Source organism: Streptomyces sp. NPDC058678, assembly GCF_042714835.1.
GTDB lineage: Bacteria > Actinomycetota > Actinomycetes > Streptomycetales > Streptomycetaceae > Streptomyces.
In genome coordinates this window covers 1-57,671 of sequence record NZ_JBHXSG010000047.1, presented here as the reverse complement: position 1 = coordinate 57,671, position 57,671 = coordinate 1, and the positions used below count along the sequence as shown (strand labels likewise).

The window sequence follows — 57,671 nt, the reverse complement described above, 5'->3', positions numbered from 1 at the left end:
TCGCCGGTCTCCCCCACCGCCTACACCGCAGTCACCGTCCAGGAGGTGTGGGGCGCCGAGGAGGCCGCAGCTGCCGAGCAGGTGCCGCCCGACGGCACGAAGGTCCGCGTCCGCGTCCAGGTCGAAGCCCGCGATGGCGCCGGGCGCTGGCCGCTGGCGTACGACGTCGCTCTCGAGTCCCGCTCCGGCCGCTGGGAAGTCGCGGCACTGGAGTCCGGAACCGCCCGGGACGGGGGTGCCCGGTGATCGCGGTGCACGGCCTGATGCTCGCTGGGCAGCTGGACGACCTCGGCGACAGCTGGATCACCATGTTCGAGGACTGGGCGACCAAGGGTCTACAGGCCGGTCTGATCGTCCTGGTCGTCGTCATCATGATCCAAAAGTTCAGTCTGAAGGCCGGGATCGGTGCCCTGCTGCTGATGATCATCGCGTTGGGGCTGTACGACTCCCGTAACGACCTGGCGGACATGTTCACCGACGAGGTGAAGAACCCGTCCAAGGGCGCTCCCGCCGTGCCCGGCACCCTGCGCGGACCTGACCCGCTCGCCCGCATGCACTTTGACGGCCCGGGAGGCTGGCTGTGAGCGCCACGGCCGCGGGGCGGGTGGGCCGCTTCTACACCTCCGCCCGCCGACACCCGTGGGTGCTTGGCAAGGTCGCCGACTGGAAGATCCCGCTCGGCCCCTACACACCGGCACAGATCGCGGTTGCTGTCGGCGGCGGCTTCCTGCTCGTCAAGACGATCAGCTGGTGGTCGTGGATGGGCCCGGTGCCGATCGTGGCCTGGGTCCTGACGGTCTGGGCGGTACGCCGACCGAAGATCAAGGGTCGCGCTCCGTTGCAGGCGGCGCTGGGCTGGGTGCTGCTCGCCTGGCAGCCGCAGGGCGGACGGATGGGCGGCAGCGCCGCCCGGGACCGCATGTCCCGTCCCCTGCTCGGCGGTTTCACCCTCGAGGAGGCTGCTCCAGCTGTCCCGGGCATGGCCACGCCCCGCGTCGACCAGCCTGCTGCCGGCCGCAAGGCGCACCGGGGCCTGTCGGCCCGTCCCTTCGCGCGGCCGCGCCCGGCGCCGCAGGCGCACCCGGCGTCGGTGGGGCCGGTGTCGGGCGTCCAGCAGTTGCTCGCCCTCGCCGAACAGGCGGGGGGTGCGAGGTGAGGGTGCCGATCCGTCACATCGCCGGACACCTCGTCTGGTCGACACACGGCAGCGTGTGGGCGCTCTACCGGCTGCACCCTGGACCGGACGCGCGCGGCCAGCGCGAGGAGACCGTCCAGGGCACCTACGTCCCGGCCGCGGTCCGCGACGAGCAACTCGCGAAAATCACGCACTTGATCCGCTCGTTGACGGGGGCGCCGCGCCTGTTCGGGCTGTGCGCACAGGTCGACCCTGGAGAGATCGCCCTGCGCATGATCGAGGGCATCGAGCCCGGCGACCAGGTGCCCGGCAGTACGCATCCGTGGGTGGAGAACGTCGAGGCCACCCTGGACCTGCTGGGCGAGCAGGAGATGCACCGCCGCACGCTCTGGCTGGCGGTGCCGCTGCAGAACGACGCCGCCGGCGGACAGGTGACCGCGTCACTCGGCGCCATGTGGGCGGACGTCGCGCCGATGCTGGGCATGCGGGCCGCGCCCGTGGCACGCCGTGAGGTGACCTCCTACCGCGAGCAGGCCTCTCGGGTAGAAGCTGCGCTCGCCGGCAGCGTCGCCTTCCGCCCGGCCCGCCCGGCGGAGATCGTGTGGATGATTCAGCACGCCCTGCACCGCGGCCTTACCGAGCCGCTGCTCACCGAAGCCGAGACCAGCGACCTGTACGGCGGGCAGGTCCGCGAGGGGGTGCTGCGCTCCCCCAGCTACGCCGACCTCGGTCAGGTCCGCCTGCAGGAGGGCGGCGTCGATCCCGACCTCGACTACGAGGACCTGTCGGGCGCTGACCGGGTCGGCCGGACGGGACGCACGGCGTGGTGGCGGCTGGGGACGTCCTCGCCGCTCAAGCGGCGGTGGCTGCAGGTGGAGTGCGACGCCGGGGTGGGCTATCAGGCGCAGTTGGCGCTCGCCGAGTGCCCGCCTGCCGTGAGCCAGAACGCAGCTGACCTGTTCGCGCAGCTGGAGACCCTGGACTTTCCCGTCGACTACACCGTCGACCTCACCCTGGTGCCGGCCGACAAGGCCCGGGACCAGGTGCGGCGCAAGAAGAACGAACTGGTCGATCAGGCCGACCAGTACGACGCACGCCCCACCGGCATGCCGGCCTCGCTGACCGACGCCGCCCGCGACCTGGGCGAGCTGGACGCGCGCCTGTCGCGCACCAGCGTGGAGGTCGAGGTCCAGTCGGTGACGGTCCTGACCGTGTGGGGGCCGACCGCCGCCGTCTGCGACGCCCGCGCCCGAGCCCTTACCGCGCTGCTCGGCGGCGCCGACTACCGGGCCGTGCGCCCCGCCGGGCTGCAAGAGGCCTTGTTCACCCTCGGGCTGCCCGGCACCGTACATCCCGGGGTAGTGCGGGAGTTCACCCAGCATCAGGTCAGCGAGGACTGGGCGTTGGGCGGGGCCTTCACCGCCTGCGAGGTCGGCGACCCGAACGGGATGTTCCTCGGCCTCGACCTGGACTGCGGCACCACCCGCCCTGTGATGATCAACGTGGCGGACGCGCCGAAGCAGGACGCCTCCGCCTCCATGGGGATCATCGGCGATCTCGGCGCCGGCAAGAGCGTCCTGGAGAAGCTGATCTCTGAAGCGGTGTGGGCGCGCGGCGGGGTCGCAATCTGCATCGACCGCACCCCGGTGCGGGAGTGGGCGAGCTTCGCCCGCACCGCGGCCGCGGGCCGCTGCCAGATCATCGACGCCGCCCAGGCCGAGGTGTCCATCGACCCGCTGCGCATGTTCGACGGACCCGAAGGCCGCCATTACGCCCTGTCCTACCTCACGCTCCAGCTCGGCATCGGCCCGATGAGCACCAACGGGGAGGTCCTGCACCATGCAGTCGAACAGGCCGCCGCCGGCGACCAGCCGTCCATGCACCGCGTGCTTCAGGTCCTTCAGGAGATGGCCACGCGCGAGGTGGGCAAGCGGCAGGACGCGGCCGCCACCCTCACCGGCCTCATCCGCGTGGTGGCCAGCAACCCTCTTGCCGCGATGGTGTTCGACCCGAGCCTGCCGCCCGTGCGACTGGACGCCTCCAGCGCCTCCGACATGATCGTGATTACGACGACCGGTCTGAAGCTGCCGCCCAAGGCCGCGTTCGACAAGCCCGAAGTCCTGCACCAGCAGCCGCTAGAAGCCCTGATCGGCCGCGCGGTCCTCTACCTCATCGCGGCGATCGCCCGACAGACAGCTTTCGAGGACCCGGAACGGTTCACCGCCGTGGTGCTGGACGAGCTGTACTGGCTCACCTCGTCCGCCGAAGGCACCGCCCTGGTCCACGAGATCCTCCACGACGGCCGCAAGCACGGCGCCGGCCTGATCGCCGGATCCCACGACGCCGAGGAACTCGGCCCCGACCGCGGGCTGATGGCCTACCGGGCGCTCGCCCGCACCGCGGACCGTGACCGCGCCCGCCGCGGGCTGGAGTTCCTCGGCCTCGACTCGGGAGACCCCGAGTTGCTGCGGCTGGTGACCACGAGCCTGTCCCCCGTCGGACAACGCGGCCGCGAAGGCGAGTTCCTCATCGCGTGCCCGCGGCAGAACACCGGCCGCGTCAAGGTCGTCATCCCCCGCATCCCGCGCATCACCACCTCCATCACCACCACACCCGGACGCCGCACCACCACACCGGACCCCGCACCACCGCCCGGGTCCGCACCGCTCGCCGGCGCAGCCACAGGCGGCGACCGTCTGAAGGACCTTCGATGACCCCTTTCGCACCCAGCCGCGCCCGGCGACTTGCCGCAGCCGCGAGCGCTCTTACGGTGCTCGCCGTCGCCGTCGGCGTGCTCGGCCTGGCGCTCGGGGTGAGCCTGCCGGAGATGTGGTGGCCGCGCACCGGACATGCCTTCGCAGCCGAGACCGACAAGGCGCCCGCTGATTCGTGCGATCGGATAGCCGGTCCGGCCAAGGCGTACTGCGAGCGCGGCCGCCACGCCGCGAGCGCCGGATCCAAACAGCACGGCGGTGATGCCGCCACGTGGAAGCTGCTGCCGGCCACGACAGCGGTAGGCGCGCTGGTGATCTGGCGACGCCGAACACCTACGAGGCAAGGGCGGGCTTGAGATGTGGCGTCCAGACCGCGGCGCGCTGCGCTCAGGCGGCTTCGTCCTGCTGCTCACCGGGGTGTTCGTCATGGTGAACAGCCAGGTCGTGTATGCGGCCAGCAGCAACAGCGAGACCGGAGACCTGCTCGCCCCGCTGAACATCTACTCGTCCGAGGGCGTGTTGATCGATGGGTACGACCTGAACGCCGAGGGCGGCTCCATCGTCGCCTTCAAAACGCAGGCCCTCGCCTTCGCCCTGTCCGGGCTGTTCACCATGATCCGGCTGCTCGTTGGGCTGGCCGGGTGGGCGATCGAGGTCGCCTTCCGGTTCCCGCTGCTGAAGATCCTCACCCGCCCGGCGCAGAAGATCGCCGACACCTACGACGTCGTGGTCGTCGACACGCTCGGGCTGAAGGGGCTCTTGCTGGCCTGGGCGTTCGTCTTCGCCGGTTTCATGATCGTGCGTGGTCGCGTCGGCCGTGGTCTGGGCGAGATCTTCCTGACCCTGCTCATCGGGGCGATCGCCGCCTCGGCCCTCATCCGCCCCGACACGCTGCTCGCTCAGGACGGGCCGTTGGGGCAGGCCCAGCAGGTGGCCGCCGACGTCGCGCAGCAGAGTGTCAACTCCTACGACTGGGGTGGCAAGCTCGCCAGCCGCGGGCCGTGCGACGGCATGGCCGGCATGCAGGAGGCCAAGTGCCTGGAGCGTGAGGAAGCCCAGCCGGTGTCGTCGACGGAGGTGGCCCGCCCACTCCAGGACTCGGTCACCAACGCTCTCGTCGTCAAGCCCTACATGCTGCTGCAGTACGGGCGCATCCTCGACCCCGCCAAGACCGGCGACCGCAAGGCCTACGCCGTCCATCTGAAATGGGTTTCCGGCGGATACAAAGCCTCCTCCGGCGATGGCGGGGACGCCAAGTGCGACGCGCTCGCCCCGCCGATGCGCAAGACCTGCGAAGAGCAGAACAAGAGGAAGGACGCCTGCAGTCTGGTCTACGGCCCGGCCAAGGAGTACTGCGAGCGGGACATCGGCGGCATTCCCAGCAGCGGCCTGCCGGAGCTCACGCCCGGGGGCGAGCTGCTGGATGCCTCCTCCGCGATCGTCACCGACGAGGACAGGGAGTTCGCTGCCTTCCTCGCCGACCTGAAGAAGGCCGGGGACGTCGGCAAAGCGTGCGCCGCCTATGCCGAACAGCCCACGTGGTGGCGGGTCGGCGGCGCCGCCCTGCTCATGATCGCCGCCGCGTTCATCTGCGGCATGCTGCTGTCCAGCGCGATCGTCCTGCTGGGCACCCAAGGCGTCTGCGCGGCGGCCGCGGCCGCCGGCGGCGTCACGTTCATCGCGGGCATGCTGCCCGGTCCCGCACGGCAGTCGGTGTGGAAGTGGCTGTCCATCTGGGGCATCTCCGTCCTGACCGTGGTCGGGATCTGTGCGTTCGTGCCGTTCTTCGGCATCGCCATCGACGCCACCCTCACCGAGGGGCCCGACCTGATGGTGGAACGGATCCTGCTGATCGACGTGCTGGCCATCGCCGGTGCGGCCGGGCACCGCAGGCTGCTGACCGGGATCACGTCCTTCGGGCGTCGTATGGCGATGCGGATGCGCTACGCCAAGGTCGGCGGCACCCACCTGCCCGGCGACACCTCCGAACTCGGCGCCGCCCTCGCCATGAACTCCCCATCGGCAATGGGCGGTCGCGGCGGTGGCCTGCGAGCCTTCACCGGCGGCGGTGGCGGCCGGTTCGGGCTGCTCGGCACCCGCCAGCGGCTGATGGGCGCGCTCACCTCGCTCGTCGACGGCTCCGGCATGCCCGTGGACACCGGCAGGCTGCTCTCCGACGCCACCGCCGAAGCCGGGCGCGGGCTTGCTCCGCTCACGGCGGCGGCAGCCGTCGGGGGTCTCGGAGCGCGGCTCGGCACGAAGGGCGCAGGCTGGCTACTGATCGGCAGGCGCCCGGACAATGAGCAGCTGGCCAAGTGGCAAAAGCCCACCGCGGAAGGCGACTCCGCCGTGGGGGGCCCGCCGGGTAATGGGTCGGGCGGTTCTGGCAGTGGCGGCCCGCGCAGGCCCGGCGGCCCGCCCGACCGGTACCGCAACGCCGACGGCCAGGTCGTCGACCGCGACTCCGGCCAGGTGCTGCACGACCAGAACACCGACCGCACCCTGCTGTCCACCCGCGCCCACAACCGTCTGGTCCGCTTCCGCGGCTACCGCATCCTCGACCGGGGCGGCCGCGCCGCCTACGGGACCACGGTGGGTCTGCCGGCCAACGTCCGCCGCGCACGGTCAGGGGGCTCGCGCTACTCCCAGGATGCTCGCCAGCAGGTGCGGGTGTGGGGCAACACCATCCGCGAGGACGGCCGAGCCTGGGCCGAGACGGGCCGGGAGATGTCCCGTGCCATTCGCCAGCACAGCGACGACAGCAGCCAGACGGGCGCCTTCAGCGGCCGTCGCCTGCCGCGCACCACGGGGCGTGGCACGACGGGTACCGCAGGGGCGGCACAGTCGCGCGCCACGACGGCCGGACCCCGTCCCACTGCTATGGCAGCACCCACATCCCCCCATGCCGCCGCCGGCCCATCGTCTGCACCGGTGGCGTCCGGCCTCTCGGGCCCGAACGAGGCATTGCGGCGGCTGCTCAACGATCCCGCGGAACTTGGGCGGCAGACCATCGAGAACGTCGCGCGCGTGGATCCCGATCTGGCGCGCGCCATGCGCGGTGCAACCCCCGATGCGGAGCGGCTACGCCAGGCCGAGGCGCTGCGTGAGATGCGGGAACGCTGGCAGGGCGATGGCGGTGAGAGCGAGTGAGCGCGTCCCGGCGCCGCTTCGGGCGGTGGGGATGTGTGACGGTGTTACTGCTGTTCGCCGCGGTGTGCTGCGCGGCTCCTGTCTCTAACGCCATCAGCGCGTACGTCGCCCTGCAGACCGGGCTCCAGGACGAGGGGGGTATCACCGACGGCGGCACCGCGGCAGACATCCCCGCCCGGATGCTGACCGCCTACAAAAAGGCTGTCCAGCAGGTCGTCAAGCACGTGCCCACGTGCCAGGGCATGCGCTGGCCGGTCCTGGCCGGGATCGCCAAGGTCGAGTCGAACCACGCTATCGGCCGCAGCATCACCGCAGGCGGTGACATCCGTCCGAAGATCTACGGGGTGCTCCTCAACGGCTCCGGGGCCGGCGGGAACACCACCGTCTTCCCCGACACCGACGGCGGCAGATGGGACGGCACCGCCAGCGGGGAGCGCACCGTCGGGCCCTTCCAGTTCCTGCCCTCCACCTGGGAAGGCGTGGGGAAGGACGCGAACCGAGACAAGACGGCCGACCCGCACAACGCCGACGACGCCGCCCTCGGCGCCGCGATCTACCTATGCGGCAGCGGACGGGACCTGACCAAGCGGGCGCAGCTCAAGGCAGCGATCTTCCAGTACAACCACTCAGGTGAGTACGTCTCGAACGTGCTGGGCTTCATCGACCAGTACACGGCGGCCGCCAAAGACCCGGACCTGAAGAACGTGTCCGGGAAGGTCCGCACCGTGATCGAGGCGGCGCTCTCCCAGCGCGGTGTCCCGTACTCGTGGGGCGGCGGCAATGCCAGCGGCAAGTCGTACGGCATTTGCTGCTCTCCCAGCGGCAAGAGCGGCACAAACATCAAGGGCTTCGACTGCTCGGGGCTGACCGTGTACGCCTACGCCCAGGCGGGCATTCGCCTGCCTCGTACCGCAGCCGCGCAGGCCGGTGTCGGGCAACGGATACCGGCCGGGCTTGGCACCGGCGCGCTCAAGGCCGGTGACCTCGTCTTCTATGCCGACGCTCCCGGCCGCGACGCGACGATCTATCACGTCGGGATCTACCTGGGCAGTGGACAGATGGTCAACGCCGCCCGGCCAGGCACGGTTGTCCGCCTGGACGCGGTCAATGCAATGTCGGGGTACGCGGGAGGGGCCCGGCTGCTATGACCACCTCCCCGGCGCGTTCGCCGCGCCTGCTGCTGATCGCCACCGTGGTCCTGGTCGTGGCCGGGGTGGTCCTGCTGACGGTGCCGCAGACGCCCAGCGCACCCGCAACCTCGGCACCACGGCGCGCGACCGCTCCCACGGCGCACCCCACGACCACCGCTCCTAGTAGCCGCACTGCGCAGGCCAGCTCGCTCGCGCAGGCCACGACCTCCACCGCGTCGACGCAGTCGGCGAGCGCCTCCGCTCTGCCGCCGCAGGGTGAGGGCGCGGCCGGCGACGCCGTCATCCAGAAGTCGTTGGAGAACGCCTGGCCCGCCGACCTTGCCGCCGCCGACGAGCACACGCTCCTCGAGGCCGGCCGTGACCTGCTGCACGCGGACGCCACCGGGATCGGCCGCGCCAAGTGGCCCGCGCTCTTCGGCGACCAGGAGCAGCCGATCGCACCGGCGTTCGCCACCGCTCGCTTCCGTATCCAGGCCGCCGTCGCCCGCCGCGACGGCAGCCCGGACAAGGCGGTGGTGCACCTGGTGTGGGCGGGCACCGACCGCGGCGGCACCTACACCGACCGGCGCATCACCGACTGGTACTTCACCCGCACTACCTCGAAAGGAGCGTCCACGTGGACGCCTCAGCCCCGTACCTGAGCGACCGGACGGATGACACGGCGGCCGGTCAGGTCCTCGATCTGCTGGCAGGCCTAGCCGGCACTGCTGGCTGGGTGCTTGCCAACTGGTACGTGCCCGCGGCGGCCGTCGTCGCCTGCTTCGCCGTGAGCGAGATGGTGGTGCGCCGTCTGGCGAGGAAGGCTTCGGCCGAGCGGATGGCGCTGGAACTCGTGCCGTCGCGGCATTTCGACCCCGGCGTGGAGGAGATCTTCCGCCGTGGGGTCCAGCTTGCCCGGGCCTCGACGAGCATGCCGTGGTGGGCGCCCAGGCGGTCGAAGGCGGTGCAGATCCGGCTGCGTGCCGACGGCTCGAGCCCGCTGCGCTACCGGATCGAAGGTCCCGCGGGCGGCGAACGCCTGTTGTCGATCACGCCCTTCGGGCCGGCCGTCACCGTGCAGCGGGCCCGACCCCTCGTCGATAAGCCGCGGAAGCATGTGGTGCGGGCGGAGTTCATTCTGCGCGGCAAGCCCACGGCCCCGCTGCGAGACGTTCCGCTGGACCCCGACCCGCTGCAGCCACTCATCGACGCCGTCTGTGATCTGCGGGCGGAACTGGGGGACCTGGCCGAGATACGGCTCGACATCCAGCGGGCCCCCAAGTGGGCGCTGCGGGCCCGCCGTCTGCAGCTGATGTCAAACGCCCGCCGCAAGGAGCGGCGCGAGGCCCAGCGGGCGGCCCGGTGGGTTCGCCAGGACGCCGGCGGCATCGAGGACTCACTCGCCTGGCAGCTCCAGCAGTTGGTCAGCGGCAAGCAGAGCGGGGGCGGGCGTCGACTGGTCATGCCGCCCGTTCCTCGCCGGGTGGAGCCCGCGGAGGCTCTGGGCAAGCTCGCCGATGACGACCATCTGGTGCGCGTGCAGCTGCTGGTGATGTGCGCGTCGAACACCGAAGGCCGGGCCCAGGCCCGGCTCGGCCAGCTCCAGGCCGCGTTCGACGTGTTCGGAGGCGGCTCACGGTGGGCGATGCGCGGATGGCGCCTGGGCCCGTGGCGGTTCGGGGCGGATCGCTGGCCCAGCCGCCGCGGCTTCGAGCGCCGCTGGACGTTGGGTCATTGCCAGCCGCCCCGTCCGAACTGGGTGCGCCTGGAGGAGCTGCTCGGCCTGCTCAAGCCGCCCACGGTGCACTGCCGGCTGCCCCTGTTCGCCGGGGACTTGCCGACGTTCGAGTTCAACAACCCCGCGTTGCTGTTGCAGGGCATCTACCGCGGTCCTGACGGACGCCGGCGCCTGGTCGCCAGCTACGCGAAGGAGACGCTGTTCGAGGTAGGGGTGGGCAAGGCGGGCGGCGGCAAGACCGAACGCGCCCTCGCGCAGGCGATCGGCTGGGCTCATGCCGGAGGCGGGCTCCTGTTCCTCGACCCGCACCGCGATTCCTGGCCCCGCGCCCTGCCGTTTTTGGCACACGACACACTGATGGACCGGATCGCGCTCATCGACCTCAACGCCCATGGGTCTTCTCCGAGGGTGAGTTCATGGAATCCGCTCGGCATGCACCAGGGCCAGGTGGCGCACGAGGTCGTCGAGGCCACCGCCGACGCCTTCGCGTCCGCCCTCGGCTGGGAGGACGCCAGCGCACCCCGCGCGCTCACCATCCTCACCGCCGCCCTGGCGGTGCTGGTGGCCATCAACGAGGCTGCCTGCCAGGCCGGGCGCCCCCAGGACCAGGCCACGATCTTCCATGTGCGGGCGCTGCTCACCGACCCGGACTTCCGCGCTGCGGCGCTCGCCGGGGTTCAGGGCCGCCTGGACGACGAGACGCGCTCCTGGTGGCAGACGGTTTTCCCCACCCTGCCACCGGACTCCTTCGCCGTCATCCTCAACCCGATCGCCCGCCTCGCCGCCAACCCCGTCACCCGCGCCTTCCTCGGCCAGCCCGCCGGCCGCTACAACATCCGCGCCGCGATGGACACCCGGATGATCGTGTGGGTGTGTCCGGGCGGCAACGGGCCCACCGACCGTCTGATCACCGCACTGCTCGCCCGGGACCTGTTGCGTGCCGTGCGCTCCCGTCGCGACACCCCCGAAGCCCAGCGGGTGCCGTTCCGCCCGTACTTCGACGAGTTGATCACCTTGACCGGCGCCGCCCCAGAAACCATCGCGAGCATGTTCGAGGACTTCCGCAAGTACCACGTCCACGTCCACGGCATGACCCAGCTGCTGGCCCGCCTGCCCCACCCGGTGCGTCTCTCCCTGGTCCAAAACGCCTCCACTCTCGCGTCCACCGCCGGATCGCAGTCCGCCATCGCCCCGATCACCGCGGAATGGGGCGATGACCCCGGCCCTGACATCGTCGCCGCCCTGGACCGGTTCGAGCACTACATGTCACTCACCGTCAGGGGCCGCCGCGTCGGCCCCGTCCGCATCACCGGCCCTCACCTCGACGACGTCTTCGCCCACTACGCACGCCCCCGCCAGACGGCAGCACTCGAGCACGCCGCCCTCGCCATGGCCGGCGCCGCGCCACTTGGCCAGCTCACCGCCAGCGCCACCGGCCAACTGGCGCGTGTGAGCGACCTCCTCGCCCAACTCATCCCCACCCACCAGCCAGCCGTAGAGCTGCCCAACAAGGGATACCAGTGATGACCGCTACCGCTGCCGCTGCCCAGTCCCCTGCGTCCGCGGGCATCCCCAGCCCGGCCGAGCCGCTGCCGCATCAACTCCTGGCCGCGCTCGCCCAGCACCGGATGGCCACCACCCACCAGCTCCACACCCTGCTGCGGCCCCACACCGCACGCCAGAGCGTCTCCGCCCCGCTGAACACACTGCGCCGGCGCGGCCTGGTCCACTACACGGTGCTGCCCGCCTCCAACCGATCACGGGCCTGGTACCTCACCGTTGAGGGCGCCCGCCTCACCCGGGACCTGCCCGCGCTACGCGGCCGCCCCCCGTATCCGATCACCTCAGCCACCGCCGCCTCCCTGAAAACACCCCACACCCTGACCGTCCTCCGCACCCACCTCGCGTTCGTCGCCGACGCCCGCCGGCGCGGCGACGAACACGGCCACCTGGACTGGACGCCCGAGGTCTCCCATCCCCTCGGCGACGGCGAGAAGATCATCGCGGACGCGCTGATGCACTACACGCTCATAGGCGAGGATCAGCGCACCAAGCTGCGGGCGTTCGTCGAAGTCGACCGCACGACCATGAGCAGCGAACGGCTCGCCTCGAAACTGATCGAGTACGCCAGGTTGTGGTCCCACCAGCCGCAGCCCGCCGGCCGGCAACGCTCCCGGCAGCCGGCCCCTGCCGGTGCCGTCTGGCAGCGCTGGTATCCCCTCTTTCCCCGGGTCCTGTTCGTGCTCACCGGAGCCTCCCGGTACGTCCTGGGCAACCGGGTCGCAGACCTGCAGGCCATGGTCGCGCAGCATCCGCTCGTCGCCGCCCTGGCCCGCGAAGTCGCCATGGGCGGCGCCGTCCTCGACGACCTCGAAGAACACGGCCCCACCGCAGACGTGTGGGCGCCAATGGCCGGGGGTGAACACCGGCCGTGGAACACACTGTGACACATCCCCCCGCGAACGGGGGCAGATGCGCACGGCTCGCGCCGTGAGACTTCCCGTTTCCTCGCCGACCGCCCGCCCGCCCGGAGAACGATGGTGTCCCGCCGACGCCCGCCCGGAGAAACGCGTTGAGGTCTTCCACCAGCCCCGGCAAAGCGTGCACCCTCCGTGCGGCGGCACACAGGTTCTGTGCCGCGTTCACGCCCCTGCCACGGGTCGTTGCGCAGCCCCACGTCCAGGTACGCACGTTGAAGGGCATCGTGTCCGGCACGGCGACGCAGGCGGAGCACAGCCGGGACGAGGAAAACCAGCGGTCCACGACCACAACGTTGCGCCCCAACCAGCGGGCTTCGCACTCCAGCATGCCCCGGAACTGCGACCACGCCGCATCACTGACGGCACCGGCGAGTCTGCGGTTTTTGACCACGGTACGCACGGCCAGATCCCCGATCACGCGCATCCGGTTCTCCCGCACGAGCCGTGGGGCGACCGTGATGCGCGGCCACGCCCGCCAGGAAAGAACACACGCAGCCGGCCAGGAGGTCCTCACCCCCACCAACACCGGTGGAATGGTCCTACCGGCGGTGGGCCGTGTCCCAGACCACCTCGCTCAGAGCGATGAAGCGCGCCTCAGCACCGCGGGCGGCCCGCACACGCCCGGCCGCGGCCCCCTCACACCACAGCCAACCCGCCATCCGCACACCTGCCGACCGCGCACACGAGGGTGCATGCCACCAGCCGGCCGACACACCCCACACCAGCCCAGCCCGCACAGGAACGTGCCCACCGCGGCCGGTCGGACGAGGACGAGGGCCACAACGGCACAGCACACAAACCCCCAACCTCCCCCACCCCTGCGAACCCCGACCCTCCAACCCTCCGAACCCCAACCTCCACTCCCTGCGAACCCCAACTCCCCCAACCCCCTTGAAATTTGCTTACGTGAACGAGTAGCTTTCTTTTACACCAGCACCCTTGCACAGCAACAGTCCATCCATAACTGATCCCTGAGGATGCAAGGTGACATACACCGGCCACGATATTCGCAGTCATGAATCATATGTAGGTGTGCACTGGCCCGCCGCGGCGCTGTCGGTGTCCCAGGTCGGCGACGCCTGGGTCCTGCGGGCAGCCGGCGACTTCGAGCTCGAGGACCTCAACTGGGTGCGCCACCAGTTCCCCGGCCGCCGCGTCACCCTCGACGGCGACACCCTCACCGTGTGGCCACGCCCCCGGGAGGACCGGTGACACAGCCCCGCCCGGGCGCTGCCGCGCCCGCCACCACCCGCATCGGCGCCCCCTCAGCCCAGGCCGCGCGCCAACGTCGCCCCGACGCCTACGCCGTACAGCCCTTACCTGCGGCGGCGCTGCACAGCGTGCGCGCTCTCCCTGGCCCGCCCAGCAGGTCCGCGTGGAGGTCAGGAGGGGCAATGCTCGCGCTGACGCTCACCGTGGCCCTCGCGGCGGCCGGCTGCGCCGCCGGCGCACCGCACGAACGCGACCCGGCCACCGGCATCCGGCAAAGCGCCTCCCCCGCCCCGGGCCGGCCGCAGCCCACGGCCACAGCACTGGCCCGCCTGAGGGGCCAGCACCGTCTCACCCTGACGATCACGGCGGCAGAACGCGACCCCAGCGGATTTCTCACCCTGCGCGGCGAATTGCACAACGAAGGCGACGACACCGCCGTGGTGCCGGCCGAACTGCGGGGCAACGAGGACACCGTGCTGCGCAACGGCCAGTCACTGGGCGGGGCCACCCTGGTGGACTTCACCCACAGCAAACGCTATTACGTGCTGCGCGACTCCGACGGACGCCCGCTGACCACGACCGGCCTGAAAACCCTCACGGCGGGCGAGCGGGTGCGCGTTTTCATGCAGTTCCCCGACCCGCCCGCCAGCACCACTGAGGTCGACTTCCAACTGCCGCAATTCGACACCGCCACCCTCAGGATCTCCCCGTGAGGACCCCCGCCCCGCCCCGCCACCATCCCCAAAGCCTGCACCTGCTGGCGGTCCTCACCGCAGCAATCACCCTCACCGCCACCACCACCCCGCATGCGGACGCCACGACGCCGTCCACCACGCCCAGTCCGGCAACCAGCGCGCCCCTCACCATCAACGAGAGCGATCCCGACCTTGCCCTGCCCCCGGGCACCACCCTGGCCACCGTGAAAGTCCTCGATCTTCACTCACCCCGGCGCGACATCCAGCAGATCGTCGAAGCAGACCCCCGCGCCACCCCAGGCGGCACCCCACCGCATCCCACCACCACCCACCGGGGCGACCAGCCCAGCCCCCAGCCCAGCCATGCGCCCGACGCCACAACTGCGCCGGCGCCCCCCACCTCCAGCGCCTCCGCCCTGCCACCCCCGCAGCCGCCCCTGCCCTCCACGTCTTCGTTCGCCCCGCCGACGCGCCAGCCCAGCGATGCGCCCTCCCCCACCAGCCATACGCCCGCACTGCCCGCCCTGATCGGTGTCGCCGCACTGCTGGCGGCCCTGGCCACCGCACTGCTCGCCCTGCGCCGCCTGGCACACCACCGCCGGCGCACCCACCAGCACACGGCAACGACGCAGCGCCGCGGCGGCAAAGCCGCGCCGCAGGCCGGCACCGACACCCACGGCGCGGCCGGCGTGGCCCGTCTGGACCTGGCCCTGCGCACCCTGGCACACACCGCAGCACGGAACGGGGAGCACCCACTGCCCGCGTTGCGGGCCGCCCGCATCGGACCCCACCTGCTCGAGATCCTTCCCGACGACGACGCCCACCCGCCGCCCGCACCGTTCACCCAAGGCCAGGACCGATGGTGGCAACTCGCCGACGATGCACCCCTCCTTCACCCCTCCACAGCCCGCACCATCCCCGCCCCCTACCCAGGCCTGGTCACCCTCGGCACCACCGAACCCGGCACACTCCTCCTGCTCAACCTCACCCACCTGCCCGCACTGCTCCTCAACGGCGGGCACCCACACATCACCGAGGTGTGCACCTCCCTCGCCCTGGAAGCGGCCACCAGCCCCCTGAACGACGGCCTCAACATCACCGCCGTCGGCTTCGGCGAAGAACTGCACCACCTCCTCCCCGGCCTCATCACCCACCACCACCAACCCGCCCACGCCCTCAAGGAACTGACCGAACGACTCCTCGAAACCCACCAAAGCCCCCACCCCCACCCTCGCCCCCACCTCATGCTGTGCGCCACCGACCTCGACCTCCACACCGCCGCACAACTCGCCGCCCTCACCCACAAGAGGGGCACCACACCCATCACCCTCATCGCCCCCACCAGCCCCGCCGCCACCCACTTCCCCCACGCGCCCGTCCTCAACGCCCGCGCCGACACACCACAGCACCTCGACCTCATCAACACCCACATCACCCTGCAACGCCTCCCCCACGCCGCCTACCAGCAGATCACCACCACACTCACCACCTTGGAACCATCCGCCCAGCCCGGCGACGCCCCACAGCACAAGCACCCAGACGAGCCCCCATCTGCCACACCCTCCACCCCAAGAACCAATGAGGTGCCGTCCGCGCTGCCGGGGAATCGCCGCCCCAGAGCCGCCAGCCACCAACCCGACCCCCACGCAGAACCCAGCAACCTCCCAGCCGCAGCACACCCCACCGCCGACGAAACGAACACCGAGATCTACCCCGCCCTGCTGGAAGCCGCCCAGCAAAGCCCCCACCCCCCGCACACCACCCCCACCCAGCACCATGGGCAGGGGCAAGAGAAGGCCCAGGACCAGGGGCAAGGGCAGGGGCAAGCGCAGGACCAGGGGCAAGGGGAGCATCCAGGGCGCCCGGCCGGCGCACCACCCACAGCACGCCCCGCCACACCCCCCAGCCCACAGGGCACGCAGGCCCCGCACTCAGTGCCCGACCCGCATGCCCCTCAGATCCGGGTCCTTGGACCGGTCGAAGTCGACCGCGTGAAAAACACCGGACACGGACCACGCATCGCCCAGCTCGCCGCCCTGCTCTACTTCCGCCCCGGCCGCACCGCCGACACCCTGTGCACCGACATGGACCCCCACAACCCCTGGACCACCAGCACCCTCAACGCCCGCCTCCAAGGCCTGCGCCACGCCCTGGGCAACGACCGAGACGGCCACCCCTACGTCCCCCGCCGCCGCACCAGCGACGACCCCTACCGCCTCTCCCCCACCATCCGCTGCGACTGGACCCACTTCCAACACCTCACCCAGCAGCCCACCGCCCTGCCCCAGCTCGAAGAAGCCCTCAACCTGGTCCGCGGACGCCCCTTCGGCCACAAGCCACCACCGTGGGCCGAGCCCTACCAACAGGAAATGACCTCCCGCATCATCCACACCGCCCACCTCATCGCCACCCACCGCACCCCGCCCGGCCCCCACCACAACCTCAGCAAAGCCCGTCAGGCCATCACCACCGGCCTCGACATCGACCCCACGAGCGAGGAGCTCTACCGCGACTGGATGCGCATCGAATACGCGGCCCACAACCGGCAAGGCCTCTACACCGCCATCACCCGCGTCCAACAGGTCACCCAAGCACTCAACTGCCCCCTCCAGACCGAGACCGAGCACCTCATCGACGAACTCCTCAACCCACCACCGCCCAACCCGCCACCACCCCACCACGCCACCCAACCCACCCAACCCACCCACTGATTCCCTCCTTTCCCCCACCAGAGGCCCACCCAGAAGCCCACCACCCGCACAGCACACCCCCAGCAAAACGACAGACACACCACCAACCACCCCACACCGGAAAGGGGGACGACGTGTGGCCGCGCCACTGCACCTGACACGGACACACCGCATCCTGATCGGCGTGGTCACCGCCGGTGCCATCACCATCGCCGCAATCGGCTTCGCCGGCTCGTATGCCGCCGTCCGCGAACTCGCCCTCGAGCAGGGCTTCGGAGACTTCAGCCACCTCTTCCCGATCGGCATCGACGCAGGCATCTGCGTCCTGCTCGCCCTCGACCTCCTGCTGACCTGGATCCGCATCCCCTTCCCCCTGCTGCGCCACACCGCGTGGCTGCTGACGGCGGCGACGATCGCCTTCAACGGCGCAGCCGCCTGGCCCGACCCGCTGGGCGTGGGCATGCACGCGGTCATCCCCATCCTGTTCGTGGTCTGCGTCGAAGCGGCCCGGCACGCGATCGGCCGCGCAGCCGACATCACCGCCGACAAGCACATGGAAGGCATCCGCCCCACCCGCTGGATCCTGTCCCCCCTGCCCACACTCCTGCTGTGGCGGCGCATGAAACTATGGGAACTGCGCTCCTACGAGCAGGTCATCACACTCGAGCAGGAACGCCTCATCTACCAAGCCCGCCTACGCTCCCGCTACGGCCGCGCCTGGCGCCGCAAAGCCCCCACCGAGTCCCTGACACCACTACGGCTGGCGAAGTACGGCATCCCGCTGGCCCGCACCGCCCCGGGGGGCCTGACAGCCGCGGGCATCCAGACACCAGCCCACCACGCCGGCCAGCCGGACCCCGCCCAGCCACAAGACCCCACACCCCACACCGCAACCGAGCACGCCGCACAACCCACGGAAACCCAGGACGCACCACAGCAGCCAAAAACAACCCCAACCACCAAGACCGAACCGCCCCACCACCCCCACACCGCAAAGCAGACAACTCAACAACCGCCCGAACAACCGTCAGGCCAGCCGTCCGAGCAGCGGTCTGAACAGCGGTCTGAACAGCGGTCTGCTGTGGCATTCCCGGACGTTCCCGCCCCATCGCCCGCCCAACCAAGCCCCGCACAGTGGGCATCGTGGCTCCACGACCAGTACGGCATCTGCACCAAGGCCGGCGAGCCGCTGACCGAACAACAGCTGCAGCCACTGCTACAGATCCTGCACCAGCGACACACTCGCCCCGCCGACGACACCGCAGCCCCCGCACCACCCCGGCCGGCCGGCCACTCCCGGTACGACGCCGACGCCGTCCGGCGCAAGCCGGGCCAGGGTCTCACGCACCGGCCCGGCGCGGTAGCCGGCGGCGCCGACCACCCCAGGGACGACCACTCCCGGGACGACCACCTCCACAACACCGGGCAAAACCACCAACGCGGCGCCCTTCCCCACGGCACAGCCCCGGCCGCCTCCAGGTATGAGCGGAACACCACCACCAGCAACGGCCACCACCCCCTCGCCCGCGAACACCCCACAGACCTCGTCACCCGCGAAGATCCGTCAGACGCCGCCGCAAGCCCTGACGAACACACCGTCAACCCGACCGAACCCATCGCCGAAACCGCCAACCCCCCGGCCCAGCAGGAATCCGACCACCCGCCCGCCCAGCCGGAACCCCCGCAGCCCTCGCCCGACGGGATACCCGCACACGCGGCAACAGAGCCGCCCAGCCCCCACCCCCGCACGCAGACACCCCTCCACGACCCTTCACCGCGCTCCACCCAGCACCGCCAACTCACCACCCCCGACCGCTACTACCTCGCCTGGCGCGAATACCAGAACGAACACGGCAGCGAACCCACCGCCGAACAACTCTCCGCCTACTGCGCCACCAAAGGACTCAAAGGCCGCCACAACAAACCCATCAGCCCCGCCAACCTCCGCCGCCACTACGTATCCTGGCGGGTCTACACCATCTGGGCCAAACAACGCCAAAACACGCCCAACCCCACCTACGCAGACATCACACAAGCATGCGCCACCCAAGGAATCACCGCGCAATACAACAAACCCATCACCCCCCACTACCTCACCCAACACACCCCCGACTTCCAACGCCGATGGCACACCCTCACCAGCCGAAACCACCCCGACAGCCATGACGGAGCCGGTGGCACTACACGGCGCGCGGCCCAACTCCCCATCACGGAAGACGCACCGATGACTGGTAAGAACACGGCCAGACAGGAGAGTGCCGAGTAGGCAGCGCGCTTACTCCGCCAGATGGCTTTGTTCACGAGCAGCGACAACATGCGTACTGCCATGGCGGCCAGCCCCTCTGCAGGCTGACGTTCAATGCCGCTCCCTACGGCTGACCTGGTGTTTTCAGGGTCGTTGTACGATGACATGATCCCGGACGGGGTTCCAGTCCTGTGGGCCATTTTCTCGTCTTCCGTGGGCGAATGCCGGTGCCTCGTCACACAGACCCACTCGCCCCTTGATGATCCCCGCAGTGGATCCGGCCGACTTCTCGGACGGTGACGGATGCGTGCGATCCCGATGGTCCAGTGCTGCTGCACTGCAGTGATCAGCTGACCGAGGTCGGCACCAATTCCCGGTCGCGCGACTGTCTGAGAGAAGAGGGTGCCTGGCTGATCACTCACGCAGATCACCGAGTTGTACGCCCGGATTTGGAGGGGCGCGCAAGACTGTCCCGGATCACAATGTCGCTGGTGCTGAGAGCCGACGACAGCTGTCCTTGCAGCTCGTCCGGGATGGTCCCTGCCCCGAGGGCGCAGGCATGTACGAGAGCGCGGCAGTCCTGGGTTTGCCAGTCCGTGGCGATCGCGGTGAACAAAGGGTGCGCCAGGTTCTCGCGGGCCGCGTAGCCGTCTTCAGCACCGGCCGTCCTGCGGTGGACGTCCTCGACGATGCGGTGGGCGGTAGGAGTCTCGGCGGAACCGATCGCGTCGAGGACGGTAAGGCCGAGCCGGATGTCGAAGACGGTCATCCCAGGTTCGGCCGGCCACTCCAAATAGGTGGTCACCAGCGCCGCCAGTTGGTCTTCGACCGGCAGCTCGGCGCCGCGGCGGCACAGGGCCGTCAAGCATGCCGTGATGGCCTGCTCCCACGGATCACCGGGCATCGTTTCGGCAAGGAGAACAGCTGCCCATGCCGTGTCACCCGCAACGAGGGCAGCGAGTATGGCAACTTGGCGTCCGTCGAGCATCCGTTTGCCTACGCCGCGGTGAGTCTCGAGGTGTCTCAGGGCCTCCGCCCAACGTCCCTTGGTGGTGAGGGTGCGGGTCCCATCGGCGAGGAGCACGCGCCACAGCCACGCGCGGACCTCGTGGCGGTCCTCGTCGGTCGCAGTGATGTTCGCCGGTACGGCGACGCCCCCGAACCGGGCCGCTGTGCCTGCCTCGACGGCCGTGTACAGGTCGAGTAGGTGTTGGCGTCCCTCGTCGGTGTGGCCGGCGCGGATCTGGAGGCGGGCGAGGTTGACGACCGGTTCCAGTCCCCGGATTGCGCTCATGCCGGGCAGGGGGCAAGCATCTAGGTAGGCGACGGCGTGCTGGTGACACATCTCGCGAGCGAGACCGGGAAGGCCGAGGTCTGAGGCCATGAGCGCGGCCTGGTTGTAGACGGCGGATGCGAGCCCTTGGTCGCCCTTCTTCACCGCTGTCTGGGCGAGGTCGACGAGGCGTCCCACGCGTTCGGGCAACGGCAGACAGGCGGGTCGGAATCGGGCGACGAGCGGGAAGCGCTGGGCTATGGGTCCGTGCGGGTCCATGGGTTCCCCGGGCGTGAGTGAGAAGTGCTGGGGCGGCGGTGCCCGCCAGCCGTACGCCGACGGGCACCGTCCCCTACGCAAGGGGCGTCACCGCCAGTCGACGACGATGCGGTTCAGCGGGGTGTCGAGAGCGAAGAGTCCGGGGCGCTGCTCGATGGCGGGGGCGTCGAGGGGCTGGATTTCGAACGTGGCCTCGCGACCGCGGTATTCGCGATCCCAAGTGCGGATGGCGTCGGCGACCTTCGTGGCGAGCTCGTCGCTGCCGGGGCCGTGGCCGATGACGCCGAACTCCCAGAGCTTGTCGCCCTCGGGGGTCTTCTTCTCCGACACGCGTCGCGCCAGGTAGGTGACGGCGCCCTTGTCGACGGCCGCGGTCGACGAGGGGTAGGGGTCCTCCGTGAGCAGAGTGCCCTTGACGTTCTGGGGGAACAGCATCCGGATGAGGCCGGAGGGACGGGAACAGGTGACGAAAAGTTCCATCCACTCCGGCGATTCCATGGCGCGGACCATCATGCCGGTCCACTCCTCGGCGCGCGGCTGGTCCAGGACTCCGGCGAGGGCATCGGCGTCGATGTTCTGCCCAGCGGGGGCCTGAAGCCGGACGGTGCCGTCTGTGCTGAGCGGGATGACGCGGCGGTCGTCGTCGGCGATGCCCCGCCGGAGCGGCATGAAGGTGTTCATCTCGCTGCCGAGAGACACCCATCGACCGTCGCGCTGCTCGTAGGCGATGGACCGGGAGACGGTGCCCTTCAGGCGCTGAGGGACGAGGAGCCGCCCGCCGGGGGCGAGCTGTTGCATCCAGGCGTGCGGTACGCCGTGAGCGCCCACAGTGGCGATGATCCGGTCGTACGGCGCTCCTTCGGCGTAGCCGAGGGCCCCGTCGCGGGTCACGGCCTCGACGTTGGTGAGACCGGCTGCGGCCAGGTGTGCGCGAGCGCCCTCCACAAGGTCGTCGTCGACATCTAGGGTGGTCACGTACCCGCTCGCCCCGACCAGGTGGGCGAGGAGAGCGGCGTTGTAGCCGGTGCCGGCGCCGAGTTCGAGGATGCGCTCGCCGGGCTGGGCGTCGAGCTGGTCCAGCATGAGGGCGACGACGCCCGGCTGGGAAGCGCACGAGATCGATGTGCCGTCGGTGTCGTACTTGATGTGCACTGGTGCGTTGGCGTAGGCGTCTTCGAGCGACGCATCCGGCACAAACACGTGACGGGGCACAGTCCGCAGCGCACTCTCGACTGCGGCCGTGCGGGCGTGCCCGTCCGCGCGAAGCTGGTCGACCAGGGCGTTGCGGAGACGCTCGGCGTCAGCCGTTGGGGTAGCGATCGTGTCCGTGTTCACCGCCCTGACGCTATCCGTCTCGGCCGTTGCCTCGTCGGTCGACGCGGTGTTGTCACTCGTTCCCATGATTACCTCTCGTGCGATATTGGACATGGCGCTTTGGTCGTCCCGGAGGAGACCGGCGCGGTTGGCGTGAAAGATCACGTGGTGGGCGATGACGGCTCGCAGACCGCGAGTGAGGGCGCCGCGGCCTGCGAGGTCGGCGAGGGCGGAGCCCGCCCACTCGAAAGCGGCGACCCACTCGTTGTGCTCGGCGAGCGGGCCGTTCGGGCGACACAGGCTATGGGCGTCGACCGTCATCAGCTTCCGCATCGCGGGCGCCAGTTCGGCGGCCCGCGCAGAGAGCAGAAGGCCGGTGGCCGGTCGGAGGGCGGCGACCTTTACCCACACATCGCCCTGCTCGAACCAGTCCAGGCCGGCCGCCCGCATCATCACGCTTGCCAGCAGCACGGCGGTTGCCCGGCGGCCCAGCTGCTCCGGGCCTGGCTGATAGGTGAGCAGGTGGCGGCTGTCCTTGTGGAACAGGTCGTGGGCGACGCCCATGGCCTGGGTCCCGCCGAAGGCGTGGGTCTCGGGTTCGTAGATGTAGGGCAGCCATGACACGGCCGTGCCGTCCTGCGCGAGGTCGCTCAGCAGCGCTTCGACGGCGGGTGAAGGCTCGTCCGCGCGGTACCGCAACGGCCAGGGCTGCTTGTTCATGAACCACCAGCCGGTGAGCTGCCCGTCCCTTTCGGCGGCGAGGAGGGCAGGGGCGATGCGTTCGACGATGGCGCGTTGGGCGCTCTCGCGGTCAGCGAAGGTGATGTTGTGTTGCTGCCAGCGCTCGGAGCGGTCCGGGGGCATGCGGGTGTCCTTCGGTCGATTCGGGTCAGGCGATGAGCAGGCAGGCGTCCCAGGTGGATCGGGGCGGTGCGGCGGTGCTGGGCGCGAGGAGGGCCAGGGCGATACCGGCTGCGCCGTCGAGGAGACCGGGTCCGCGCTCCTCGTCCTGCATGAGCGTCGTGGCGGCGTGTGCGGGGTCGGTGTCCGGCGGGTGGACTGCGGCTAGGAGTGCCGGGATCGTGGCGCGAAGCTGTCCGGCGGTCGAGGGGTGGGCGTCGTCGGCCACGCGGGCGGCGACGTGGGCAAGTCCGGCGAAGCCGTGGCACAGGGCGTTGTCCGTCGTGACCTTGAGCTGAGCGGGGTCGGTGAGGGCGGCCACGAGCGCGTTCTCGGCGTCCAGCCGGCGGCTGGCGTCGCCGCGGGCGAGCGCGGCGAGTTGCTGGGCGCGGGCGAGGCCAGCGGTGCCGTAGCACCATGACGGCCGCCGCGGCGTGGACGAGGTGAGGCTGCCGGTGCGCAGCTCGTCCCGGGTGACCCAGTACGGCCACGCCGGGCCTCGGCCGGTGTCCTCTCGGCATCGGTCCAGCCACACCAGGATCCGGCCCAGTGCGTCATCGTGGCCGTCGACGAAGGTGCCCTGCGTGGCGGCGAGCGCCAGCAGTGCGAGCACGCCGCCGATACCGTGCGCCATGCCGTTGTTGGCGTGTCCGCCTCGAAAACGGTCGTCCGGGCGGCCCGAGGGCCCCGTGTCCGTCCACCAGCCGGGCAAGTTCTCGCCGTCGTGTGTGATCGGTTCGGTGAGGCGTACGCCGTAGTCGAGTACGGCACGCAGGGCAGCGCTGCCAGGGTTGCGGCGCAGGAGGTAGGAGCCGTATCCACTCAGGCCGCGAATGGTATCGAACTCCGCGAGCGCTGGGAGGAGTCCGGCGTCGATGCGGTGGTGTGCGGCGTCGACGCGGCGGCTCACGTCGTCAGCTATTTGTCGGTCGAGAGAGTCGAGTGCGCGCTGGTAGGCGCCGGGCAGGTGATCGGCGGCGCAGGCCAGAGCGTGCGCGAAGGCGGGCGCCCCGTAGAATGGGTGGCTGTCGTGGCCGCTGGTGAGCGGTTCGCGGGATGCGGCGTCGAGCCAGTCATGGGCGCGCTGCCACGGCCCCAGATCGGCCGCAGCCCGCTCGATGTGCAGGAGCGCGATGCCGGGCAAGCCATAGGCAAGGTGCTGCCGATGAGAGGCCGCTGGCCCAAGGTGCGCCGTGTGGGGGTCGGCGAGCTGCTCGGCGACGGCGTTGGCCAGGTCCAGCACGGCCTGTGCGGTCATGGTGTCCTCCCAGTGGTACGGGCCGTCCGGGCCAGGGAGGCAGCGCGAGCGAGGTAGAGGCAGACCTCTTCTTCGGGGAAGTTCACCGCGATGTGCCGTACGAAATGGACGTGAAGCAGCGAGGTCAGGACGTCGTCGAGGGCGATGCCCTGCGTGTGGGGACCTGGCAGGTGCCGGCGGTACGCGGCGAGCGCCGCGTCGCGATCGGCCCACGCCGACACGATCGCCGCTCCTCCGGGGGCGTCGCGCAATGCCGCCCAGTCGTCGCCAGGGTCGGCGAGGCGTACGGCATCGGTGAACTGCGGGCGCGGTACGGGCACGGGCGCTGTGGGCGGGATGTGGTCGATCAGCCAGCGCATCCCGGCTTGGGAGCTGCCGAGGAACGCGGAGGCGATAGAGACAATGTGTGCGGCCACCAGCGTACGCTCGTGTGGGCGCCGCGGCTGCGAGAGCTGGGCCAGGATGGCGCGCGAGTCCGCCCGGAACACTTCCTCGGCCGCGTCCCAAGCAGGGCCAGATCCCCATCGGCCCATCTCCCGATAGGAGGTGGGGTACCGCAAGTCCGCCAGCAGACCGGCGCCGCGCAGCTCGTCGGCCCACGCGCTCACGATTCGAGCCGTCTCGGCGAATGCCTCCGGCGTGGGTAGCGCGATGCGCAGACGCAGGTGCTGCTCGGGGTCGCGGAAGCGGATGAACCACCACGGCGGGCCACCGAGCCGTTCGAGCAGATCGGGCAAGTGGCAGGAGAGCAGAGTGTCCTGGCGGCGAGCGTCTCCATACAAGGTGGCCAGCAACACCGACGAAGCGGCCGGGGTCTGCATCTGGGCTGGGGAGAGGGCGCGAGCCGGGGTGGGGACGGGAAGCGCGGGCCACGCCGGCGGCCGGATCGCCTTGAGCGGCACCACTACCTCGTGGACGCGACCGTCGCACCAACCGAACGCCCCCGATTCCGCCGCCTCGACGAGCACGGCCAGGCCCACTCGGTCGAGGTGCTGGCGCAGCAGCGTCCGGTGGCTGGCCTCGTCGAGGTCAAGGAAGAGACGCCGGTCGTCCTCCACGAGGTAGACCCGCCGAGGTAGCCGCCGTCGAGCCCGCCAGTCGGTGAGGGCGGAGTCCCATTCGGCCCAAGGGCGTGCGCGACCAGGCTGCTCGGTCGCCTCCAGCCGCCAGCGGGCGGGGGCAAGCACCGTGCGCCCGTACCGCAGACGCGGCAGGAACGGCATCGCCGCCGCAGCGCCCCAGTCGAAGACGGTGACCTGCGCACATTGAGCACGCGACAACTCGGTGAGGAATCGCACCAGCGGCGGAGTATGCGTGTGCAGGTTCAGCGCGTGCATCCCGACGGCCTCGATGCGCTGACCGCGATCGGGGGCGGCCAGGTACATGCGGCGGCCGTCGCACCCCACCGCCAGGTCCGCAGGTGTGAGGACATCGTCTGCGGGAGCCCGGTGTTCCTGGAGGCTGATCACGGTGGGCAGGACTCGCGGGGCGCGCGTGACGTGGGCGCTCTCAGCCAGGAGCGGTGGAAAAGACAGCTGCGCAGGCACGGTGTTCCTGTCAGCGGTCGAAAGGTCAGCCAGGTCGGCGGCCAGGACCTCACGGTCGGCGGGGGCCAGGACACTGAGGAACCGGCCTGTGGAGACGCCGGCGCCGCGAGACACGCTCACGACCTCCAGCCGGAACCGCCCGCGCTGCAGCTCGCCAACGCTTGCCGCATGGACGCGCACCCCCACCTCCAGGTGTGGCGGCACCCGGGGTTCGTCGGGCCCTACGTCCAGAGCGTCGATCAACTCGTCGGTGAGGAGCACCTCGTCGCGGCCGTCGAGCGCGGCGGTCTGCGCCAGCCGTACGAGGGCGTCATCCCGAGCGGAGACGCGAGGTCGACGGGCGCCGGGCGGAGTGCCCGGGTAGCCCTCGGGGTAGCCAGTGCCGCTGTCCGCGACGACTTCCCGGAGCGGCACCATCGTGCCGATGCCGTACCGCTCGTAGAACCGCTGGTGGTACGCGCCCCACGCCACGGTGCCGTACGGGCGGGCGCTGACTCGGGTCAGGATCAGGGCCGCGCGCTCGATCTCGCGGGCGACCGCGTCCGGCAGTACGAGCTGCGTGTCCAGGCGCAGGTCGAGCGCGACAGGATGACGGCGCAGGCCAGGCACGAAAACCCTCATCCGCGCTGCGACGCCATCCCGCCCGCCCCGCGAAGTGCACTCTTTGAGGCCGGTCAGGATCGCCCGTAGCTCGCTCAGCATCTCCGCGACCGGGGGGAGGCTGTCGGTGTCGATCGCGTCGAGTTGGTCGAGTAGATACCCCAGGGCGTCGGTCTCGGTGCTGGGTGTGTGCAAGCTCGTGATCAGGACACGCCGCTGGATCAGCTCTACCAGCAGCTGGCGGACCTTCTCCGGTCCGGCCTCGGGAAATTCCGCTTGGAGCTTGTCCGCGAGCGCACCGACCCGGACCGGCGCCCGTGTCGCGGCGCAGACCGCGCGTACGGGCTCGGTCAAAGCCAGGGACGTCTCAACCGCGCGAGTCCGATCGTTCTGGGCATCGGATTGAAACGGCACGATGAGCCGGTCGCCGCGGCTCGTCACGGTGTTGTTGACAACCACCGGCAGCCGTTCGAGGAGGTCGGGGCAAGACACCAGCCTCTCGACGACGGCGGCCAACCACTCTGCGCCCGCATGGCCGACGGCCACGTGCTCCACACCCCAGCGTGCGCCTGCCTGCGGACCGAACTCCGTGACGGTCACACCGGCGAAGAGCCCGAATGGCGTCGCCCGGTGCTGGGAGCGCAGCAGGTAGCGGGCCACGGACAGTGCCGCGCGCCGGACATCTCGCGTTGAGGGCTCATCGGCCGTGCACAGGGTCCGTACCTGCGCGGCCAGGACCGGGCTGGCGTGTTCCAGGGCTTCGGCGAGATCGGCGTTCGCCCAGATCTCGCGCAGCCAGGCGACACAGGTGGCGGACCCCTTGGGAGAGTGATCGGAGAGGTCCGGAAGCGGAGGACACGGCAGTGTCGGCCGGGCAACGGCTCGTACGAGAGCGGTCGTGCCGGTTCGGAACGCTGGGCGCGGAGCAGCCACCACTACCTCCGTAGGTGAGGGACGGGCGGCTGGTGCCGCCACGCCACAGGGCGCGGCAGCACCAACCCGGAGCGACGAGAAGCCTCAGGTCAGGCGACGTTGGTGGTGCAGGCGCCGCAGGTGGTTCCGCAGTTGTCGTCGGTCAGGTTGACCAGACCCGCAGGGTCGGCGACCTCGACGAGGGACACGTCCAGGTCGAAGCCGTCCGACGTCCTCGGGGTCTGCTGGCTCACATGAGTGCTGCTCGGTACTACGGTGCTGCGTGTCATGCCAACTCCTCTGAGTGGTTGGGATGTTGTTGTGCGGTGGTGCCCGCCTCCGGCCGTACGGCACAGTCCCGCACGGCCGGAAGCGGGAGTCTGGTCAGACGGCAGCCGGCCGCCGCTCCATGAAGTAGGCGAGCGCCTGAGCCTTGAGCCGGGCGAGGCACGGCTTGCAGGCGTGGACCGGGGCGTGCTGCCCGTCCCACTGCAGTGGGCCGAGCCAGATCACGGGCACTCCGGTGCGCTCGCACCCGAGCCAGCAGTCACCGGTGACCCAGTGCTCATGCACGCGGAGGGTCATGTCTCAGCTCCCGTCCACGGGCCAGGGGTGGGCGACCGGCAGGTGGGCCCACACACCCAAAGCCGGAACAGCAGGCCCCGATGACGTACATCGCCCAAGATCTCGCCGCTCGCTCCCAGGTACCGGGCGCAGCGTGCGCACTCCATGGCCATCTGCTGGCGGGGACGTAGGCGAGCGACGTCCGGCACGGGTGGGGTCGCCGCGGCCGGCTTCACTCGTCGCCCTTCATGAAGAGTTCGGCCCAGACCTCTTTGCACCGTGGGCGCTCGTCCGGGCCGTGCAGGTCATAGCCCCAGCGGTCGGCGATGCCGTCGATCAGGAGCAGGCCACGGCCTGACTCGTCGTCTTCCCCGACCTGCCCGAGCACCGGCTTGCGCGATGGCGCCCGGTCCACCACCCCAACGCGCACCCGTGTCGCGCTCGGCCGCCCAATAGTCAGGCGGATCGAGTCGCACGGGGTGTGCCTGACGGCGTTCGCGATCAGCTCCGAGATGATCAGCGCGGCGACGTCGGCAAGGTTGTCGAGGTGCCATACGCCGAGGACGTCACGGACGAGCCTGCGGCCGGTTTTGGCCGTGGACGGCTCGCACGGGAAGGTCTGGCTGTAGGCGGGGTGGCCGGTGGGGGCGGCCTGAACTGGCTTAATGAGACTCGTCATTGGGTTGAGCCTTCGCGTCGTCTCGGCGCCCGGCCCACCCCCGCGGGGGAACCTCAGGGGCGGGCCGGGCCGTCAACAGCCGCCCGCACGGTGGGCGTGGCGGGAGGCCGACACCAAGACAACTCCCTCCCTGCGCAAGGTGATTAGGGCGATCGACCGTCCGTCCATCCGAAGGACCTAGGGTGATTTGACCTTCTCTTTACCTGGCGGGTCAGGGGAGGTGAGGGCTACCGTGCGGACATGGACACCACGCGCAACACCGTTCTTGAGGCGTGGATGGCCGAACACGGCTACAGCTCCAACAGCCTTGCTGACGCTGTGAACAGGGCCTTAGAGGAACTGACCGGAAGACATGGCGGCCTCGACGGTTCATCGGTCCGGGACTGGAAATCAGGCCGGGTCACGTGGCCCAAATCGGCTACCCGCAAGGTACTTGAGGACGTCAGCGGCCTGCCCGCCATCGCTCTAGGGTTCGTGCCACGGGGCCGGACTCCGTCCACCCCAGCCCCATCGCAGCAGGAGGACCCCGACATGAAGCGCCGTACCCTCGTCGGCGGGATCGCGGCGGCAACCGCCGCGGCAGCCGCCGCTCCCGGCACCGCATCCCCGCGCCGCATCGGCATGAGCGACGTCGACCGTCTCCAGAAGCGCTTCGCCGAGATCATCGCCAGCGACCACCGCCATGGCGGCCAACTCGGCATCGAGCAGCGGGCCGCCGCGCTCGCCGACGAGGCCCTGAATCTCCAGAACGCCGGCAGCGCCAGCCAACGGGTACGCAGCAGCCTCTACGCCTCCGCAGCGGCATTCCGTTCCTCAGCGATGTGGGCTGCCATCGACGGCCGCCGCTACGACATCGCCAAGGCACACATGCGTGAGGCCCAGGCCCTCGCCGAGATGTCCGGCGATCAGGCGATCAAGTTCCGCATCTGGAGCCACGCAGGCACCATGTACCGGCACATGGGCCGTCCCGCAGACGCGTTCGCCGCCAACGACGTCGCCCGCAACCTGCACCTCACCCGCCGAGACCCTCTGTTCGCCTCCCTCGGCCTGGCCCGCCATGGCGCCATCCACGGCGCGGCCCAGGACCGCACCGGCACCCGCCGAGCGTTCGAGCAGGCGCAGGACGCCATGCTGCGCGCCGACCCCGCCGACTACCGGCCGGTGTGGATGCTCGCCTTCTACGACCAGGCCGAACTGGACGCCCTGGCCCTGTCAGCGCACTTGGCGCTCGGCGACTACTCGACCGCCGAGTACCACGCCCACCGTTGCCTGTCCGCCCTCCGGCCCCACATGATCCGCTCCCGGGCCATCACCACGACCCGGCTCGCGCACGCCCAGCTCGCCCAGGGTGCCCCCGAAGCTGCCACGGCCACCGCGATGAAGGTCCCCGCTGAGGCCGCTACCCAGCACGCCCGGGTCACGCGCATGCTGCAGGAGTTCGGGGCCGCGCTGCGCGCCACCGCGCCGGGCAACTCCAGCGTGCAGACCTGGACCGAGCACGCCGCCACCTGGAGGATGGCCGCATGACCACGGCTCCCGCCATCGAACTGCGCACCTTCACCACCCTCGACACCGCCCGCGGCGATCTCCTCGACGTTTACGCCGAAGTGCGCGCCCCGCTCCTCCACCTGCCGAACTACGCGGTCACCGCGTTCGGCGAACGCCTGGACCGGCACAGCACCGAGCCGGGATTCGCGGCGGTCCTCGCGTACGCGGGCAAGCATCCGGTCGGCTACGCCTACGGCAACACCATCGAGCACGGCGACCGGTACTGGCAACGCATCAGCCCGGCCCCGCCGGAGAAGTACACCCAGCGACCGGCCGTTGCCCTGAAGGAGATCGGCGTCCGGCCGGCCTGGCGGAAGACCGGCACCGCCCGGCGTATCCACGACGCCCTCCTCGCCACACGTGACGAACCCTTCGTCACCCTCATGGTCAACCCCGCCGCTGGGGATGGAAAGGTCCAGGCGCTCTACAAGTCGTGGGGGTACGAGGACATCGGGCAGAGCCAGCCATCAGTGGCCTCGCCCGTCCTCACCGTGATGATCCGCCCAGCCCGCTGAACAGCGACAGATGTCGCTTGACGCCGAGCGATGCATCCGCAGCCAACCCGCAATCCCCGAGCACCGATCGCGCAGGAGTGAAGATCGACAACGCGGGTGCGTGCGGGTGGTGCCCCTCTCAGCTGTCGAATGTGCGAGAGCGTGGCGGACCACCCACCACTGCACGCCGTCCGGCGCTAGGCATCGGGAGCGTGGAGGGCCAGACCATGGTCGGGCCCCCCACGCTCCGAGCTGTACATCCGAGGAATCAGGCGCCGCCCCATCCAGACAGCGGGACGATGTCCAACCCACGTCCGATGATTTGGGCGGTCCAGTCGACCAGGCGGCCAGCGAAGCCCCGGTCCGCCCAGATCTTTCGGACGCCCGCGTAGTCGATCGACGCCCCATGACCGGGCCTCGTCGATCATGTCCAGGGCCGGCTGCCACTTCTCGACATGACCGGCGTGGGCGGGGATCTGGCAGCGGCCACGGCGGGCGATCTTGTCCGCATCGGCCTCCCGCGTGGGGATCCCAGGATGCCGGCAGGAACGGCCGCCACTTGACGGCCGCGGAGGCACGGTCACTGGCCAGGTGCAGGAAGACGCCTCATGTGGTGACCTTGCCCGCGGTGCCGGTGTACTGCCGCGACGCAGAAGCCGAACCATCCCCGTCCTACAAAAAGCCGGTGCCATCCACGATCAACGCTTCCACGCCCCACGCCGTCCTGCATCCTCCAGGCCAGCCGGGCCCCGCACATCCGCAGGCTGGAGGTGACGAAGTAGGCCAGCGCCTGCCGGTTGCCGTCCTCACCCAACCGAGCCGGCATCGGTTGCACCGACTTGCGCCGCCCGTCCAGCAGCAGCCCGCGCCAATACGCCTGCCCCCACCGCCGCTGATCCGCACGGAAGAACCCATCGAACAAGTCCGCCGCGAACGCCTGCAGATCCTCTCGGCCCGAGGCCATCTCCTCAGGTGTCACACCAGGTCCAACGACACTTCATGGAGCAGTAGACACGCATGCACATGGGAAGATGGCCAAGCCCTACTTAGGAGAAGGCAGATCGAAATGGCAGCGAAGGAGCTCCGTCCTCACCAGCGAGAAGCCGTGGACGCAGTACTCCGTGCGCTCGAATTGCCTGCAAGATCGACTGTGCCCGAGCGTGGACTTCGTACTCAGGTGATCATGGCGACCGGAACCGGGAAGACCCTCGTGGCCACCCGGAGCGCGGAGGAGCTCCGCGCGGGCCGTGTGCTCGTGCTCGTGCCCTCGCTGGATCTGCTCGCCCAGACCGAGACCGCGTGGCGCGAGGGCGGTCGTAGCGGCCCGATGATCGGGGTGTCGTCCCTGCGAGGGGGAGGATGCGGGCTTCCCGAACACCACGGACGTGGACGAGCTGGTCGCCTGGGTGCGGCCGTTCGACAAGGTGACCGTGTTCGCCACGTACGCCTCGCTCGGTCTGGGCACACTGGAGCGGGCCCATCAGGGGGGCCTTCCGGGGTGGAGCTTGATCGTCGTGGACGAGGCGCACAGGGTTTCGGGCAGGATCGGGAAGCCGTGGGCCGTCGTCCACGACAACACCCGCATCCCCGCACTGCGCCGCCTGTACATGACCGCCACGCCGCGGCTGTGGCAGCTCGACGAGGACTCCGAGCAGGGCGCGCCGGGTGAACTGGTGGCCTCGATGGAAGACGACCCCAACTCGCCGTTCGGCAGCAGGGCGTTCACTTTGACGCTCTCGGAGGCCATCGACAGGGGAATCTGTGCCCCCTACCAGGTGGTGTGCGTGGACATCACCGACACCCAACTCCAGGCAGCACAGCTCCTAGCCTCACCGTTTCGCTTGGGGTGAGGACGGAAGTGGGATGGAAACGCGAAAGTGCCTTCTGAGCTGGGACGATGAACCTTGTCGAGGGGTTCTGTCGGTCCAAGCGGAAGGCACTTTCTGCATGCAGGCTATCGGTTCTCGTCCCAAGCCCCATGTCTCTGCTGACGGTTCAGGGGTGGTCGGGCACCCGGGGCACGTTTGCTGGTGGATCTCGGCGAGAGGCCGCACCATGAGGTGGCCTGGAGTTCCCAAGCGATGGCCTGGATAGGTCAATTGCGGTGGCTATTCTCCCCTTATTGTCCGGCAGGGGCATGCCCGGGCGAGAACCCGAGGCTGGAGGACCAGGAGCAAGCCGGTCGGGGACTCGACGAGGAAGCGGTGGGGACATACTGATCGAGACGGTGCCCGGAATCGGCATCTGCTGTTGCCAACTCACTCCATGGTGCCGAGTGGCGTCACTCAGCGCCATCCGGCGCTATCCCGCCCTCCAAAGTGGCCCATGAGCACGCATGGCGCCACAATGACTCAGGTCATCCCTTCCTGTTTTCGCAGTTCAGACAGCCACTCTCGACCTCACCCCACATAAGATGCCACCCAGACTTGCGTATGGCGCCATCATGGTGCCATTATGGCGTTATGGATCTCACCCCGTATGTCGACACCCTCCGCCGCGAACTCGCGGTGGCCGCCGAAGCCGGTGGCGACGAAGCCCGCGAGCTGGCCGAGAGGCTCACCGCTCCCCTGGAGTCGGCGACCCGGCTGACCATGCTCAACGTGCTCTCCGCCGCGATGGACGAGATCACCCGCGAGCTCGCCCCCGGCTCGGTCGACGTACGGCTGCGCGGGCTCGACCCCGACTTCGTGGTGACACCGCCGCCCACCTACGGCGGCGCCCCCGCGGAACCGGCCGCGCCCGTCGAACCGCTCAACACCCCGGCCCCGGCCGACGGCGACGAGGGCGGCACCGCCCGCGTCAATCTGCGGCTGCCGGCCCACCTCAAGGCGCGCGCCGAGGAAGCCGCGGCCCGCGAGGGCCTGTCGGTCAACGCGTGGCTGGTCCGCACCGTGTCAGCCGCGGTCGACGGCGCCACCCGGCCGCGTGCGACGGAGAAGGCCCAGACCGTCGGACGGAGCATCACGGGCTGGGTGCGCTAGCCGCGTCCCCGCCCACATCACTTCACCCACACCACGTCCCACCAGCGGGGACGACCTGAAGACTCAAGAGGACGGGACAGCCATGCCTTCTTTCGACACTCCCGAACCGATTTCGGTCACCGCCTACGTGTACGCCGGTTCCATCCAGTTCACCGCGGGCGACCGCCTCGACACCGTCGTCGAGGTGCGTCCTCGCGACCCGAAGAAGGACCTGGACGTACGGACGGCCGACCAGACCGAGGTCGCCTACGCGAGCGGCGTCCTGACCGTCACCACGCCCAAGGCCAATCTGCTCGGGCGCGGCGGCACCGTCGACGTGACGGTGGAACTGCCCACGGGCTCGAACATCGACGTGACCGGTGCCGCGGCCAGGGTGCTCGGCGAGGGCCGGCTCGGCGAGGTCCGCGTGAAGAGCTCGGCCGGCGACGTCCGCCTCGAAGCCACCGGCCCGCTGCAACTGAAGGTGTCGCACGGTTCGACCATCGTCGACCGGGTCGAGGGCCTGGCCGAGATCACCAGCAGCACTGGCGACGTGCGCGTCGGCCTCGTCGACGGCCCCGCCGTCCTGAAGAACTCGCATGGTGCCACGACCGTCGGCGCCGTCACCGGCGAGCTGCGGGTGAACGGCGCCAACGGCGCCATCGACATTGCACGCGCCGAGGCGTCGGTCACCGGCACCACCACCAACGGCCTCCTTCGCGTCGCCGAAGTCGCTCGCGGCACCGTCCAGTTGGAGACCTCCAACGGCTCCATCGAGGTCGGCATCCGCGAAGGTACCGCCGCCTGGCTCGACGTCAGCTCCAACCGCGGGCAGGTACGCAACGCGCTCGCCACGTCCGAGGCCCCGGAGCAGACCGAGGACACCGTCAAGGTCCGCGCACGGACCAACTGGGGCAACATCGACGTCCTCCGTGCCAAAGTCTGAGCACCGGCCCCGCAACTCGCCCCCTCACCCCAGTCACTTCACCCTTCGAATGGGAGGGCTCCATGCCTTCATTTGTCATGCCCACGACCAAGCAGGGGGATGGTCAGCTGTCCCCGGCCGCCGTCTCCGCCGTCGGTCTGCGCAAGTCGTACGGCGACAAGACCGTCCTCGACGGCATCGATCTGCGCATCCCGGCCGGGTCCGTGTTCGCGCTGCTTGGGCCGAACGGCGCCGGCAAGACCACGGCCGTGAAGATCCTCTCCACCCTCATCACCGCCGACGCCGGCGAGCTGCACGTCGGCGGCCACGACCTGGCCACCGACCCGCAGGCGGTTCGGGCCGCGATCGGCGTCACCGGGCAGTTCTCCGCCGTCGACGGCCTGATCACCGGCGAGGAGAACATGCTCCTCATGGCGGACCTGCACCACCTGCCCAAGCCCGAGGGGCGCCGCACCGCCGCCGAACTCCTGGAGCGCTTCGACCTGGTGGAGGCCGCTAAGAAGCCCGCCTCCACCTACTCCGGCGGCATGAAGCGCCGCCTCGACCTCGCCATGACCCTGGTCGGCGATCCGCGGATCATCTTCCTCGACGAGCCGACCACCGGACTCGACCCCCGCTCCCGCCACAACATGTGGCAGATCATCCGTGAGCTCGTCTCCGACGGCGTCACCGTCTTCCTCACCACCCAGTACTTAGAGGAGGCCGACGAGCTCGCCGACTGCATAGCGGTGCTGAACGACGGCAAGATCGCCGCCGAGGGGAGTGCCGAGGAGCTGAAGCGGCTCATCCCGGGCGGGCACGTGCGGCTGCGCTTCTCCGACCCGTCCGCGTACCAGTCGGCCGCCTCCGCTCTGCGCGAGGTGACTCGGGACGACGAGGTGCTGGCGCTGCAGATCCCCAGCGGCGGCAGCCAGCGCGAGCTGTGCTCCCTCCTCGACTGGCTGGACTCGGCCGGCATCGAGGCGGACGAGCTGACCGTGCACACCCCCGACCTCGACGACGTGTTCTTCGCCCTGACCGACGGCACCAACGTCCCCAACCAGCCCAACCAGCCCAAGGAGAACGTCCGATGAGCGCCCTCTCCCTTGCCGTCCGCGACTCGAACACGATGCTGCGCCGCAACCTCCTGCACGCGCGGCGCTACCCGTCCCTCACCCTGAACCTGCTGCTCACGCCAGTCGTCCTGCTGCTGCTCTTCGTCTACATCTTCGGCGACGTGATGAGCGCCGGCATCGGTGGCGGCGGCGCCGACCGCTCCGAGTACATCGCCTACCTCGTCCCGGGCATCCTGATGATGACCATCGGCGGCACCGTGGTCGGGACCGCAGTGTCCGTTTCCATGGACATGAGCGAGGGCATCATCGCCCGCTTCCGCACCCTGGCGATCCACCGCGGCTCGGTGCTCATCGGGCACGTCATCGGCAGCGTGCTGCAGTCGGTCATGAGCGTGGTCCTCGTGGGCGCCGTCGCGGTGGCCATCGGCTTCCGGTCCACCAACGCCACGGCCTTGGAGTGGCTGGCGGCGTTCGGGGTGCTCGTGCTGGTCGCCCTGGCGCTCACCTGGATCGCCATCGGAATGGGCCTGGTCAGCCCGAACGCCGAGGCGGCCAGCAACAACGCCCTGCCGCTGATCTTCCTGCCGTTCATCTCGAGCGCCTTCGTCCCGATCGACGCGATGCCGGGCTGGTTCCAGCCGATCGCCGAGTACCAGCCGTTCACGCCGGCCATCGAGACCTTGCGCGGCCTGCTGCTCGGCACCGAGATCGGCCACAACGGGTGGCTCGCCACTGTCTGGTGCCTCGGTCTCGCGGTAATCGGCTACTACTGGTCGAAGGCGGTCTTCAACCGCGACCCGAAGTAGCCGAGACAACCGCGCGGGCTGCCTCCCGCAACTCGTCCCGCCCGAGGGCGGCGTACTCCGACACCGCGTCGGCGTACGCCGCCCCGTCCGCGTCCTCGGGCGCCCGCCGGGCCCGGGACGCCGACATCGTCGGCTGGAAATCGCACCCCCACCCGCAGCCGTTCGGCCGGCGCGATCATCCGTACGGCGGCGGCGTCGCCGTACTCCGGCACACCAGCCTCCCAGGCGAGAAGCTGACCGCTCAGCTGGTCCTCCATCCCCTCCCGGTATGCCTGGCGGATGGTGCCCTGCTTGCCGTGGCAGAGGTTGTGGAGTGTCGTCCACGGGATCGACGACGGCAGCAGGTGCGGGTCTTGGCGGTGCGCCCGTACTCGTCGAACGCCTGCCCCAACGGCGTCAGGTGCCCCTCGCGGCTGAACATCCGCATCAGGTCGTAGGCGCGGTGGTTGGTGATCAGGGAGCCGGCCACCCGCAGCATGCTGGAGTGCCGATCGGCCTTCGCTGACGGGGTGGAGCGCTCTCCCACCGACCACACGTGAAATGGGGGCCATACCCGCTTCCACTCGGACACGATGCCCCTGAGGGACTCCCACCCCGTACTGGCCTGTACTGACTGGATGTTGACGTCGCTAGGAGGTGGCGGTCGCCGGAAGGCCGGAGGGGAGCGGTCGGCGGTCGGACGCGGCCGGGACGGTGAGGACCATGGTGAGGCCGCCGCCGGGGGTGTCCTCGGCGTCGAGGGTGCCGCCCATGGCTTCGGCGAAGCCGCGGGCGACCGCAAGGCCCAAACCGACGCCGGCGCCGCCCGGGGCGTCGCCGTAGCGCTGGAACGGCTCGAAGATGCGGTCCTTGGCCTCGTCCGGGACGCCCGGGCCGCGGTCCACCACCCGTACCTCCACCCGGTCGGCCATGGCGCTGGCAGCCACCAGGACGCGCTCGCCGGCGGGGCTGTACTTGACCGCGTTCTCGACCAGGTTGGCCACCGACCGCTCCAGCAGGCCCGGGTCGACGGCGACCATCGGCAAGGTCTCCGGGATGTCCAGCTCCACGCTGTCCTCGGGTACGCCGCCCAGCGCCATGGGCACCACCTCGTCGAGGTCGATCTCGCGGATCAGCGGGGCGACGGTGCCGGTCTGCAGCCGGGACATGTCGAGAAGGTTGCCCACCAGGTGGTCGAGGCGGTCGGCGCCCTCCTCGATGGCCTCCAGGAGTTCGGCCTGGTCCTCCTGCGACCATTCGACGTCGTCCGAGCGCAGGGAGGTGACCGCGGCCTTGATGCCGGCGAGCGGGGTGCGCAGGTCGTGGCTGACGGCGGCGAGCAGGGCGGTGCGGATGCGGTTGCCCTCGGCGAGTTCCTTGGCCTGGTCGGCCTCGGACTGCAGGCGCTGGCGGTCCAGGACCACGGCGGCCTGGGCGGCGAACGCGGCGAGGATCCGGCGGTCGGAGGCGGGCAGCACTCTGCCGGACAGCGCGAGCGCCATGTGGTCGCCGACCGGCATGTCCACGTCCGCTTCCTCGGGGTACTGGCAGGGCTGTGGGCCCACGCTGCCCGCGCAGGTCCACGGGGCCACGTCGCTTTCCCGCTCCAGCAGGGCGACCGACTCCATGCCGAAGGTCTCCCGCATCCGCTCCAGCAGGGCCTCCAGGCTGGTCTCGCCGCGCAGGACGCTGCCCGCCAGGAAGGAGAGGATCTCCGACTCGGCGCGCAGCCGGGCCGCCTGGTGCGTACGCCGGGCGGCCAGGTCCACCACGGAGGCCACCGATACCGCCACGGCGAAGAAAACCACGAGGGCGACGATGTTCTTGGGATCGGCGATGGTGAGGCGGTGCAGGGGCGGGGTGAAGTAGTAGTTCAGCAGAAACGACCCGAAGGCCGCCGAGGCCAGCGCCGGGAGCAGGCCGCCGAGCAGGGCCGCCGCCACGGTCAGCGTCAGGAACAGCAGCATGTCGTTGGCGAGACCGAGTTCGGCGTCGACGTTGGTCAGCAGAAGCGTGAGCAGCGTCGGGCCGACCACCCCGGCCAGCCAGCCCCAGATGATCCGTGGACGGCCGAGCCGCGCACCTCGCGCAACCGGCAACCCGCGGCCCTTGCCCACCTCGTCGTGGGTGATCAGGTGGACGTCGAGGTCGGGGCCCGACTCCCGGGCGACCGTGGCGCCGACACCGGGCCCGAAGACGTACTGCCATCCCCTGCGTCGCGAGACGCCGAGGACTATCTGGGTGGCGTTGACCCCCCGCGCGAAGTCCAGCAGAGCGGAGGAGACGTCGTCACCGATGACGTGGTGGAAGGTGCCGCCCAGGTCCTCCACCAGGGTGCGCTGGACGGCCAGCTCCTTGGGCGAGGCGTTGGTCAGTCCGTCGCTGCGGGCGATGTAGACGGCCAGCACTTCGCCGCCGGCGCCCTTCTCGGCGAGCCGGGCGGCGCGGCGGATCAGGGTGCGGCCCTCGGGGCCGCCGGTCAGACCGACCACGATCCGCTCCCGCGAGCCCCAGATCTTCGACACCCGGTGTTCGCTGCGGTACTCGGTCAGATACGCGTCGACCCGGTCGGCCACCCAGAGCAGCGCCAGCTCGCGCAGCGCGGTCAGATTGCCCGGGCGGAAGTAGTTGGACAGGGCCGCGTCGACCTTGTCGGCCTTGTAGATGTTGCCGTGCGCCATCCGCCGACGCAGCGCCTGCGGCGACATGTCGACCAGCTCGATCTGGTCCGCCCGCCGGACGACCTCGTCTGGGACGGTCTCCTGCTGCCGCACCCCGGTGATCGACTCGACCGTGTCCCCGAGCGACTCCAGATGCTGGATGTTGACGGTCGAGATGACGTCGATCCCGGCCGCGAGCAGTTCCTCGACGTCCTGCCAGCGCTTGGCGTTGCGGGAGCCGGGGATGTTGGTGTGGGCTAGTTCGTCGACGAGAGCCACCTGGGGGTGCCGGGCCAGGACTGCGTCGACATCCATCTCGGTGAAGACGCTCCCCCGGTATTCCAGCTCTTTACGGGGGATCTGTTCCAGGCCGTGGAGCATGACTTCGGTGCGAGGCCGGTTGTGGTGTTCCAGGAAGGCGACCACGCAGTCGGTGCCCCGCTCGACACGGCGGTGCGCCTCGGACAGCATCGCGTACGTCTTGCCGACGCCCGGTGCCGCGCCGAGGTATATCCGAAACTTGCCGCGTGCCATGGTCTCGTCTCTACGTCGTAGTACGTATGCGGTGATAACGGTCGGGAGCGGGTCAGCTCTCGAAGCGGTAGCCCATGCCCGGTTCGGTGATCAGGTAGCGGGGGTGGGCCGGGTCCGCCTCCAGCTTGCGCCGCAGCTGGGCCATGTACACGCGCAGATAGTTGGTTTTGTTGCTCTGGGCGGCACCCCACACCTCCTGCAGCAGGTGCTTCTGCGTGATGAGCCGGCCGGGGTTGCAGACCAGGATTTCCAGCAGATGCCACTCGGTGGGGGTGAGGCGCACATCGCGGCCGGCACGGATGGCCTTCTTGGCCAGCAGGTCGATGGTGAAGTCGTCCGTGGTGACCAGCGTGGTCTCGGGAGCGAGCGGCACGGTTTCGGTGCGGCGGACCGCGGCGCGCAGCCGGGCCAGGAGTTCGTCCATGCTGAACGGCTTGGTGATGTAGTCATCGGCGCCCGCGTCGAGCGCGGCGATCTTCTCGTCGGAGGCCCGGCGGGCGGACAGCACCAGGATCGGGACCTTGGTCCAGCCGCGCAGGGCCTTGATGACCTCCGTGCCGTCCATGTCCGGCAGCCCCAGATCGAGGAGGACCACATCGGGCTGGCGGGCGGCGGCGAGCCGGAGCGCGGTGGCGCCGTCGGGGGCCGCGTCGACGCCGTACTGCCGTGCCTGCATGTTGATCACGAGCGCCCGTACGAGCTGGGGGTCGTCCTCTACGACCAGTACCCGGGTCATCGGTGTGCGCCTTTCCTGTTGCACGGAGAGCCAGAGGATGCGGAACCCATGTCGTGGCCGTTGGAGTTGGCGGATCGGGAATGCCTCCAGGCCCGCCGACTCCTGCCCGGGTCGCGTAAGGCCATCAGCTCCTGGCCACGAGTTCCTTGAGCGCGATGTTGAGTTCAAGGACGTTGACGGTGGGCTCGCCCATGAAGCCGAGGATGCGGCCGTCGGTGTGCTCGTCCACGAGTTTCTGAACCTGGGCGACGGACAGGCCGTTCTTCTCGGCGATCCGGTGGACCTGGATGTCGGCGTACGGCGGGGAGATGTCCGGGTCCAGGCCGGAGCCCGAGGAGGTGACCGCGTCGGCGGGCACGTCGGACGCCTTGACCTTGTAGTCCGAGGTCGAGTTGTCCTTGATGACCGCCGCCTTGGCGTCCTTGACCCACTTGATCAGGTCGGCGTTGTCACCGGAGCGGTTGGTGGCGCCGGACAGGATCAGTTTGTACTGGGTGTTGACGCTGTTGGTGCCCAGTCCGTTCTGCGGGCGCCCCTGGAACCACTTCAGGTCGGGCTCGGGGGTTTCCTGGCCCTTCTTGAGCGGCAGGTTGTACGCCTGGCCGATGAGTGAGGAGCCGGCGACCTTGCCGTCCATCGTGATCTCGGAGCCGTTCGCCTTGTCCGGGAAGATCCCCTGGGCGACGCCGGTGATGGCCAGCGGGTAGAGGATGCCGGTCACCACGGTGAGTACGAGAAGGGCGCGTAGCCCGGCCCAGAGCAACCGGGCAGTGTTCGTAACCGAGTTGTTCATGGCGGTCAGCCGATCCCGGGGATGAGGGAGATGAGCAGGTCGATGATCTTGATGCCGATGAAGGGGGCTATCAGCCCGCCCAGGCCGTAGATGCCGAGGTTGCGGCGGAGCATCTTGTCCGCGCTGACCGGGCGGTACTGCACGCCGCGCAGGGCGAGCGGTACGAGCGCGATGATGATCAGCGCGTTGAAGATGACCGCGGAGAGGATCGCGGAGTCGGGCGAGGACAGGTTCATGATGTTGAGCTTGTTCAGGCCCGGGTAGACCGCTGCGAACAGCGCCGGGATGATCGCGAAGTACTTCGCGACGTCGTTGGCGATCGAGAAGGTCGTCAACGCGCCCCGGGTGATGAGGAGTTGCTTGCCGATCTCGACGATCTCGATGAGCTTGGTCGGGTTGGAGTCGAGGTCGACCATGTTGCCGGCCTCCTTGGCGGCCGACGTGCCCGTGTTCATCGCGACGCCGACGTCGGCCTGCGCGAGCGCGGGTGCGTCGTTCGTGCCGTCGCCGGTCATGGCGACGAGCTTGCCGCCCGCCTGCTCTCGCTTGATGAGGGCCATCTTGTCCTCGGGGGTGGCCTCCGCGAGGAAGTCGTCGACGCCGGCCTCGTCCGCGATCGCCTTGGCGGTCAGCGGGTTGTCGCCTGTGATCATGACGGTCTTGATGCCCATGCGGCGCAGTTCGTCGAACCGCTCGCGCATGCCCTCCTTGACGACGTCCTTGAGGTGGATCACCCCGAGGACGCGGGCGCCCTTGTCGTCCTCGACGGCGACCAGCAGCGGGGTGCCGCCCGCCTCCGAGATCCGGTTGGCGAGGATATCGGCGTCCTCGGCGACCGTGCCGCCCTGCTCCTTCACCCATGTGATGACGGAACCGGCCGCGCCCTTGCGGATCTTGCGTCCGTCGACGTCCACGCCCGACATACGGGTCTGGGCGGTGAAGGCGATCCACTCGGCCTGCGACAGTTCGCCCTGGTGACGCTCGCGCAGCCCGTACTTCTCCTTCGCCAGTACGACGATGGAGCGGCCCTCGGGCGTCTCGTCTGCCAGCGACGACAGCTGGGCGGCATCCGCCAGCTCGGCCTCGGTCGTGCCACGTACGGGTACGAATTCGGCGGCCTGCCGGTTGCCGAGCGTGATGGTGCCGGTCTTGTCGAGCAGCAGCGTCGACACGTCGCCGGCGGCCTCGACGGCCCGGCCCGACATGGCCAGGACGTTGCGCTGCACCAGCCGGTCCATGCCCGCGATGCCAATCGCGGAGAGCAGCGCCCCGATCGTGGTCGGGATCAGGCAGACCAGCAGGGCCACCAGCACGACCATGGTCAGATGCGTGCCCGCGTAGTCCGCGAACGGCGGCAGGGTGGCCACCGCGAGCAGGAAGACGATCGTCAGCGAGGCGAGCAGGATGTTCAGCGCGATCTCGTTGGGCGTCTTCTGGCGTGCCGCGCCCTCGACCAGGTTGATCATCCGGTCGATGAAGGTCTCGCCCGGCTTCGTGGTGATCTTGATGACGATGCGGTCGGACAGCACCTTTGTACCGCCGGTGACGGCCGAGCGGTCGCCGCCGGACTCCCGGATGACCGGGGCCGACTCACCGGTGATCGCCGATTCGTCCACGGACGCCACGCCCTCGACGACGTCACCGTCGCCGGGGATGATGTCGCCCGCCTCGCAGACGACGAGGTCACCGATGGTCAGCTCGGTGCCGGGCACCTGCTCCTCGGCCCCGCTGTCCTTGGACAGCCGGCGGGCCACCGTGTCGGTCTTGGCCTTGCGCAGGGTGTCGGCCTGGGCTTTGCCGCGCCCCTCGGCCACCGCTTCCGCCAGGTTGGCGAATATCACGGTCAGCCAGAGCCAGACACTGATCGCCCAGCCGAACCAGTCGCCCGGGTCCTTGAACGAGAACACCGTCGTCAGTACGGACCCGACCAGCACGACGAACATGACGGGTGACTTGACCATCACCCGCGGGTCGGTCTTGCGGAGAGCGTCCGGCAGCGACCTGAGCAGCTGCTTGGGGTCGAAGAGACCCGCGCCGACCCGGCCTTCGCCGGTCTTGTGGCCGGTCGGTGCGTCCTGGTGGGGAGCGAGTGTCGGAGTCGAGGTGGACATCGAGTCCTCTTGATTCGTTACGTCGGTGGTCATGACGCCAGCCCCTCGGCCAGCGGTCCCAGTGCCAGGGCCGGGAAGTAGGTCAGACCGGTGATGATCAGGATCGCGCCCACCAACAGGCCGGTGAACAGCGGTTTCTCGGTGCGCAGTGTGCCCGCGGTGGCCGGGACCGGCGTCTGCTCGGCCAGCGAACCGGCCAGCGCGAGGACGAACACCATCGGCAGGAAACGCCCGAGGAGCATCGCGATGCCGATCGTGGTGTTGAACCACTGCGTGTCCGCGTTCAGACCGGCGAAGGCCGAGCCGTTGTTGTTGGCACCCGAGGTGTACGCGTACAGGATCTCGGAGAAACCGTGCGCGCCGGTGTTCAGCATGGAGTGCGGCGGGGTGGGCAGCGCCATCGCCGCGGCGGTGAAGATGAGCACCAGTGCCGGGGTGATGAGGATGTAGCAGGCCGCCAGCTTGATCTGGCTCGTGCCGATCTTCTTGCCCAGGTACTCGGGGGTGCGGCCGACCATCAGGCCGGCGATGAACACCGCGATGACCGCCATGATCAGCATGCCGTAGAGGCCGGAGCCGACACCGCCGGGCGCGATCTCGCCGAGCTGCATGCCCAGCAGGTTCAGCCCGCCGCCAAGACCTGTGTTGGACGAGTGGAAGGAGTCCACCGCACCGGTCGAGGTGAGCGTCGTGGAGATCGAGAAGATCGACGAGGCGCCGATGCCGAAGCGGGTCTCCTTGCCCTCCATCGCCCCGCCGGCGATCTCGAACGCCGGCCCGTGGTGGGCGAACTCGGTCCACCACATCAGGCAGATGAAGCCGACCCAGATGGTCGCCATCGTGGCGAGGATCGCGTAACCCTGCCGCAGCGAGCCGACCATCTGGCCGAAGGTCCGCGTCAGCGCGAACGGGATCAGCAGGATCAGGAAGATCTCGAAGAGGTTAGAAAACGCGTTGGGGTTCTCGAAGGGATGCGCGCTGTTGGCGTTGAAGTAGCCGCCGCCGTTGGTGCCCACCTCTTTGATGGCCTCCTGTGAGGCGACCGCGCCGCCGTTCCACTCCTGCGAGCCGCCCATGAACTGGCCCACGGAGTGGATCCCGGAGAAGTTCTGGATCACGCCGCAGGCGACCAGCACGATCGCGGCGACCACTGAGAGCGGCAGCAGGATGCGGACGACACCGCGCACCATGTCAGCCCAGAAGTTGCCCAGTTCCCCGGTCCTCGAGCGGGCGAAGCCGCGCACCAGAGCCACCGCGACGGCGATCCCGACCGCGGCGGACAGGAAGTTCTGCACCGCCAGCCCGCCGGTCTGCACAACGTGACCCATGGCCTGTTCGCCGTAGTACGACTGCCAGTTGGTATTCGACACGAAGGAGGCGGCGGTGTTGAACGCCTGGTCGGGGTCGATCGAGGAGAAGCCCAGCGAGCCGGGCAGGCTGCCCTGCACGCGCTGCAGCAGATACAGGAAGAGAACACTCACCGCGGAGAAGGCGAGGACGCCGCGCAGATAGGCGGGCCAGCGCATCTCGGTGTTCGGGTTGGCACCGATGCCCTTGTAGATCCACTTCTCGACACGCAGGTGCTTGTCGGAGGAGTAGACCCGGGCCATGTAGTCGCCGAGCGGTCGGTATGCCAGGGCCAGCGCCGCTATCAGCGCGAGCAGCTGGAGCACACCGGCGAGGACGGGGCTCATATCAGGACTCAGAACCTCTCCGGGAAGATCAGGGCGAGGACGAGATAGCCCAACAGGGCGACGGCCACGATCAGGCCGACGATGTTCTCGGCGGTCACAGCTTCGTCACCCCCTTGGCGACGAGAGCCACCAGCGCGAAGACCGCGATTGTGGTGACGACGAAGGCCAGGTCGGCCATCGCGAGCTCCTAGATGAGGTTCGGATCGAACGGACGATTAGAGGAAAGCGCCTCACCGACCCGATGCGGCCGCCGTTGACGCCTCCCTTACGGCGGCCCGTTCGCTTTTGACGGAACCCATACGCCGGAGGCCCCCGCGGGTGCCGGACCAGCTCCTCCCGGGAGCGCCGACGGCCCACACCGGTGAGGTGCGGGCCGTTCGGGCGCAGCGGTCAGAAGATTCGGAACCGCAGCCGGCAGATCACCGCGTCCGTGTCCTGGCGTACGGCATGCGCGACGACCGCTCCCCGCTGGTTCTGCAGCAGCCGCTGCCACAGCCGGTCGGGCTCGACCTCGGGGATCAGGACCGTGACGCGGGCGCCGGGCCCGGCGATCCCTCGTACGTACGCGGCGATCGGGCGGCCGAGGGCGCGGTGCTCGGAGGCGATTCGGACCAGCGGCACGCCCGGATTCCACTGGGCCCAGTCCCGTTCCAGCCTGGCGGTCTGCGCCTGGTCCTCGGCGTCCGGATGACAGACGGTGACCGCGTGCACCTCGTCGCCGAGCGAGGTGGCGGCGTTCAGGGCTTCACAGGTCAGCACAGACAGGTTGGACACCGGGACGATCACAACGGATCGGGCTCGGTGCGGCGGCTCCGGGATGCCGCCCAGGCCGAGCCGCTCGCCGATTCGCGCGTACGCCCGCTGCACCGCCTCGAATACGGCGACCAGCAGCGGCAGGGCAATGACGAGCAGCCAGGCACCCTCCTCGAACTTTGTCACGGTGACCACGACGGCCGACACCCCCGTGAGGACCGCGCCCAGCCCGTTCAGCACCGCCTTACCGTGCCATCCCTCTCCTCGCTCGCCGCGCCAGTGCCGGACCATGCCGACCTGGGCGATGGTGAAGCCGACGAAGACGCCGATGGCGAACAGCGGAACAAGGGTGTTCGTGTTGCCGCCGGAGAAGACCAGCAGCCCGGCCGATACGGCCGCCAGCGCGAGGACGCCGTGGCGGTGGACCTGGCGGTCGGCCTTCAGGGCGAACACGTGCGGCAGGTAGTTGTCACGGGCCAGCAGCTTCAACAGCACCGGGAGGCCGCCGAAGGAGGTGTTCGCGGACAGAGCCAGCAGGATCATCGTGGCGAACTGGATGACGTAGAAAGCCCAGTTGTGGCCGAGCGAGGCGTCCGCGAGCTGCGCGAGGACGGTGACGCCCTCGACCGGCTGGAGGTGGAAGCGCGAGATCAGCACCGACAGGCCGATGAGCATCACACCGAGCACCGCACCGAGGGCGACCTCCGCCCACTGGGCCCGCCTGACGCGGGGCACCCGGAACGACGGCACGGCGTTGGCGAGGGCCTCGACGCCCGTCAGCGCGCTGCACCCGGAGGCGAAAGCCTTCAGCAGCAGCAGTGCACCGACGGTCGTGGCGTTGTCGGCGAGGACCGAGACGTGTCCGGACGCGGTGTGGGTGCTCACGGGCGCGGAGCGGAACAGCCCCACCACGATGAGCACCAGGGTCGAGGCGACGAAGACCACGGTCGGCACGATGAACGCGCGGGCCGACTCCACGATCCCTCGCAGGTTGACCCCGGTGATCAGCACCAGCGCGGCCAGGCACAGCCACAGCCGCTCGCCGTACAGGCCGGGGAAGGCGGAGGTCAGGGCGGCGACACCGGCGGTCACGGCCACCGCCACGTTGAGCACGTAGTCCAGGACGAGCGAGGCGGCGGCCACCAGGCTGGTCCGCGTGCCCAGATGCGTCTTGGCCACGGCGTACGAGCCGCCGCCGTCCGGGAACGCGGCGATCACCTGCCGGTAGGAGGCGACGAGCACCCCGAGCAGCCCGGCGATGGCGAGTGTGACCGGCAGTGTGAAGCCGAGGCCGTGCGCACCGGCGGCGGCCAGAACCAGGACGATGGCTTCGGGGCCGTACGCCACCGAGGCCATCGCGTCGAGCGAGAGGGCGGCCAGCCCCGTGAGGGCGGTGAGCCGGTGGCGCTCGCCGGTATCCGGGGGGTCGTCGTCGGCGGGGGCTGCGCCGGTCTCGGCGGTCAGAACGGACATGGGATGCGGGCTCCTTCACGTACAACCGCTCACGGCCGGGTACTACGTAGGGCCCGCGCACCCGGGGAGGCGGTGCGCGGGTCAGCCCAGGTTCCGCCCGCTTCCGGCTGCGTACACAGGCTCCTTGCGCATTCTTCGCGCTGAACCGCCCAACCTTGGCGGAACGTTGACGCCCTCTGACGTACACGACGGTCGCGAGCCAGGAACCTGGCTCCCGCCCCCGCCATGGCCGTGGCGTCAAAATCGGGCAGAGACCTCATCAGGGAGACATCAAGACGCGAGGCGTCGGCCGTCTCGGTGCCTAGCCTCAGCGCCATGGGACACCCCGACGATGCGCGAGACGACACGGTCAGCACTCTCGCGCACCAGCCCTCCGAAGCGGCATACGACCACCTCTGGGCCGCGGACCTACGCAGCTCGATCCACTGCTCAGCCGTTCTCCTCAGCCTCCTGCTAGTGATCGACTGGGGCGCCGGCAGCTTCACACTCTGGCGCGGCGCGCTCTGGGCCACCCTCGCCGTCCTGCTCTTCCTGGTGCTGTTCCCGACTCGGGTGGCCGCGGGCGAGGGCTGGCTGGCCTCACGCGGGCTGCTGAGGGAGCGGCGGATCCACACCGACCACCTGGTGTCCGTCCGATGCCTGGACGGTGTCGGACAGCGGCTCGTACTGCGCGACACGTTCGGCGGGCGGCTCGAAATCGACCCCCGCGTTCTGATCGCCAACCCACCGCTGTGGCACCGCCTCGACGAGGACGCGCGCGTCTCCGCCACCCGCGGATCCCTGACGTGCGGGACGAGCGCGCTGCTCCGGTTGTCGCAGCGGATCGACCGGGAGACGGCGCTGACGGTGTTCAAGGTTTCCGGTCTGGAGTGAGAGCAGCCGCTCATCTGCGCGGTCATAGGCCTCGTGCTCGTCATCGTGCTGGCCACCAAGTTCACGCCGGGGGCGTGTGCGACGAACACCGCATCCGTGAGGGTGAAAGTAACGTCGCCGACCCGGCCGTCGCTCAGTGAACGTCGCCCGGCGATCCTCGCCACCCCCATACCCTGGGCGGACAGAAGCACCATCTGAGCGCCAGGTGACCACCGAACCGGTGCCGCAGCGGATGATCCGCAGCAGGCGCCGGCCCTCCTCACCGCCTATCGCTGACGCGCACCGGTTCGGCCATGCCGAACACTCTGGCCCGAGCACGCCAGCGGCGAGCCGAACCCGATGGCCACGGCCTGGAACCCCACCGCAGCGGCTGCTCGGATCCTCAGTCCTGCGGCCCGTCGGCAGGTGCCTTCAACAGCCGGTCCAGCTCGTTGCCGGCCTCGTCGTACCCGGCGTCGGAGATCCGTTGCAGCTCGCGCAGGTCGCCGGTCGCCACCGCGCGTCGCGTGAGCAAGAACCCGGCGTGCATGGACCCCTCGTCCAACAGCTCGCTCAGCTCCCCGAGGTCGCCGGCCGCGTCGGCGAGGTCGGCCAGCCGGTCCAAAGCGGTCTCGTTGCCCTCATCGGCCAGCTCGCGCAGGGTCTCCCGATCGACTTTCGTGTTCGCCATGACGCCATGCTGCACCCCTGCCCCAGGGGAAGGGTCAAGTGGGACGATGGCCGGGTGATCACCATCGGGCAACTGGCGCGGTACGTCGGAGTGTCGATCAAGACCATCCGCGTCTACCACGACAAAGGACTGCTCCCCGAGCCCGACCGCGATGCGTCCGGCTACCGGCGATACGGCGCCAACGATGCCATCGCCCTGATCAAGATCCGCACCCTCGCCGAAGCCGGCGTCCCCCTGGCCCGTATCCGCGACCTGCGATCAGCGCCCGACGAGGAGTTCCAGCAGGCGCTGCGCGAGATCGACGACGAGCTCACCACCCGCATCCGTGGCCTGCGGGCAACGCAGGAGCGCCTGCGCCAGCTCGCCGCCGGGCAGCTGGCGCCGCTGCCCACCGAGGTCGGTGCCCATCTGGAGGACCTGGCCCGCTGGGGGTTCACCCCTCGTTGGGCGGACCTGCAACGCGACCTGTGGATCCTCGTGTTCGCCACCCACCCGGACCAGGCGATCACCCTGTTTCACGACCAGGCCGAGACCCTGGCCGATCCGGCGCTGCGGCAGCTCTTCCTCGACTACGACCACGCGCACGGCCTTGACGCCGACGATCCCCGCATCGACGACCTCGCCCGCCGGATCACCGAGGCGACCCGGAAACGCTACGGACCCGACGAACCGCCCCAGCTGGATACGGCCTCCGAGATCCCCGCCCTCATCCAGGGCACGGTCAACGCCTCGTCCCCGGCATGGCAGCGACTCGACACGCTCATTCGCGCACACCTGGACGCGTGACTCGACGTGTACGGACACACGGTCCACACTGCGTGCGGAACGGATCGGCAACGGGACGTGGACGGCTCCCGCCTGGCGCGCAGGCTCGAGGTGGTCGGCTACCAGTGGGCTCGTTCGACCTTCAAGCGGGGCGCCGAACGCCGACCCGCACGCTGCAGCGAAATTCGGCCAGCTCGGACGCGGGCCCAGCAGCGTCAGTCGGCCGCACTACGGACCGAGCCCTGACAGCAGCCGCACGGAAGACTCCCTCACCTGGCAGCCCGCGCCGCCATAGGCGCGTCTGCTCCTCGTCCGCGTCGCCGAACCCGCTCCCGATGGCGACAATGGGCGGCCAGGACCGGCGGAGACGTTCCTCTCAGCGTGCGCCCCTCCCTGGGCCTGTGGATCACTGGATGCATACGTTGACCCCCGCCGTCCGCGTGATGGCCGGATCCGCACGCTGAGCCGCACGTCAGGAGTACACCGATGGCCACCACCGACCGCGCCCGTCCGCGCACGAGTCGCGTGCGCGCGTGGATGCTGGAGGGCCTGTCCGACATGGCGGGCCACCAGCAGGGGCCGCACGCCGTGCCGGAGCCCGCGCACAAGGGGCAGCGGTGGTGGCGGGTGATGTGCCTGACCGGCGTCGACTACTTCTCCACGCTCGGCTACCAGCCCGGTATCGCGGCCCTCGCGGCCGGACTGCTGTCCCCGGTGGCCACCATCGTGCTCGTGATAGTCACCCTGGCGGGCGCCCTGCCCGTCTACCGGCGGGTGGCCGAGGAGAGTCACCGCGGCGAGGGGTCGATCGCGATGCTGGAGCGGTTGCTGTCCTTCTGGAAGGGCAAGCTGTTCGTCCTGACCCTGCTCGGCTTCGCCGCCACCGACTTCCTGATCACCATCACCCTGTCGGCTGCGGACGCCTCTACCCATCTGGTGGAGAACCCTCATCTGGCCGACCCTCTGCACAACAAAGAGCTGTTGATCACGCTGGTGCTCATCGCGCTGCTGGGTGCGGTGTTCCTCAAGGGCTTCCTGGAGGCGATCGGCGTCGCCGTCGCCCTCGTCGGCGTCTATCTCGCGCTCAACGCCGTGGTCGTGATGGTGGGACTCTGGCATGTGATCACCGAAGGCCATGTGATCACCGACTGGTCCACCGCCCTGACCGCCGAGCACGGAAACGTTTTTGCCATGGTCGGGGTGGCGCTGCTGGTCTTCCCGAAGCTGGCGCTGGGCTTGTCCGGCTTCGAGACCGGCGTGGCGGTGATGCCCCACGTCGCGGGCGATCCCGGCGACACCGACGAGAAGCCCGCGGGCCGTATCCGGGGCACGAAGAAGCTGCTGACCACGGCAGCACTGATCATGAGCGTGTTCCTGATCTGCACGAGCTTCATCACCACGCTGCTCATCCCGGAGAAGGAGTTCGAGTCGGGCGGCCAGGCCAACGGACGGGCACTCGCCTACCTGGCGCACGAGTACCTCGGCAACGCATTCGGCACCGTCTACGACGTCTCCACCATCGCCATCCTGTGGTTCGCCGGCGCCTCGGCCATGGCCGGGCTGCTCAACCTGATGCCCCGCTACCTGCCCCGGTACGGTATGGCCCCGCACTGGGCACGCGCCGTACGCCCCATGGTGATCGTCTTCACGCTGATCGGGTTCCTGGTCACGTGGATCTTCGACGCCGACGTCGACGCCCAGGGCGGCGCCTACGCCACCGGCGTCCTGGTACTGATCAGCTCCGCCGCAATCGCGGTCACCATCGCCGCCCGCAAGGCCGGCCAGCGCAACTGGACCATCGCCTTCGCCGTCATCTCGACGGTCTTCCTCTACACGACCGTGGCCAACGTCATCGAGCGCCCCGACGGTGTGAAGATCGGCGCCTGCTTCATCGCCGCCATCATCCTCGTCTCGCTGCTGTCCCGCCTCGCCCGCGCCTTCGAACTGCGCGTCACCGGGGTGGAGCTGGACTCCATGGCAGAGCGCTTCGTACGCGACATCGCCAGCCGCCGGATCCGGTTCATCGCCAACGAGCCCGACAACCGCGACATCGCCGAGTACCGCGAGAAGATCCAGCAGATCCGCGCGGACAACGACGTCCCCTCCCAGGAGGACTTCGTCTTCGTCGAGGTCACCGTGCTCGACCCCTCCGAATTCGAGGCGGGCATGACCGTACGCGGCGAAGTGATGCACGGCCGCTACCGCGTGCTGACCTTGGAGTCCTCCTCCATCCCCAACGCCCTCGCCGCCCTCGTCCTGCACGTCCGCGACACCACCGGCCGCATCCCGCACATCTACTTCGAGTGGACCGAGGGCAACCCCTTCGCCAACTTCCTGCGCTTCTTTCTTTTCGGCCAGGGCGAGGTCGCCCCGGTCACCCGCGAGGTGCTGCGCGAGGCCGAGCCCGACCGTTCGCGTCGCCCTCGGGTCCACGTCGGCTGAGCCGGCAGGGAAACGGGCCAGGCGTAGGCCGGCCGACCGCGGTGGTGGGACGCAGACGCCGAGGAATCCACTGACCAAGGCCGGGACTTCTTTGGCCCGCATGGCGTTCTCCGCGTTCTCGGCCTCATCGCGAGCCTCGGCCAAGACATGGGCCAGGGCGGATTTGGCACCGCGGTACAGGGGGTTGCCTTCGCCCCACTTGTCTACGACTCCTCCGGCAGCGATGAGCATTACCACGCCCCCGGTGCGCACCGAAGCTGCGCTGAGTCGCTGAACTGTACATTCGCGACTCCTTCCACACTGTGGCGCCATCAGTGATGCACGTGGCGCCATATTCGACCCATCATGACGCCACTCATGTGCCATGATGGCGCATGGGTGGTGCGCTGCTCGGCCTCGCAGGCCGAGGGGTGCGCGTTTCGCGGAGTGAGCCATCAAAGGGGCGGGATCGTGGAGACAGCACAGAACCAGCAGCAGGTGTCACCCGGCACCTTCACCGCCTTCGCCCGCTTCGTGCTCTGCGGCGGCGGGGTGGGGCTCGCCTCCAGCTTCGCCGTGGCGGCCCTCGCCTCCTGGATTCCCTGGGTCCTGGCCAACGCCCTGATCACCCTGGTCTCCACGCTCCTCGCCACCGAGCTGCACGCCCGCTTCACCTTTGGCGCGGGCGGGCGCGCGACCTGGCGCCAGCACGCGCAGTCGGCCGGGTCCGCGGCGGCTGCGTACGCGGTGACCTGCGTGGCGATGCTTTTCCTGCAGCAGCTGGTGGCAGCGCCCGGTGCCGTGCTCGAGCAGGCCGTCTACCTGTCCGCCTCCGCACTCGCCGGTGTCGCGCGGTTCGCGGTGCTGCGCCTCGTCGTCTTCGCGCGGAACCGCTCCCAGGCCGCGGCCACCGTCCGCACCGCCCGGCCCGTGCCCGCGACCGTGGCCCACGCCTCGGCCCCGGTCGGCCGCGCGGCGCTCTGCCACGCCGCCTGATCGTTCCGCCGGGCGGCGCGCCGCAGGCCAGCGTGCGGAAATGCCCGACAATCTGCGGTTTTGTAACTCTCGGAGGTGGCTGGCTGCCGAGGGGGCGGGCAGTCGCTGGACCTTCCTGCACCGCGGGACCCGTCGCCGAGACCTTCGATACCAAGGCCGACGGCAATTACCTGGTGCAGTTCAAGATGGCCGGCGACGCCACCGAGTCCTATTTCCGCGACGCCTGCTTGTGTGCACAGCGGCGTGCTGATGAGCACGACACACGGTGGAGTCCACACCCACCTTGGACCACTTGATGACCTGCCGGTGGTCCTTCCACCGTCCACCCCGACCGGTGTTCTTCGGCAAGTGCGGCTCCAACTGAGCCCATTGAGGATCAGTCAGATCACCCCGCCCCAGAGATCGACAGTCCGGCTCGTCACTGACCCATCGGGCAGGTCCCGGGCGTCGTCTTCGCTGGACGGAGCGCTGAGTCAGCCGCCGACGTGGATGCCGGGGCGGCGGTCGGGGTCGGGTTCGTTGCTGCGGATGATCTCGCGGGTGACCGGAGCGGTGTCGCCGCGGCCGAGCAGGAAGTAGCGGAACATGTGCATCAGCGGGCTCCCTTCGGCCCACGCGAAGTAGCAGTGCGGCTGCACGCCGGTGGCGTTGCGGAGGGCGAGCAGGATCGCGGCGATGGCGTTCGGGGCGGCCGGGGCCTCGGCGCGCAGGATGCGGTAGCCGTCGACTTCGACGCCGCGGACGGCGAGGACTTCGCTGAAGTCGGACGGGTCGACCACGTCGATCTCCACGAACAGCACATCGGCCGGGGCGGGCACCGGATTGCTGCCGCGCTGCTCGCGCTCCTTGGCCGAGTACTCGTCGCCGTCTCCGGCCTGGCGGCGGTTGGCGATGATGTTGATGGAGTTGTCGTGGGTGAGGGTGTCGGTGATGAACCGGCGGGCAGCCTCGTCGAAGACGATGCGGTCGGCGCGCAGTTCGGTGGTGCGCGACACCCGGGAGATCAGCGACACAGCGATGATGCCGGAGATGAACATGCCGGAGATGGCGATGCCGTCGGGCTTGTCGACGATGTTCGCCACCAGGGCGTAGAGCAGGACCGCGGTGAGAGCTGCGAAGCCTGTGGCAGTCGCGCGCTGGCGGCGGCGTACGACCGAGACGGTGACGGCGAAGGCGCCGGAGACCATCATGGCCAGGATACCCGTGGCGTAGGCGCCGGCCTGGGCGTCGACGTCGGCGTCGAACGCGATGGTGATGAGAACACACAGGGCGGTGTAGACCATCACGACGGGGCGTACCGCGCGTCCCCACTCCGGGGCCATGCCGTAGTGGGGCAGGTACCGCGGGACGATGTTGACCAACCCCGCCATCGCGGATGCGCCCGCGAACCACAGGATCAAGATGGTGCTGACGTCATAGACGGTACCGAACGCCTCCCCGACGTTCTCGTGAGCCAGCCAGGCCAGTGCACGGCCGTTGGCCCCGCCACCGGGCTCGAACTCCTTGTGAGGAATGAGGACGGTGGTCACGAAACTCGCGGACAGCAGGTAGACGCTCATGATGAGCGCGGCGGTGGTCAGCAGCCTGCGGGTGTTGCGGATCCGCGAACGCAGCCGCTGCTCAGCGTCGGCGCCGTCGGCGGACACGAGCGGCATCATGCTCACCCCCGTCTCGAAGCCGGACAGCCCCAGCACCAGCAGCGGAAACGCCACCAGTGCCGGCCCCACCAGATCGCCGAACCCGCCTCCGCCCTCGACGAGCGCGTCCGTCCACGCCGACCATGCCCCCGGCGTGGTGAACACATCCACCAATCCGACGGCGATAATCACGGCGTTGAGCACCAGGAAGACCGCGACAAGCGGGATGGCCACACTGACCGCTTCGCTGAACCCGAGCAGGAACACCCCTCCGAGGACCAGCAACAACGCCACCGTGATGGCGACCTCATGACCGTGCAGGGCATGGGGCAGGTAAGGGTTCTCCACCATGTGGACGGAGGCGTCCGCGGCAGACAAGGTGATCGTGATGATCCACGACGTGGCCACGAAGCCGAGCAGGACCAGCACGAACAGCTTGCCCCGCCAAAACGGCAGCAGATCCTCCAGCATCGCCACCGACCCGGCTCCGTGCGGGCTCTCCCGCGCCACCCGCCGGTACATCGGCAGCATGCCCACCAGGGTCAACGCCACGATCAGCAAAGTCGCGAGCGGCGACACCGCCCCTGCCGCAAGCGCCGCGATCGCCGGCACGTAGGCCAAGCTGGAGAAGTAGTCCACCCCGGTCAGACACATCACCTTCCACCAGGCGTGCGGCTCGGTATGCCCCTCACCGGCCGCCGGCCCGACCGGCTGCACCCGATGATGCAGCAACCACCGCGCCAGACTCCCGGTCGGCTGTGCCCTCAGAGCTGGACTGTCCACCACTTCCGGCACCGCCAGTTTGTTGGCGTCCTGCATATCCCCCACCTGTCCCCCATTGGCCTTGCCTACCTGCGCAACGCACCGGTCACCGAACCCGATGATCACCGAGTATGCGGACCTCAGCCCTGGCGGCCGCATCCGGGGTGGGCACGCGTCGGCTGAGCTCGTCCTCGGCCTTGTTCCCCTCCCAGCCTGACCCAGTTGAAACTGCTGAAACCACGCCAGGCGGAGCATGGTCAAGGCCGGAAGAACATCTCCATCAGGCCGGCGGCGATCAGGACCCATGCCGCGATCACTAGCAACCACACCGTTTCGGTCACCACCCCGACGGCGCCCAGGACCACGACGATCAGAAGCAGGGTGTATTCGGTCCGCCGGATGCTGCGGTACGGGTCTTCAGGGTCGGTCATTCCGCCGACTTCCTCAGCGTCAAAGGGCTCAACGGATGCATCGACTGCCTACAGCTGGGATCACGGACTCGGCATCGGGAGACACTCCAGGCACAGTGCGGGATATCCGGAGCGCAGGTTCAAACTGGCTGGTTTGTCTCACGCTGATTTGTCTCATGCGGTGTCGGACCGTGCGATGGGCCTGGTGCAGCTGGTGGTCAGCGAGCTGGTGACCAACGCGCACAAATACGCGCCCGGCCCGTGCCTGCTGGACTTGGAGATCAACGGCGGTGCCGTGGAGGTCAGCGTGTGGGACACCGATCCGACGCTGCCGGTGGCCCGGAGCCCTGATCCGGGCCGGGTCGGACAGCACGGCCTCGAAATCGTGATCGGCGCATGCCGCAGCTTCGAGATGCGACGCGAACCGGTGGGCAAGCGCATCATGGCCGCCATCGTGCTGGCCGACGATCCCGGCGGGAACCCGGCAGGCCGCCTGATGTGACCACCCACCGGTGCGTGATGTCGTGCTGGGTGAGGGCTCGCGAGTATCACGGGTGAGCGGACGCGCGGTCGACCGTCTCCTCAGACACGGACGGGTCGATGACCCCGCTGGTGTGGTGCTGGCAGGCCGGACACAGCTCATGGTGGCCGTCGGGGGTGACGACGGTGCCCCATTCATGGCATTGCCCGCAGTCCTGGGCCAGGGAGAGAACGGGGCGAGGGACCGGGGCCGGAGGGCTGGGCGGGCTTTCCTGAGCCATGCGGTGGGGTCCTTGAGCCGTCACACCGTCGGCGGCCCGGCGCGGCGGCCCCGCCCGGCGCGCAACACCGGCGAGTGCGCCCCGATCCCCGGCAGCGTCCGCGCCGCCCATCCCGCCCTCCCTCCCTGAGCGAGTTAGCCAACGACGTCAAGGATGGTCTGGCCGAACGCGGTAGGGGCGATCAGCACGCCGAAGACCAACACGATCACGACGGTCAGCTTCTCGGAGCCGGGCAACGCGAATGGCGCTCGCAGACAGGACCGATGGCGCGACACGCACCGCTCGGCTGCCTCACCAAGGTTGCGCCAGAGATGGAAGCGATCTGCGACCTGCACCGCAGTGGGTGCCCCGGTGCTGGCGCCTTCGGCGAAGAAGGGGGCACGGTCGCGGCAGACCACCTCAATCCCGGGACACTCAGCAAGCCAGGCAGCGACGGTGGCCGCCTCGCGGTCGGGCAGCAGATCCACGGGCCTGCGGGTTTCGACATCAACCAGCACAGTCCCGTAGACACGGCCCTTGCGCATCGCGTACTCGTCGATGCCCACCACCCGCGGGGCCGACGGCTGAGGGCCCGGCATCGCATCGACCAGCCGCAATACCGTGCTGCGGCTGGCGGAGATGCCGAAGACGTCCGCAAGGCGGGCGCCGGCGCGGCCGGCCAAAGCGAGGCCCACCTCGGCCAAGGCCGAACGCAGCCGGTCAGTCCGCTGAGCGTGACGGCGGGTCAGCCCAGGAATCTGCTCAACGAAGGTCCGCCGTCGGCAATGCAGCCAGCTTGGGGATCAAGGCGGCACCGCCCCGCACAGCCCAGCAGAAAGGTGGGCCGTAGCGAACCTGCGGGCTAGTAGTCGATCGTGTGCCGACGGAAGGCGTCGATCGTGTCACGTACCGGGCTGCGCCTGCGCCACTCTGCATGGAACTCGACCGAACCGAAAGCCGCCCACCGGCCCCAGGTGAACACCGTGGAGGGACGGGGTTCAGTGCCCGCAAGAGCAGTGGAGAAACCAGGGAAATCGACCGTGTGTTCTTGCATTCGCCGGGCACGAGGAGCGACGGAGGTTGATAACTATGGTTCCCCTGCTTCTCGTTCTTCTGCTGGCCCTGATCCTCTTCGGCGCAGGTTTCGCGCTGAAGGCACTGTGGTGGATCGCCGTCATCGTGCTGGTCGTCTGGCTGCTCGGCTTCGTCATGCGCTCCGCGGACACAGGCGGCCGCAAGGGCCGCTGGTATCGCTGGTAACCCCGCAATCAGCAGCGTGCCTGTGGGCCCCGGATTAATCCGGGGCCCACAGGCTCGTCCCGGACCAGGACATTCTCCGG

At 69.6% G+C, this 57,671-nt stretch carries 47 protein-coding genes and 4 pseudogenes (1 of these 51 running past the window's edge); 28 read left to right on the top strand and 23 right to left on the bottom strand.

Features of this window, described 5'->3' with window-relative positions; genetic code table 11:
* The 10 genes in view from ACFWWR_RS33840 to ACFWWR_RS33795 are tightly spaced (at most 35 nt apart) and all read left to right on the top strand, a layout consistent with a single transcriptional unit that may run on beyond the window.
* Positions 1-246 carry the 3' portion of a conjugal transfer protein gene (locus ACFWWR_RS33840; protein ID WP_383872247.1) on the top strand. 690 nt of this gene lie to the left of the window's left edge, so only the last 246 of its 936 coding nucleotides appear in the window; its start codon lies beyond the left edge, outside the window; its stop codon occupies positions 244-246.
* 17 nt (positions 247-263) lie between these two features.
* Positions 264-584, top strand: a complete 321-nt coding sequence (locus ACFWWR_RS33835; RefSeq protein ID WP_383872274.1) for a hypothetical protein — start codon at positions 264-266, stop codon at positions 582-584.
* Positions 581-1,156 (top strand): hypothetical protein, encoded by a 576-nt coding sequence (locus ACFWWR_RS33830; RefSeq protein ID WP_383872244.1) that lies wholly within the window; start codon positions 581-583, stop codon positions 1,154-1,156. The genes ACFWWR_RS33835 and ACFWWR_RS33830 overlap by 4 nt, the downstream gene beginning before the upstream one ends.
* A complete protein-coding gene (locus ACFWWR_RS33825) occupies positions 1,153-3,849 on the top strand; it encodes an ATP-binding protein (RefSeq protein WP_384307287.1) in 2,697 nt (898 codons plus the stop codon). The genes ACFWWR_RS33830 and ACFWWR_RS33825 overlap by 4 nt, the downstream gene beginning before the upstream one ends.
* Positions 3,846-4,205 (top strand): hypothetical protein, encoded by a 360-nt coding sequence (locus ACFWWR_RS33820; protein WP_383872238.1) that lies wholly within the window; start codon positions 3,846-3,848, stop codon positions 4,203-4,205. Before ACFWWR_RS33825 ends, ACFWWR_RS33820 begins: the two co-directional genes overlap by 4 nt.
* Before the next feature lies 1 nt (position 4,206).
* Positions 4,207-6,999 carry a hypothetical protein gene (locus tag ACFWWR_RS33815; protein ID WP_384307285.1) on the top strand — a complete coding sequence of 931 codons (2,793 nt, stop codon included), beginning with the start codon at positions 4,207-4,209 and terminating at the stop codon, positions 6,997-6,999.
* 35 nt (positions 7,000-7,034) lie between these two features.
* A complete protein-coding gene (locus ACFWWR_RS33810; protein ID WP_384307282.1) occupies positions 7,035-8,147 on the top strand; it encodes an NlpC/P60 family protein in 1,113 nt (370 codons plus the stop codon).
* On the top strand, positions 8,144-8,791 hold the full coding sequence (locus tag ACFWWR_RS33805) for a hypothetical protein (RefSeq protein WP_383872229.1): 648 nt from the start codon (positions 8,144-8,146) through the stop codon (positions 8,789-8,791). Before ACFWWR_RS33810 ends, ACFWWR_RS33805 begins: the two co-directional genes overlap by 4 nt.
* Positions 8,767-11,391, top strand: a complete 2,625-nt coding sequence (locus ACFWWR_RS33800; RefSeq protein WP_383872227.1) for an ATP/GTP-binding protein — start codon at positions 8,767-8,769, stop codon at positions 11,389-11,391. The genes ACFWWR_RS33805 and ACFWWR_RS33800 overlap by 25 nt, the downstream gene beginning before the upstream one ends.
* Positions 11,391-12,314, top strand: a complete 924-nt coding sequence (locus tag ACFWWR_RS33795; RefSeq protein WP_383872224.1) for a replication-relaxation family protein — start codon at positions 11,391-11,393, stop codon at positions 12,312-12,314. Before ACFWWR_RS33800 ends, ACFWWR_RS33795 begins: the two co-directional genes overlap by 1 nt.
* A gap of 235 nt (positions 12,315-12,549) precedes the next feature.
* Here the strand turns inward: ACFWWR_RS33795 and ACFWWR_RS33790 are convergent.
* Positions 12,550-12,675, bottom strand: a pseudogene (locus ACFWWR_RS33790) (zinc ribbon domain-containing protein); the annotation flags it as partial.
* A gap of 704 nt (positions 12,676-13,379) precedes the next feature.
* Between ACFWWR_RS33790 and ACFWWR_RS33785 the strand changes: the two are divergent.
* The 4 genes from ACFWWR_RS33785 to ACFWWR_RS33770 all read left to right on the top strand — a co-directional run bounded on the left by ACFWWR_RS33785 (position 13,380) and on the right by ACFWWR_RS33770 (position 19,210).
* A complete protein-coding gene (locus ACFWWR_RS33785) occupies positions 13,380-13,559 on the top strand; it encodes a hypothetical protein (protein WP_383872221.1) in 180 nt (59 codons plus the stop codon).
* Positions 13,560-13,741: 182 nt separating this feature from the next.
* Complete coding sequence (locus tag ACFWWR_RS33780) at positions 13,742-14,272, top strand: hypothetical protein (protein ID WP_383872218.1); 531 nt, start codon at positions 13,742-13,744, stop codon at positions 14,270-14,272.
* Positions 14,269-16,965, top strand: a complete 2,697-nt coding sequence (locus tag ACFWWR_RS33775; protein WP_384307281.1) for a hypothetical protein — start codon at positions 14,269-14,271, stop codon at positions 16,963-16,965. Before ACFWWR_RS33780 ends, ACFWWR_RS33775 begins: the two co-directional genes overlap by 4 nt.
* Before the next feature lie 115 nt (positions 16,966-17,080).
* Positions 17,081-19,210, top strand: a complete 2,130-nt coding sequence (locus ACFWWR_RS33770; RefSeq protein ID WP_383872212.1) for a DUF2637 domain-containing protein — start codon at positions 17,081-17,083, stop codon at positions 19,208-19,210.
* Between the two features lie 406 nt (positions 19,211-19,616).
* Here ACFWWR_RS33770 and ACFWWR_RS33765 read toward each other — a convergent pair whose 3' ends face one another.
* The 7 genes from ACFWWR_RS33765 to ACFWWR_RS33735 form a co-directional block, all read right to left on the bottom strand.
* Positions 19,617-20,741, bottom strand: a complete 1,125-nt coding sequence (locus tag ACFWWR_RS33765; protein WP_384307278.1) for a hypothetical protein — start codon at positions 20,739-20,741, stop codon at positions 19,617-19,619.
* An 87-nt stretch (positions 20,742-20,828) separates the two neighbouring features.
* Positions 20,829-22,919, bottom strand: a complete 2,091-nt coding sequence (gene fxlM / locus ACFWWR_RS33760; RefSeq protein WP_384307276.1) for a methyltransferase, FxLD system — start codon at positions 22,917-22,919, stop codon at positions 20,829-20,831.
* A 25-nt stretch (positions 22,920-22,944) separates the two neighbouring features.
* Complete coding sequence (locus tag ACFWWR_RS33755) at positions 22,945-24,213, bottom strand: lanthionine synthetase C family protein (protein ID WP_383872203.1); 1,269 nt, start codon at positions 24,211-24,213, stop codon at positions 22,945-22,947.
* Positions 24,210-27,146 (bottom strand): lantibiotic dehydratase, encoded by a 2,937-nt coding sequence (locus tag ACFWWR_RS33750; RefSeq protein WP_383872271.1) that lies wholly within the window; start codon positions 27,144-27,146, stop codon positions 24,210-24,212. The genes ACFWWR_RS33755 and ACFWWR_RS33750 overlap by 4 nt, the downstream gene beginning before the upstream one ends.
* A gap of 236 nt (positions 27,147-27,382) precedes the next feature.
* Positions 27,383-27,562, bottom strand: coding sequence for an FxLD family lanthipeptide (locus ACFWWR_RS33745; protein ID WP_030661977.1), 180 nt, complete (start codon positions 27,560-27,562; stop codon positions 27,383-27,385).
* A 94-nt stretch (positions 27,563-27,656) separates the two neighbouring features.
* Complete coding sequence (locus tag ACFWWR_RS33740) at positions 27,657-27,857, bottom strand: hypothetical protein (RefSeq protein ID WP_383872199.1); 201 nt, start codon at positions 27,855-27,857, stop codon at positions 27,657-27,659.
* Between the two features lie 211 nt (positions 27,858-28,068).
* Complete coding sequence (locus ACFWWR_RS33735) at positions 28,069-28,515, bottom strand: ATP-binding protein (protein ID WP_383872196.1); 447 nt, start codon at positions 28,513-28,515, stop codon at positions 28,069-28,071.
* A gap of 240 nt (positions 28,516-28,755) precedes the next feature.
* Between ACFWWR_RS33735 and ACFWWR_RS33730 the strand changes: the two genes are divergently transcribed.
* Positions 28,756-30,042 carry an XRE family transcriptional regulator gene (locus ACFWWR_RS33730; RefSeq protein WP_384307273.1) on the top strand — a complete coding sequence of 429 codons (1,287 nt, stop codon included), beginning with the start codon at positions 28,756-28,758 and terminating at the stop codon, positions 30,040-30,042.
* On the top strand, positions 30,039-30,578 hold the full coding sequence (locus tag ACFWWR_RS33725) for a GNAT family N-acetyltransferase (RefSeq protein WP_384307270.1): 540 nt from the start codon (positions 30,039-30,041) through the stop codon (positions 30,576-30,578). The genes ACFWWR_RS33730 and ACFWWR_RS33725 overlap by 4 nt, the downstream gene beginning before the upstream one ends.
* Before the next feature lie 559 nt (positions 30,579-31,137).
* On the opposite strand, the gene ACFWWR_RS33720 is transcribed toward ACFWWR_RS33725, so the two are convergent.
* Positions 31,138-31,521 (bottom strand): transposase, encoded by a 384-nt coding sequence (locus tag ACFWWR_RS33720; RefSeq protein ID WP_383872268.1) that lies wholly within the window; start codon positions 31,519-31,521, stop codon positions 31,138-31,140.
* 102 nt (positions 31,522-31,623) lie between these two features.
* On the opposite strand from ACFWWR_RS33720, the pseudogene ACFWWR_RS33715 reads away from it, so the two are divergent.
* From ACFWWR_RS33715 to ACFWWR_RS33690, 6 genes and pseudogenes are all read left to right on the top strand, one after another.
* Positions 31,624-31,806 (top strand): annotated as a pseudogene (locus ACFWWR_RS33715) (DEAD/DEAH box helicase family protein); the annotation flags it as partial.
* Between the two features lie 136 nt (positions 31,807-31,942).
* Entirely contained in the window at positions 31,943-32,407 is a 465-nt protein-coding gene (locus ACFWWR_RS33710; RefSeq protein WP_383872277.1) for a hypothetical protein, read from the top strand.
* Positions 32,408-33,019: 612 nt separating this feature from the next.
* A complete protein-coding gene (locus ACFWWR_RS33705; protein ID WP_383872188.1) occupies positions 33,020-33,538 on the top strand; it encodes a toxin-antitoxin system HicB family antitoxin in 519 nt (172 codons plus the stop codon).
* Positions 33,539-33,620: 82 nt separating this feature from the next.
* Positions 33,621-34,463, top strand: coding sequence for a DUF4097 domain-containing protein (locus tag ACFWWR_RS33700; protein WP_383872186.1), 843 nt, complete (start codon positions 33,621-33,623; stop codon positions 34,461-34,463).
* Between the two features lie 62 nt (positions 34,464-34,525).
* Complete coding sequence (locus tag ACFWWR_RS33695; protein ID WP_383872183.1) at positions 34,526-35,536, top strand: ATP-binding cassette domain-containing protein; 1,011 nt, start codon at positions 34,526-34,528, stop codon at positions 35,534-35,536.
* Positions 35,533-36,324, top strand: coding sequence for an ABC transporter permease (locus ACFWWR_RS33690; protein ID WP_383872181.1), 792 nt, complete (start codon positions 35,533-35,535; stop codon positions 36,322-36,324). Before ACFWWR_RS33695 ends, ACFWWR_RS33690 begins: the two co-directional genes overlap by 4 nt.
* Here the strand turns inward: ACFWWR_RS33690 and ACFWWR_RS33685 are convergent.
* The 8 genes and pseudogenes from ACFWWR_RS33685 to ACFWWR_RS33650 form a co-directional block, all read right to left on the bottom strand.
* Positions 36,305-36,802: pseudogene (locus ACFWWR_RS33685) on the bottom strand (hypothetical protein); the annotation flags it as partial. The gene ACFWWR_RS33690 and the pseudogene ACFWWR_RS33685 sit on opposite strands and share 20 nt — an antisense overlap.
* A gap of 151 nt (positions 36,803-36,953) precedes the next feature.
* The gene (locus ACFWWR_RS33680) at positions 36,954-39,497 is read right to left on the bottom strand and encodes an ATP-binding protein (RefSeq protein ID WP_383872178.1); all 2,544 of its coding nucleotides are present in this window, start codon (positions 39,495-39,497) and stop codon (positions 36,954-36,956) included.
* A gap of 52 nt (positions 39,498-39,549) precedes the next feature.
* Positions 39,550-40,233: a response regulator gene (locus ACFWWR_RS33675; RefSeq protein ID WP_384307268.1), complete on the bottom strand. Its 684-nt coding sequence runs from the start codon at positions 40,231-40,233 to the stop codon at positions 39,550-39,552.
* Between the two features lie 124 nt (positions 40,234-40,357).
* Positions 40,358-41,026 carry a potassium-transporting ATPase subunit C gene (locus ACFWWR_RS33670; RefSeq protein WP_383872173.1) on the bottom strand — a complete coding sequence of 223 codons (669 nt, stop codon included), beginning with the start codon at positions 41,024-41,026 and terminating at the stop codon, positions 40,358-40,360.
* Between the two features lie 5 nt (positions 41,027-41,031).
* A complete protein-coding gene (kdpB, locus tag ACFWWR_RS33665; RefSeq protein WP_383872171.1) occupies positions 41,032-43,170 on the bottom strand; it encodes a potassium-transporting ATPase subunit KdpB in 2,139 nt (712 codons plus the stop codon).
* A complete protein-coding gene (kdpA, locus tag ACFWWR_RS33660; RefSeq protein WP_383872166.1) occupies positions 43,167-44,831 on the bottom strand; it encodes a potassium-transporting ATPase subunit KdpA in 1,665 nt (554 codons plus the stop codon). Before kdpA ends, kdpB begins: the two co-directional genes overlap by 4 nt.
* 8 nt (positions 44,832-44,839) lie before the next feature.
* Complete coding sequence (gene kdpF / locus ACFWWR_RS33655) at positions 44,840-44,929, bottom strand: K(+)-transporting ATPase subunit F (protein WP_037659531.1); 90 nt, start codon at positions 44,927-44,929, stop codon at positions 44,840-44,842.
* Between the two features lie 292 nt (positions 44,930-45,221).
* Positions 45,222-47,057, bottom strand: a complete 1,836-nt coding sequence (locus ACFWWR_RS33650) for an APC family permease (protein ID WP_383872162.1) — start codon at positions 47,055-47,057, stop codon at positions 45,222-45,224.
* Between the two features lie 315 nt (positions 47,058-47,372).
* On the opposite strand from ACFWWR_RS33650, the gene ACFWWR_RS33645 reads away from it, so the two are divergent.
* Entirely contained in the window at positions 47,373-47,930 is a 558-nt protein-coding gene (locus tag ACFWWR_RS33645) for a hypothetical protein (RefSeq protein ID WP_384307265.1), read from the top strand.
* A 382-nt stretch (positions 47,931-48,312) separates the two neighbouring features.
* Here ACFWWR_RS33645 and ACFWWR_RS33640 read toward each other — a convergent pair whose 3' ends face one another.
* A complete protein-coding gene (locus ACFWWR_RS33640) occupies positions 48,313-48,600 on the bottom strand; it encodes a hypothetical protein (RefSeq protein WP_384307263.1) in 288 nt (95 codons plus the stop codon).
* A 54-nt stretch (positions 48,601-48,654) separates the two neighbouring features.
* Here ACFWWR_RS33640 and ACFWWR_RS33635 point away from each other — a divergent pair, with 54 nt between their 5' ends.
* The 3 genes from ACFWWR_RS33635 to ACFWWR_RS33625 all read left to right on the top strand — a co-directional run bounded on the left by ACFWWR_RS33635 (position 48,655) and on the right by ACFWWR_RS33625 (position 52,782).
* Positions 48,655-49,386 (top strand): MerR family transcriptional regulator, encoded by a 732-nt coding sequence (locus tag ACFWWR_RS33635; RefSeq protein ID WP_383872153.1) that lies wholly within the window; start codon positions 48,655-48,657, stop codon positions 49,384-49,386.
* A gap of 465 nt (positions 49,387-49,851) precedes the next feature.
* Positions 49,852-51,807, top strand: coding sequence for an amino acid transporter (locus ACFWWR_RS33630; protein WP_383872150.1), 1,956 nt, complete (start codon positions 49,852-49,854; stop codon positions 51,805-51,807).
* A gap of 450 nt (positions 51,808-52,257) precedes the next feature.
* On the top strand, positions 52,258-52,782 hold the full coding sequence (locus ACFWWR_RS33625) for a hypothetical protein (protein ID WP_383872147.1): 525 nt from the start codon (positions 52,258-52,260) through the stop codon (positions 52,780-52,782).
* A 294-nt stretch (positions 52,783-53,076) separates the two neighbouring features.
* Here the strand turns inward: ACFWWR_RS33625 and ACFWWR_RS33620 are convergent.
* The 3 genes and pseudogenes from ACFWWR_RS33620 to ACFWWR_RS33610 form a co-directional block, all read right to left on the bottom strand.
* Positions 53,077-53,181, bottom strand: a pseudogene (locus ACFWWR_RS33620) (IS5/IS1182 family transposase); the annotation flags it as partial.
* Between the two features lie 74 nt (positions 53,182-53,255).
* Entirely contained in the window at positions 53,256-55,238 is a 1,983-nt protein-coding gene (locus ACFWWR_RS33615; protein ID WP_384307260.1) for an amino acid transporter, read from the bottom strand.
* A gap of 200 nt (positions 55,239-55,438) precedes the next feature.
* Complete coding sequence (locus tag ACFWWR_RS33610; protein WP_384307313.1) at positions 55,439-55,612, bottom strand: hypothetical protein; 174 nt, start codon at positions 55,610-55,612, stop codon at positions 55,439-55,441.
* Here ACFWWR_RS33610 and ACFWWR_RS33605 point away from each other — a divergent pair.
* A complete protein-coding gene (locus tag ACFWWR_RS33605) occupies positions 55,581-56,093 on the top strand; it encodes an ATP-binding protein (RefSeq protein WP_384307310.1) in 513 nt (170 codons plus the stop codon). The two genes, ACFWWR_RS33610 and ACFWWR_RS33605, sit on opposite strands and share 32 nt — an antisense overlap.
* A gap of 46 nt (positions 56,094-56,139) precedes the next feature.
* Here the strand turns inward: ACFWWR_RS33605 and ACFWWR_RS33600 are convergent, their stop codons facing one another.
* Entirely contained in the window at positions 56,140-56,352 is a 213-nt protein-coding gene (locus ACFWWR_RS33600; RefSeq protein WP_384307258.1) for a hypothetical protein, read from the bottom strand.
* 134 nt (positions 56,353-56,486) lie between these two features.
* A complete protein-coding gene (locus ACFWWR_RS33595) occupies positions 56,487-57,122 on the bottom strand; it encodes an ISL3 family transposase (RefSeq protein WP_384307307.1) in 636 nt (211 codons plus the stop codon).
* Between the two features lie 298 nt (positions 57,123-57,420).
* On the opposite strand from ACFWWR_RS33595, the gene ACFWWR_RS33590 reads away from it, so the two are divergent.
* Positions 57,421-57,591: a DUF5670 family protein gene (locus ACFWWR_RS33590; protein WP_030933194.1), complete on the top strand. Its 171-nt coding sequence runs from the start codon at positions 57,421-57,423 to the stop codon at positions 57,589-57,591.
* The last annotated feature ends 80 nt before the right edge of the window (positions 57,592-57,671 follow it).

Coding starts and splice junctions, on each gene's coding strand:
- ACFWWR_RS33630 (WP_383872150.1), top strand. CDS start 49,852: ATGGCCACCACCGACCGCGCCCGTCCGCGCACGAGTCGCGTGCGCGCG.
- ACFWWR_RS33805 (WP_383872229.1), top strand. CDS start 8,144: ATGACCACCTCCCCGGCGCGTTCGCCGCGCCTGCTGCTGATCGCCACC.
- fxlM (WP_384307276.1), bottom strand. CDS start 22,919: ATGCCCCCGGACCGCTCCGAGCGCTGGCAGCAACACAACATCACCTTC.
- ACFWWR_RS33725 (WP_384307270.1), top strand. CDS start 30,039: ATGACCACGGCTCCCGCCATCGAACTGCGCACCTTCACCACCCTCGAC.
- ACFWWR_RS33740 (WP_383872199.1), bottom strand. CDS start 27,857: ATGACCCTCCGCGTGCATGAGCACTGGGTCACCGGTGACTGCTGGCTC.
- ACFWWR_RS33590 (WP_030933194.1), top strand. CDS start 57,421: ATGGTTCCCCTGCTTCTCGTTCTTCTGCTGGCCCTGATCCTCTTCGGC.
- ACFWWR_RS33735 (WP_383872196.1), bottom strand. CDS start 28,515: ATGACGAGTCTCATTAAGCCAGTTCAGGCCGCCCCCACCGGCCACCCC.
- kdpB (WP_383872171.1), bottom strand. CDS start 43,170: ATGACCACCGACGTAACGAATCAAGAGGACTCGATGTCCACCTCGACT.
- ACFWWR_RS33670 (WP_383872173.1), bottom strand. CDS start 41,026: ATGAACAACTCGGTTACGAACACTGCCCGGTTGCTCTGGGCCGGGCTA.
- ACFWWR_RS33705 (WP_383872188.1), top strand. CDS start 33,020: ATGGATCTCACCCCGTATGTCGACACCCTCCGCCGCGAACTCGCGGTG.
- ACFWWR_RS33605 (WP_384307310.1), top strand. CDS start 55,581: ATGCTGCGGTACGGGTCTTCAGGGTCGGTCATTCCGCCGACTTCCTCA.
- ACFWWR_RS33730 (WP_384307273.1), top strand. CDS start 28,756: ATGGACACCACGCGCAACACCGTTCTTGAGGCGTGGATGGCCGAACAC.
- ACFWWR_RS33745 (WP_030661977.1), bottom strand. CDS start 27,562: ATGACACGCAGCACCGTAGTACCGAGCAGCACTCATGTGAGCCAGCAG.
- ACFWWR_RS33600 (WP_384307258.1), bottom strand. CDS start 56,352: ATGGCTCAGGAAAGCCCGCCCAGCCCTCCGGCCCCGGTCCCTCGCCCC.
- ACFWWR_RS33650 (WP_383872162.1), bottom strand. CDS start 47,057: ATGTCCGTTCTGACCGCCGAGACCGGCGCAGCCCCCGCCGACGACGAC.
- ACFWWR_RS33610 (WP_384307313.1), bottom strand. CDS start 55,612: ATGACCGACCCTGAAGACCCGTACCGCAGCATCCGGCGGACCGAATAC.
- ACFWWR_RS33680 (WP_383872178.1), bottom strand. CDS start 39,497: ATGGCACGCGGCAAGTTTCGGATATACCTCGGCGCGGCACCGGGCGTC.
- ACFWWR_RS33795 (WP_383872224.1), top strand. CDS start 11,391: ATGACCGCTACCGCTGCCGCTGCCCAGTCCCCTGCGTCCGCGGGCATC.
- ACFWWR_RS33645 (WP_384307265.1), top strand. CDS start 47,373: ATGGGACACCCCGACGATGCGCGAGACGACACGGTCAGCACTCTCGCG.
- ACFWWR_RS33780 (WP_383872218.1), top strand. CDS start 13,742: ATGCTCGCGCTGACGCTCACCGTGGCCCTCGCGGCGGCCGGCTGCGCC.
- ACFWWR_RS33820 (WP_383872238.1), top strand. CDS start 3,846: ATGACCCCTTTCGCACCCAGCCGCGCCCGGCGACTTGCCGCAGCCGCG.
- ACFWWR_RS33835 (WP_383872274.1), top strand. CDS start 264: ATGCTCGCTGGGCAGCTGGACGACCTCGGCGACAGCTGGATCACCATG.
- ACFWWR_RS33755 (WP_383872203.1), bottom strand. CDS start 24,213: ATGACCGCACAGGCCGTGCTGGACCTGGCCAACGCCGTCGCCGAGCAG.
- ACFWWR_RS33720 (WP_383872268.1), bottom strand. CDS start 31,521: ATGGCCTCGGGCCGAGAGGATCTGCAGGCGTTCGCGGCGGACTTGTTC.
- ACFWWR_RS33765 (WP_384307278.1), bottom strand. CDS start 20,741: ATGGACCCGCACGGACCCATAGCCCAGCGCTTCCCGCTCGTCGCCCGA.
- ACFWWR_RS33815 (WP_384307285.1), top strand. CDS start 4,207: ATGTGGCGTCCAGACCGCGGCGCGCTGCGCTCAGGCGGCTTCGTCCTG.
- ACFWWR_RS33695 (WP_383872183.1), top strand. CDS start 34,526: ATGCCTTCATTTGTCATGCCCACGACCAAGCAGGGGGATGGTCAGCTG.
- kdpA (WP_383872166.1), bottom strand. CDS start 44,831: ATGAGCCCCGTCCTCGCCGGTGTGCTCCAGCTGCTCGCGCTGATAGCG.
- ACFWWR_RS33690 (WP_383872181.1), top strand. CDS start 35,533: ATGAGCGCCCTCTCCCTTGCCGTCCGCGACTCGAACACGATGCTGCGC.
- ACFWWR_RS33700 (WP_383872186.1), top strand. CDS start 33,621: ATGCCTTCTTTCGACACTCCCGAACCGATTTCGGTCACCGCCTACGTG.
- ACFWWR_RS33640 (WP_384307263.1), bottom strand. CDS start 48,600: ATGGCGAACACGAAAGTCGATCGGGAGACCCTGCGCGAGCTGGCCGAT.
- ACFWWR_RS33615 (WP_384307260.1), bottom strand. CDS start 55,238: ATGCAGGACGCCAACAAACTGGCGGTGCCGGAAGTGGTGGACAGTCCA.
- ACFWWR_RS33675 (WP_384307268.1), bottom strand. CDS start 40,233: ATGACCCGGGTACTGGTCGTAGAGGACGACCCCCAGCTCGTACGGGCG.